Genomic DNA, 57,671 nt, shown 5'->3' with positions numbered 1-57,671 from the left:
TGTTCTGGCATAAGCCCATATCCTAATGCAATAGGTATTAGCCCAATGCCAGCAATAAGCAAGGTTAATTTCTGTAATTTGTCGTTAGTCATCATTTTTTATGTGTTTTATTAGACTTTGTTTAACGCGTTTTTATTCCGAAGTCAAGTCCAACCATTGTTCATAAGTCACCACGCGTTTTTCATTATTAGACTGCGTCTTTCCAGGTAAAACCCCTATAAATTCCAAATAATGACCATCGGGGTCGCTGAAATAAATGGAAACGGCTGGCATCCAGCAGAAGACCATAGGCTTTTCATTATCATCTTGTATAAAATTCCAAAAGTTAAGATTGTGAGATTTTAAAAAATCAATAGATTCATTAATGATCCATTCAGGGTCACATTCAAAAGCAAAATGCCGTAAATCAATCGCTTCTTTTGGTTTCTCCCACAACCCGAGCATGGCCTGTTTTTCACTTCCAATCCAGAAAAAAGCAGTTCGCCTTTCAGCGCCAAATCGACATAGCTCTAATCCAAGCACGTCGGTGTAAAATGCCATGGAGGTTTCTAAATTTTCAACGTGAAGATGTGTTTCATAAAGTCCTTTAATCATTGTGTTTTGGCTTTTTCAAATGAGTCCCGTTAGTATGGTATATGGCTCGTTTCGTAAAGATGTTTTACGGACTTTTATGCCATAACTGAAAGATAGCAAATTGTGATGACTCCTTAGAAGCAATTCATTAGTAATGCATTATAATTGCTTTAAGGCAGGGTTTTATCATTCAATAACACCATCCAGCCAGTGCATTATGTTTAGTAATAATTGATAATTCTGTGGAGCTATTTCATTGTTCATCCCCATTTTTATTTTTTTTGTTCCGGCTAATTGGGCTGAAAACATAGCGGCCTCTCCAAAAACTACAATTTTTCCTTTTCCATAGGTTTTGTAAGCACCTTGAGACCAACCTTCCACATTGTACTTGGTTGTTTTCTCATCAAAAACCCATGCTTTATTTGGAAGCATATTCACGAAGTTTTTGTTAAAGGTCAAGATTGGGGTGGCATCCTTTGGTATTTTGAAGGCTTGCCCTGTGAATGATACAATTTGTTCAACACTTTCATTAGTGTTTCTTCCTTTGGTAATACTGTTTTTAGAAAGTGTTTTGTCTTTCATGTTAAAATATGCAGGACCTTTATGTATTGTATCCATTGCAAACCCATTGGTAAATTCAAAGCCAAAGGTCATGGCCAAATCTTTGGCAGCTCCAGCCATAGGCATGTGATCGGCAATTAAAAATAAACGCCCGCCAGAATGAACCCATTGTGTAATACTAGCAATTTCAGCTTTGGTAAAAGCCGATGGATTAGGCAGCGTCCAATCGTGAACATTTATGGCGTTTAAGGCATTGGATATAACAAGAATTTTTCCTTCAGCCAGTTGCTTTTCTTTGAATTGACCGCTGTACGCTTTCACATGATAACCATCTCTTTCTAGCAGATTAGAAAAAGCCTTATACCTGCCTTCCTTGGTATGGAAATTATGATGGCCTTCATCAATAAAAACAACGGGCCCTTGCCCGAATGCATATAACGGATGCTTAATTTTTGGATTATATGTGGTGTCCGCTACTTGTTGTGAAAACGAGTAAAACGGTAATAAGGCCATACAAACTAGGATTAATTTTTTCATGATTAAAGGATTTTTAATCTATTAGACATAAGATGTTAATATGTGCAATTTCAGTTAAATAGGCTAATGCATATTGCATAACAATGCCGTGAGGATTTTTGAAAGGAGTCGAGAAAGTACAACAACTTATAGCCGCCGTTGGTAAGTGTTTAAAAAATTATTTCCAACGGTATTCAGATCTGCCTTTTAATTCGTGTTCAATTTCAAGTAAACGGTTATATTTTGCAATTCTTTCTCCACGACATGCCGATCCGGTTTTTAAGTGACCACCGTCCATGGCTACCGCAAAATCTGCCAAAAAAGTATCTTCAGTTTCTCCTGATCGATGGGAAAGGAAATAGCGCCAGCCTGCTTCTCTACACATTCTTACTGCTTCAATCGTTTCAGTGACTGTACCTATTTGATTTAATTTAATCAAGGCGGAATTACAAGCTCCTATTGCTATGCCTTTTTTAATGTACTTTGTATTCGTTACAAAATTATCATCACCAACAACTTCAATTTTATCTCCAAAACGTTTGGTGAAGGCTATATAACCATCCCAGTCGCCTTCCGAAACAGGGTCCTCCCAGAGAATTATGGGGTATTTTTCTAACCATTCTGCACTTTTTGCAATGAGATCTGAGGTCGTCATTTTACCTAACCCGGACCAGGCCAAATCATAGTTACCATCCAAATTAGGTGAAAAGGAATTGGCAGCACTATCAATAGCAATAGATAAATCAATACCAGGTTTATAGTTGGCTTTATTGATGGCTTCTATGATTAATTCAATAGCCTCTTCATTACTTGAGCAATTAGGAGCAAAACCGCCCTCGTCACCTACACTCGTTGCCATGCCTTTACTTTTTAGAATCCCTTTGAGGGTATGAAAGGTTTCTGCAACATAACGCAAGCCTTCTTTAAAGGTAGGCGCCCCATGCGGAACTAACATGAATTCTTGAAAATCAACACTGTTGTCAGCATGTTCTCCACCGTTTAAAATATTCATACAAGGCACTGGAATACGAACAGCATTTGTACCGCCTAGATAAGCATATAAAGGCAGATTTGCCGAAATAGCTGCTGCTTTGGCAACGGCCATAGAAACACCTAAAATGGCATTTGCCCCAAGTCGGGATTTATTATCAGTACCGTCTAAGGCGATCATGGTATAATCAATATCTTTTTGGTTTGAGGTATTTTTGCCTATCAAAGCTTTTGCAATTTCGGTATTGACGTTGTTTACTGCGTTTTGAACCCCTGCACCATTATAACGCTTTTCGCCATCCCTAAGTTCAACAGCTTCATTCTGACCTGTTGAGGCACCAGAGGGAACCGATGAAACAGACTGAGTTCCATCCTCAAGGGTGACATAGGTTCTTACCGTAGGATTACCTCTAGAGTCTAAAATTTCTAATGCTGAAATGGATTTAATTATGGAATTCATGAGTGTGCTGTATGTTAGATTAAACGAATTAAATGTTTGTCAATGTGTTTATAAATGATTAGCAGTCAGTTGGTATAGATTGCTTTTCGGTAAGTAAATTACAAAATATAAAAGAATAGCGACTTGAATTAAGACTCAAATCGCTATTAATTATGCCGGTTAGTGATAATCGTTATGAAACACTTACCGGATTCCAAATACCTGTTTTAGCGGTTTCTTGGGCATATGCTATAAATGGTTTTGCTTTTCTGCCTAAAACGCGTTCAATGTCATGAACGACCACCTGGTTTTTTGGATTGGTTAACACATGACTAAATAAATACTCAATCAGCCATACCACATCAGGTGGAATCTGCATGTGTTTCATGCCATCTACATACTGCTCTAGCGTGATATCGTAAAAGTTCAAACGGCGGTCACTCGTCTTTGCAATGCTATCTATGATTTGCTTAAATGTAATTAATTCAGGTCCGGTGACTTCTATGATTTCTCCATTATAGGCATCATCCATTAATACGGTAGCCGCCACTTCTGCAATATCATTAGCATCCACAAAAGGAATTAAAACGTCAGACATGGGCAAGGCTACTTCACCTGAAAGAATAGGGTCTAAAAAGAAACTTTCGCTCCAATTCTGGTTAAACCAAGATGCTCTAACTATGGTGTAATCCAAACCGGAGGTCATGACAATAGTCTCGCAAGCTTCGGCTTCGGTTTCGCCTTTACCAGAAAGCAACACCATTTTTTTAACGCCTAGTTCTTTAGCTAAATGGGTTAAACTTGCGATGGCGTCTTTGGCTCCAGGAACCGCTAAGTCAGGATAGTAAGTGACATACATGCTTTCAATGCCTTTTAAGGCATGTATCCATGTGTCTTTATCATCCCAATCAAAGCTGGGTGATGCCTGTCTTGAACCAATTCTTGGGTCAAATCCTTTGTTTTGTAATTGCTCTACGACGCGGCGACCTGTTTTTCCGGTTCCGCCAATGACTAAAATGTTTGATTTCATTATAACTGTTTTAAATTGTTTTTTGAATACATGATGCTATAAGCAATAGGATAAATGAAATAAGACCTAACATGGTTCTTATGTTATGGTAATGATTCCAAGTGCCTTCATAATAGGTTCTAAAGTTTTTTAATTCTAATGGATTCAGTTGGCTAATGTTCAATGTGTCCAGTGCATTGTTTAAAGGAACATTGCCAAAGGCTGTAATACCAAAAGGACCAATGAGATATAGGATTGTTGATGCCAAGGCCAGCCAGAACAGGGGTTTGTTGTTTAACTGAAAATAGGTCTGTATAATCAATGCCACCAAGCTACCAAAGAACACCATAAAGAATACTGGGTTTAGAATTGCTCTATTGATGCTTTGCATACTTTCTAGGTAGCTGTAATCGCTTACTTTTTGTGTTCCCAAAATGACCGAAACGGACCAAGCGAAGAAAAATCCAATAGATAGGGCATTTAATAAAACCGTAATAAAAAGAACCGCTGTTTTCATGCTTTGAGTGGTTTTGTGAGATGTGTGCCGTAATACAATACAATGAAGTAGAACTCAACCAAAATGGTATAAAACATAGGGTCTCCAAAGAATTCTGAATAGCGACCACCATGGGGTATGATAAATACAGGAACCGTAATCAAGGCATCTAATAGAGTTGCCACGGCAACAAAGGTGAGTGCTAATGCAGCTGGTTTCATGTACCTGTTTTTATAAAATAAATAAGTCCCAAAACAGGCACTAGGAATAATGGCTAATACGAGTACGATATTAGATTGTAGCTCTGGATTTTCTAAAAGGGGTAGGTAAAATGATAAGAGATAAAAACTAACCCCTAAAACCCAAACGAGAATGGCGCATAGTATGCTAAAGACATTTTTGTTAATCATAATTATTGATTTTTAATTATGATACAAATCTATAGCGGCTGTCCTCGAGCCACTTATTCAGAAAGCATTATGATTTATTCGAAAAGCATTTTATGCTTGGCTGGGTCTATAGCCAAACTTTTTTTCAAAAGCGTTTGAAAAGGAGCCTAAACTATCATAGCCCACAGCCCAGGCAGCTTCTTGAATGGTTTTATCCTCGTGCTTTATTAAGTTGTAAGCTTTCTTTAGGCGTTCGTTTTGTAAGTATTTAAAAACGGGTACACCAAACTGCGCTTTGAATTCTACTTTAAGCGTATTGGTGTTGGTGCCAATTTTGTTGGCCAATTCTGTTAGGGAGGGTGGGTGCTCCAAATTGGATAATAAAATTTCTTGGGCTAGATTGATTTTGTCCAGTTGCGCTATATTCAGTTTGGTATTTTGTTGTTTTGCCAATTGTCCAAAATAATGGGAAAGCAAGGCTATGATGTGGCTTTTGTAGAACATCATTTTAATCTCACCATCATAGGTATTGCTAAAAAATTGTTCCACCAATAAAAACATTTCTGGGCTCATGTTAAATGCAGGGCCTTCAACATAATGATCTTTGGGGTGCACTAACTGATGTAAAAAACTTTCTAAAAATTGAGCTTCACCATTTGGTAATTTGTCTATGTTTCTAATGGTGGTTGCTATCACCAAGCATTGCAGTGGTTTTAATTTTGAGACCTGATGTTCAAACGCCACTTTATCATCGGCGTAAAATGATAAAACCATGCCTTTGGTATGATGAAAGGCTTTTGTTTTCCCATCAAATTTTACGTTAAGCCCCACATCACCGGCACCATAAAAGGCAATCGCTATAACAGGTTCGTCAAAAAAACAGGAGTCAATTAAATGATTATCCGTAGAAGCTTCTTCTAGTAATATGGTATAATCATTGATGTCCATTATTTCACGATTCATGCTTGTCTCAATCTTTTTTAACTATGGCGAAGGTGTTCCATTATGATGTGTGTTTTTTGTATTGTTTAAAGATAACGAACAATCTGGAACCAGAGGAACATCCGCAGCATTTTAGGGGTAGGTTGTGTTTACAACAATCAATTATACATGTTCTTTTTCCTTGGCATTATTGGATGTTATCATTTGCCTTCGCCTGGATTCTTTTCTCATTGGTAATATTCTTGATACTCTTAAGAATGAAAAGGTTATTAGGTAGCGTAATTTCCCCAGAATCCTCAGTTTCTAGCGTCACAAAGAAAAGTCCAATGTTGGCAACCTTGCCTTCAATAACATAATCCTTGCCTTCTAATATGATAATAGAATCATTCAATTTCACGGGATGATTAAAGAAAATGATGATGCTAGAGGTAATATTTGAGAGTATGGACCATTGTGCAAAAAAGGCAACCCCAACCACAGTTAAAACCGAGCCTATAAATACGGCTAAATCGGCTTGTTTCACACCCCAAACCAATGCTATAAGAATTATACCCATAAGGGTTAGAATCAAATTGATAATGTTTCTAATAAGAATGCCGCGTGATTCTTGAATGAGTTTTTCTGAAAGCGTCTTTTTTATCACTTTGAAGGTGATGCTCTTAATAATTAAGTATAAGACAATGATAAATAGCGTTTGAATGATCTGAATATATATGATTTTCATAGTTTGATTTGCTTATGTATGCTCAAAGTATTTGTCTAAGGCACATGCCATGATTACGTACCTAATTTAGCAAATACAAACCGAATAGAAAACAGGTGGTGATTTTAAGAAGTAGGCAAGAACCAGCAATTAATTACAACTAGTGTTGGCATTGCGTTAATTATTTCTGATTTTGTTTTCTATTTTTATTGCCTTTTTTAAAATTTTAGTATACCCTTTGGTTATGGTTTGAAAAAACGACATACTTTGCCGCATTGATTCATACAATTGATAGTCTTGTTGAATGGTATTAAAAGAATATTCAAATGCTCCTGAGCGCTTTTTTTTAACTGAAGAATTCAATAAAATATTATATTGTGGTTGATTCATTCTACTACTAAAAAAACCTATTTTAGCATTAGTTGTATTAAAGTCATCTATATAATTGTTTAGGTCGATATAAATCGCTTCATCAATAAAATTTGATTCAGTTAATAAAAAAGACTCATAAGATCTCATATTATTATAGAGTGGTCCCATCCTAGCATATATTAAAAAAGCTGAATCTAATACTTTTCGGTTTTGAAAGCTAAGCGATGTTTCTTCTTCAAGGATTTTCAGAGACCTAGTTATCAAATTTTGCCTTTCATAACGAAAGCTAATTTCCTTTTCCAAAGTGGCGATATCCTCAATTAATTCTCTATGAACAAGCTTCAACTTATTTCTGATATCATTGTTATTTAGTCTTTCTTGATTCCAATTGTTAATTTGGAGCGCAATCAAAATTCCTATAACCACCAAAATAATTTCTCCAAAAGCATACTTCATATACTTTCCAGTTTTGCCTTCTGAAAGTAAATTTTTTCTAATTTTTCTAAAGAATTTAATCATTGCTTAGTGGTTGGTTATATGTCATTCTGCGTCATCGAAGGCCGTATAAATATGTTGAAGAAGCGCACTTGCGTTATTCTTAATATCCCATTTGTTGTAATTGCCAGCTGTTGTGACTACCACCAAATTATTTTTTTTATCAAAATAGATTCTTTGATCGCCATTGCCCACGGCGGCGGGTAGCTTTAGTTGATGCCCTTTAATATCAAAGTTGAAAACCCAAAACTGATAACCATACCCACCAAAAGGCAATTCAAGATTAGATTTGAAGGATTCTTGAACCCATTTTTTTGGTAGTATTTGGGCGTTTCCCCATCGGCCTTCATTTTGAAATAATATGCCAAACTTCAACATGTCTCTTGAGGTTAAGCGTAATCCAGATGCTGCTGCTGGCGTATGAGTTGCGGGAGAAATGGTCCACTCAGAGGTTGTTATACCTAAAGGTTTAAATAGAAACGCTTTTGCAAATTCATGAACATCTTTTCCTGATACCCTTTGAATTATTTCTGCCAGTAATTCGGTAGTTCCACCGTTGTATTTCCAAACGGTTCCTGGTTTAGTTACTATGGCTCTACTCAACACAAAGCCAATACCATCGCCGCTATTAATCATCTGAATTTCGCTGTTTTCTGGGTTGTCATAAGGTATTTCCTCATTCCATTTTAAACCAGAGGTCATGGTTAGAAGATGCTTAATGGTTAAGGCTTCACGCCCTGCATTGTTATACTGTTGGTAATCCTCAAAAAAATCAAAAACAGGTTGGTCAACATCTTTTATTTTTCCTTGGGCTATAGCAATACCAATACAAGCAGAAACTATACTTTTTGAAACACTGCGCATATCGTGAAGCACGGTATCATGGTGTTTAATAATACCAAGATTTGTACCCCAGTTTTCATCGTGACCTGAAAAATACTCCTCCAATACTAGCTTGTCATCTTTGTAGATGAGTAATGAATGCCTATTGGGGTAGAACCCCGTTTTTATACTATCAATAATGGCGGTAATGATTGGTCTATTGAACCCGATAACTTCTAGGGTAGCTGCAGTTAGCGCTTCCTTGGCTATAACATTAGTCGTTATAGCGCCCTTGGCAGGCGTTTGCCTACAGCCTATAGCGCTTAAGACTAAAAAAAGGATAGCCGCGAAATGTCTAATATTTTTCATGTACTGTTTTTAATACCAACAACTTAAACAAGCATTTTGCCCAATTGCAACGCAATTTACTGTCAAAACCCTCGGTTGTTTTATCTATGTATTCATGCTCAAATAGACTAAATCGCCAAGCATGACCGCTATTTATTATTAACCAAGGTTTACTTATGTAGTAGGGCATTGTGGTCCTTAAAAAGTTATTGAGCGTCTATTGTATTTTTTTAATCGCCTTTGTAGCATTATATCCTGCTTCATCGTTACTCACCATATCACTTGGACCGTAATGCCGCATGAGCACATTGAATTTCCCCGTAGTATTGCCTTCGCGAATTGGAATATTATTGGGTTGGCCGTCACAACCAAATCGCACTGTAAAAGTGCCATCTTCATTTTTAATAGGATCCATTTCACTTGATATGTGTGCAACATCATTAAACAGGTAGCCATCACCATTGTATACCGTAGCAGACCAAAAATACACGTCTTCTGGATCTATAAAAGTCATTTCATAACAGCCTTCAGTAGTCATATAAGGGCTGGTTTGATAAATGTTATCTTCAACCATAGCGCCGCCCCATCCGCCAGCAACTCCAACGTAATTCATATAATCTGTTTGGCCACTTTCTTTATTTCCAAACGCTTTAGATTGGTCATAACCATCGCTAAAATCTATATTTCCTGCTTTTTCAACCTTTTCAAAAGAAGCCTTATCCCAATTCTTAACCACAAAAGGTTTTGTACTGCTTGCTTCAACTTTAATGTTTTTGCGTAGGTTTTCATCTAGCGTTCTTATTATCACAAAAGCATGATCTGTTTTAGCAGTTAGCTTATGTCTGCCTGCCCCATAAATCATGCGCTGTGTTTCATGGTTTTCATCAACGATTTGAATAGTCACATATTTATCAGTTTCAGGAATCGTGATAAAAACATCACCGGTCATATCAAAAATAGAGGTCGAATAAAAGGTGTCTCTATTCATACGCACTACAAATTGCTTAGTGGGGTCACTAGAAGGAACGGGCATTTCCAAAAACGTATTCATACCACCTGCTTTCTTCAAAATCGCAGCAAAACGCAAGTTCGTATAGGCTTGGGGGAAATTTTCTGGTGTGACTATTATTGAAGCAATGGCTTCACTTGTAACCTCGTTTGATTCCTTTTTTGTTTGATTTTTACAAGAAAATAACACGCCTATTAAGAGTGTTCCTAATAGCATTTGATTGAATAGTTTCATTTTTATTATTTTAAAATATATTGGCTGTAGTTAAATATACATAAAGTCTTTAGATTAAAGATATAACAACGCATTTAAAACTTTTATGTTAAGTATGTAGGCTAGAACTAACAATAAATAGATATCCTATTGTAATACGTTTTTTTAATTGGTTTAAAATAGGCATTTATATTTCCACTAAAAAGAAGTCAGATGTCTTAATTTTTTTCAATAAAATTCTACTTTTTTCAACGCTTTAGCTTCCAGGTTTTGTTATAATGTTTTTATGCTTAATTATTAAATAGAACGGATAATAAGTTCTTAAAGTTGGTTGAAATCATACTGAAATAACTTTGTTCAATCCGATTGAAATGTACCTTTAAAAGATCTACCCCTTTAAAACTCTCATTAAATCTTTTTTCAGTTACTAAAAATTTTGCTTTATCCGAATTTTTATTAAAAATAGCAATCTCTTCACCATTAATTAACATCAGCCAAGGAGTTCTATAACTTTGCACTTCTGATAAATAATTCATTTTTATAATTGAATCCGTTAATTGAATTAAGTTATCAGTTTTATTTAATGAAAATTTTGATTCGTGTGGGGAAAATACGTCATCCCCAAGACAGACACTTTCTCTAGTAACGATAATTGAGGTTTTGTTTTTCATTATTTATAGGGTTGATATTTTATCTGTACCCTTTATTCAGGACGGTTCAAAATTATGCCTAAAGTGTTTGTTAAGATAAGTTACGTTGTTTAAGCACCTAATTTAGCAAATACAAACCGAATAGAAAACAGGCGGTGATTTTCAGAAGTAGGCGAGAACAAGCAATTACTTATAGTTATTGTTGTGTGTAGTACTTTATTTTTCATAGAAATTGAGTTCTATTATTTTACTTTCAAATTCAAATATGAAAGTGATTTTTTGATTAGATACCAAGTATCCAAAACCCTTTACATCTCTATAGGTATATCTGTTTTCTGCACTATAACTATAAATATTCTTTTTCGGTTTTTTATAAGTTGCAGAGATTGAATTATTTGTTAGAACTCCACTTATTGAATGTTTCTCTTCACCATTTTCCCAAGAAAATTCAATTAGATTTTCGTTTTTGGAAATTGTTATTGGAATTTCTCCATAATGCCAATTATTTGATATTTTAAAATCTATTTTTTTGGAAGTGAATACTGCATTTCCAAAATGATTAAAAAATCTAAACTTTTTATTAGCTTTATTTAAAATCTTTTCTTCTTCTTCTTTCTCTTTAGTAATTTTTGTTTTGATAGAAGACGTGGCTTCAAAAACATTTTCGTGAGGATTTTCAAATTCTTCTGCTTTTTTTAAATAATCTTCTGCTTCTTCAATAAATCCAAGATGAATTAATTGATATGCGATATTAGATGCCGCCAAACTGTTTTTGAATTCAAAAGCCTTTTTATAATGTTCAATTGATTTTATTTCTAGTCCTAGGTTTTTATAAGCTACTCCTATGTTGTTTAAAGCGCTTTGAAATTTAGAGTCGAAACCTAAAAGTTTTTTATAAAACAACAAGCCTAAGTCTTTTAAATCCTGTTCTGTTTCACTGTAATTATATGCAGCGTCAAATAATAAATAAGTGTTGTTAGGTGTTAATTCAAGTGCTTTTTGATACGCAATTGATTCTAACAATTTATTTTCAGTTTTCTTATAATAATTGGCTAATGCTCTATATAAAGTGACTTTTGGTTGTTTTTCATTTATATTATCTATGTGTTTGATTATTACATCGAGAGATTCTTTAGTGTTCTCATTTTCTAAATGATAATCTGAAATTCTTGAAATACAATATGCTTTTTGCTCATTTTTATTTGTTAGCTCTAAAGCTTTTGTTGCTAATTCAACAGCTTTTGGATAATTATTAGCTTGATTGTAAATTAAACTTAAATAAAAAAATCCGTGAGATTTTTTCTCATCATCGTTTTCAATATTTTCTGTATACTCCTCTAATTCTCTAAATGCGGAAGTATCTCCATATTTATGTCTCAAGTAAAAGTTTCTAACAAATTCTTCTTTTTTTCGGTTTGGGTCTTCTATTTCGGCTAAAACTCTATCTAATAATTCATCTGCATCTTTAAATTTCTTCTCACGAAGTGCTTCGTGATATTGAAAAAAAACATTATCACCGTTTTCTAATTCTTGTAAATCTTCATTTTCATCTTCCAAAGAATCACCTTTTGGTATAGCTTTTTCTTGATTGGTTGTTTCATTATCTTCTTTATTTTCTTGACGATGCATTTCAAATTCAGTCTGCCCTCTTTTTACCCTAATTTGTGTAAAATTGTTTACGAAAGACCATATTGTTTTCCATTTAACAATGAAAATGATAATAAAAAAAACAACTAAAAGAAACTTCCATTGACTTCCAATAGTTTTAATTACTTCAATTGTATTATTCTCCATTCAATTTTTATTAGGTTGGTTTTCATATTACACACAACGGTCAAAGCTAAGAGTAGTGCCGTATTCATGCTCTAATCTTTCAGCTTTTTCCATTTATTCTTTTGTGTTGAAATTAATCAATTTAGTCGTCACGAGGCATTACTTTTAGGTGATGTTGTAGTGTGTTTTTCTATTTTTCAAACAAGGGAAAACTAAGTGTTCCATTAATAGCACCATATATTATTGGGCATACAAATACAAAAATTATTGGTGAACTAAATATTAACCAAATTGGAATCCAATTTAATGTATTTTTAAATCTACTATTCAGTAAGTCAATTCCATTGTTCTTTAACTTTATTTTAATGTATTTTGTGTTTAATATCAAAAGTAAAATTGCCAATGGAATTCCAATATAATATTTCATACTTGGATTTGGATTCTCTGGTGTGCTATAAATTTTTGTTATCCCATTGAATATTAAAAATATTGGCACTAAAACTGTTCCTTCAAAAATTGAAATAAAATTAATTGTGTTTGACTTAGCCTTGCTTGGATTTTTTTTGTCAAAATATCCAAAAACTCTATAAATCAGATAGTCAAGTATCATCATCATTTTATTCTTTAAATGCACTACAACTCCTTATAAAGCGCCACAAATTCTTATTACCCCGTACAATAGCCGGAGTATGGCGATGCTCGTGTGTATTCGTTTATAAATGTAGCTTATTTTCTTACAAGTATAAGAAGTATTTTCTAGGAGTTTTCAACAAAGATCTAGGGTTGTTAACTTGTTGTTTAAACGGTTTGAATAACAGCGTATTAACGGCGTCTGGCATAACAACTCTGCACCATGTGAGTGTTGAAGACTTGGGTGTTCAGGTGATCAAACACCAGTGATTTTGGTAGTACCCTAAACAAGGGGATGCCGTCGCCTAGTATAATAGGCAATGTGGTTAAGCGTAGCTCGTCTATTAAATCTTGTTTTAGAAAGTTTTGTACTACCGTGCCACCATCTATATACAGGTTTTTAAACCCTTTATTGTGGAGGGTTTTTAACACTTCGGTTTCGTTACCCTGGAGTATGGTGACTTTATTTTTTAGAGGTTCGGGTATGGTTTGGAGGCTATGGCTGAGTACAAAAACAGGCTTGGTATATGGCCAAGGCCCATTAAAACCTAAAACCGTTTTAAAGGTGCTGCTCCCCATAACAATGGCATCAATGGCATTCATGAGGTCGTTATACCCCATGTCTAGCTGCTCTGGGTTGGGTACCATCTCCAACCAATCCAACTCACCTTGTTTACCAGCAATGTAGTTGTCTATACTCTTGGCTAAGAACACAATGTTTTTCATAAGCCTAAGGTAGGTATTTAGGAATTATGAAACAATGGGTGCCAAGGGCGTTTATGCTTTACGTGTCATTAGTGCCATATAAAACCCGTCATAACCAGAGGTATGCGCCAATAGTTTTTTGTCTTTTACCAGCTCAAAATTGGCGCCAGCTTCCGATTTTAAAAAGGTCTGCACTTGATTTTGATTTTCTGAAGGCAATACCGAGCAGGTGGCATAAACCAACTTACCATTGGGTTTTACCATTTTTGAGTACTGCTGTAATACGTCTTGTTGTACCCCTCTAATGCGGTCTAAAAATTCGGGTTCTAGTTTCCATTTGGCGTCTGGGTTTCGGCGTAGTACACCTAATCCTGAGCATGGGGCATCAATTAAAACGCGGTCGGCTTTGTTGTGTAACTTTTTAATAGGTTTTGTAGAGTCAATAACTTTTAAATCTACGTTATGTACCCCGTTGCGTTTGGCTCTTACTTTAAGCTTTCTAAGTTTGCTTTCGTAAATGTCCATAGCCACAATTTGTCCTTTGTTTTCCATTAAAGAAGCAATGTGCAGGGTTTTACCCCCGGCGCCAGCGCAGGAGTCTACCACTTTCATGCCTGGTTTTACATCCAGAAATTCGGCCACCAATTGCGAGCAGGCGTCTTGCACTTCAAACAAGCCTTTTTTAAAGGCATCAGTAACAAATACATTGGCACGCTCAACAAGTTTTAAAGCCGATGGGTGTCCTTTTATAAACTCGGTGTCTATGCCTTCGTCGGCCAATATGTTTTGTAATTGCTCTTTAGTGGTTTTTAGGGTGTTGGTCCTTAAAATAACCTCTGCTTTTTCGTTTTGTTTGGCTATTTCTTTGGTCCATTTAGATTCGCCTAATTCTGCTAATCCAACGGCATCAATCCAATCCGGAATAGATTCTCTTAGTTTTCTAACTTTGGATAGCTCATCAAAACGCCCTTTTATTTTTCGGGTTGGTGTGTTTTCAAAGTATTTCCAATCTGGTAATGAGATGCCTTTTAAGGTCGCCCAAACGGCAAACATGCGCCACAAGTTATCGCGATCAAAAGGTTCTTTTACCTCTGCTATTTCTGCGTATAGGCGTTTCCAACGTACAATGTCGTAAACGGTTTCGGCAACAAAGCCCCTATCTCTTGAACCCCAACGTTTATCGCGTTTTAATAATTGTTGGATCACTTTATCGGCATAATGCCCTTCGTTAAATATTAGGGTTAAACCGTCAATAACGGCAAAGCATAAATTTCTATGTAATCGCATGATGTGTAAATAAGGCTGCAAAGTTACGTTTTAAATGTCTATTTGTACAACCGTTGATAAGTTAATTGGTTGAGCTATTCAATTTTATATAAATTTGAAAAACTATTGAAAATTAAGCGCAAGTTTTATTTTTTAATGGCATCTAAACTTAACTAAGTTTAATTTACTTTTTTGACTGAAACCGAATTTATTGAAGGATTGAGAAGCCATAACGCCAACGCCTATGGTAAGTTACTTGATGATTTTCAGCAAAATGTATTTGCCACCTGCATATCCTTTGTGCCCAATAAAGAAGATGCCGAAGATATTGCGCAAGAGGTTTTTGTTGAGGTTTTTAAGTCCATAGCTAAATTTAAGGGCGATTCTAAATTATCCACCTGGATTTATAGAATCACCACCAATAAGTGCTTAGAATTTATAAGGAGAAAAAACACGAAAAAACGTTTTGCCTTTATGCAATCTATCATGGGTAATGCCATACCCATGGATAAAACCAGTTATTTTACAGAGATGAATCATCCAGGGGTTATTCTAGAAAATAAAGAGAAAAGCGAGACCTTGTTTTTGGCTATAAATCAATTGCCAGAGGCTCAAAAAGTAGTATTTACACTGCATAAAGTGGACGGTAAGAGCTATCAGGAAATTAGTGATATTACAGAGAAGAGTTTGTCTTCCGTAGAGTCTTTAATGTTTAGAGCGAAAAAGAATTTACAGAAGCTTTTAGAACATTTTTATAAAAATGACAAGTAACGCAAGTTTTAAAAACATATGGCATCTAAATTATTATAAGCGAGTATGATGGAAACAAATAAAAACATACAGGATAAAATTGATAGCACGTTTGAAGCATTTGATGCTATCGAAACCGTAAACGTGTCTCCTTTTTTTAAAGATAAAACCATGCAGGTTTTATTTGCTGAAAAGGAAGTGAAGCAAGTGGCTTGGTCCTGGTTTACACCGCAATTGCAACTGGCCACTTTAGTGTGCTTGGTGGTTTTAAATGTCATTGCATTTACAAAATTAGAGGCGTCTTCATCTTATGATGAGAATGTAAGTGTGTTTGCAGAATCTTACGGCCTGTATTCTAGCGACGATGATACCGCTTTAATAAATAATTAATTATGAAAAATAAATTACCCTTATACCTTTTACTTTTCTTTTTAATTATAGTGAATGCCTTCTTTCTCTATAATTATTTAGGTGCAGGAGACCAAGGTGGTCCTAAAGATCAAATTAGACCTGGGGATTTTTTGGTGAAGGAGCTCGGGTTAGATGCCACTCAGCAAGCCGCCTTTAGAACATTAGGACGGGAGCATCATCGAAAAATGCGCGGATTACTAGACGATATTAAAGAATTAAAAGATGCCTTGTTCAAGGGCTTATCTGATGATCCATCGCATCAGGTAAACGTGGATTCTATAGTCCATTTGATTGGAGAAAAAGAAGCCGCTAAAGACCTGGAAGTTTTTAGGCATTTTAAGAAGGTACAGGCGTTATGCAATGCGAAGCAAAAAGAGAAATTTGCCAAAATAATTGAGGATGGCCTTAGGGTTGGTGGCCGAGATCAAGGTCCTAGAGGAGCTAGACCAGAAGGTGAACGCGGACCGCGATCTAAAGGTTTTGAAGATAATAGGCCACCGCGCCCTAATGGGCCAAATGCGAATAGACCGCCTCCAGCAGCGCGGGAATAATTTTCTGGCAGTTTAAAAAAGACCTTCAATATATTGAGGGTCTTTTTTTTGTGAATTTTTTAACAATGCCCACCACAAGTTTAGAAAAATACACGCATCTAAAAGCACATAACAATAAAAACAAAAGAATGAAAAATGTATTAAGAACAGCCGGTTTAGTTTTAGGAATGATCTTATTTATCTCGAATAGCGCCTTTGCACAATCAGAAAATAATAAGGATAGAAAAAAACCACCAACTTTTGAGCAGCTTCTAGAAAAAATGGATGCTAACGAAGATGGGAAATTATCACAGAAAGAAGTAAAAGGGCCTTTAAAAGATCATTTTGCTGAGGTGGATGCCAATGAAGATGGTTTTATAACTGAAGAAGAATTAAAAAAAGCACCAAGGCCAAAAGGGAAAGGGAAGTCTAATAATGACTAGAAGCACTATACATTAACAACAAACCTATATATATGAAAATGCTAAAATCTACAAAAACGCTACTGAAAATCTCACTGTATACTTGTTTTATCATGGGCTTTGTGGCCTGTAGTGATGATACTGTTGCAGAAGATGTTCTAGTAGGAGAAGAAGGGGAAGTAGACGGTGAAGCCGAAGTGGAAGATGATACTAATTTTGTGGCCACCGATTGGACTACCGAAACGCATACCAAGGATGTAGATCCAAATTTTGACGAAGTTTTTGATGACACTGTTGTAAAAAGATTTGATATCGTTATAACCGAAGCCCGATGGCAAAGTATGTTGGATGATATGACTGCTAATTACGGGGTTTTCGGTGCCTCTAATTCTGGCGGCGGATTGCTAGACGTAGAAGAAGATCCTATTTTTGTGCCTGCCGAAATCTTTTATAATGGCAAAGAATGGTACCGCGTAGGGGTGCGTTTTAAAGGCAACTCGAGCTTACAATCGAGTTGGAGAAATGGCATTTTAAAACTTTCGTTTAAGTTGGATTTTGATGAGTTTGAGGATGATTATCCGCAAATTGATAATCAACGGTTTTATGGATTTAAAAAGTTTAGTCTTAAAAACAATTATGACGATCAATCCATGCTTCGCGAAAAGGTAGCTGGTGATGTGTTTAGAAATGCTGGTTTAGCCGGATCGCATACAGGATTTTATACCTTATATGTTGATCATGGTGATGGGCCTGAGTTTTTTGGCTTGTATACTTTAGTAGAAGAAGTGGATGGTAGTGTATTAGACACCCAATTTTCGGATGACGATGGGAATTTATACAAACCAGACGGTGATGCAGCTAGCTTTGCAGCAGGGACTTATGATGAAGATGAGTATGTGAAGAAAACCAATGAGGATGAAGCTGATTTTACGGATGTTGCTAGTTTATTGGCAGCCATTAATGATGACATAAGAACCACCGATCCTGAAACTTGGAGAGCCAATCTAGAAACTGTTTTTGATACCGATGTGTTTTTAAAATACCTAGCTGTGAATACGGTGATTCAAAATTGGGATACTTACGGTCTTATGACGCATAACTATTACTTATATAATAATCCGGATACTCATAAATTAACTTGGATTCCTTGGGATAATAATGAGGCCTTACAAGATGGTAAAAGAGGAGGTGCTTTAGCCTTAGATTTTTCAGATTTGAATGCGTCACAATGGCCAATCATTGGCTATATGTATCAGGATGCGGTATATAAGGCTAAATATGATGCGTATTTACAAGAGGTTGTCGATGGTCCTTTTAATGAAAATACCATACAGGCGCTGTACAATACTTACGCTGACTTGATTGGACCTTATGCCACTACGGAAGTGCCAGGATATACGTTTTTAAATTCTAGTGCTGATTTTCAAACCGCAGTAAATCAATTAAAAAATCATGTTTCAGAGCGGTCGTCGGCAGTTCATAGTTATTTGAATAATTAGAATTACATAAATTTTAGTTTGGTTGGTTATTTTGGTTAAAGGCTTCGTGAGCGATTGCGAAGTCTTTTTAAAGGAATCGTCACGTACGCGGTTTTTACCATAACCGATTTCATTTTATAAAAGTAAAAATCAATATGAAATATTATAATTTTAAAACAGGCACAATCCTATTTTCCATGCTACTTTGTTTTGGCCTATTTGCGCAAGGACCTCCTGGAGGAGGCCAAGGCGGAAGAAGAGGTGGCGGACAAGGTCCCCAAGATCAAAGCGGTGGTGGTAAACCTGATGCGTCGCAAATAATGGAGCGGTTGGATACCAATAGCGATGGTCAAATTGATGAAGATGAAGCTTCACAAGATGAAAGAGGCCACATTAAGGAACATTTTGAGACGATTGATACCAATGGTGATGCATTCATTGATTTAGACGAACTGGAAGCCTCATTAAATAATAAAAAGCCGAAGAAGGTTTCGGCTAAAAAAATCTTAAAGGAGGTAGATGATGATGGGGATAAGAAATTAAATGAACTTGAGGTAGCGGCTAAAGGTAAAAGTGAATTATCCAAGCATTTTAACGAGATTGACACAAACAATGACCATGCACTTGATTTAGACGAATTGAAAGTGTTTTATGCTAAAGCGGACAAACCACAACGAAGAGGCAGAGACTAAGTTTCATGTAACATATAATTAAAAGATGAAAAATCGATACCAATGGATACTGCTTATGGCTATGGTGCTTGCTGCAGGCTGTACGAGTCAAAAAAAGACAAGTCTTCACAGTCATGATGGCGCAAAACCACATGCCCATACCACTAATAAAAGTGAAAGTAATACCGATTATTTTGGGGATTATATTTTAGAAGATGCAGCTTTTGGCACTAAAACAAAGGTTAATATTTTGGGCGAGCAACGTGTTATGGAGACTAATGCCTTGCCTAATCATAAAACAGGTGCCTTTCCTAGAAAGGGAAACCCGAATACCATTGCTGCTCAAAACAAAAAATATACGTTTCCATTACATCCAAAATATGTAGGAACCCCACAATGGGTGAGAGAACCCGGAGTGTCTTTAAACGGTGTGAAGTTTGAACCAGGCACTGCCGAAGTGGTTATTTGTGATACGGGAGAAAACTATAGGGTAGAGGCGTTTCAAGATGTCATTAATTTAGGGCTCGATTTTAATAATGCCCATGTACAGCCTACTGGCGCTTATCATTACCACGGTGCACCTACTTCGGTTATTGAAGCATTTGATACAGGTAACGATTTAGTACATATTGGTTTTGCCCATGATGGTTTTCCAATGTATTATTCAAAGGGTAACGCTTACAAGTCCAGTTATCAATTGGTTGGTGGTGATCGAGAAGGTGAAGATTGCACCTATACCAATCCTAAAAACACTTTAGATATTTCAGTTGACGGGCATCACAACGGTACCTACACTTCTGATTTTGAATATGTGGAAGGCTCAGGGGATTTAGATGCATGTAATGGCATCACCATTCAAGGAAACTATATGTATATGGTAACCCATACGTTTCCTTATGTGGGCAGATGTTTAATGGGGGAGGTCAGTCAAGATCAAATTGGTTTAAGAGGTCAAGGGGGACGTCCTAATGCAGGGCAATTAATGGAAAGACTGGATGAAAATAACGATGGTAAATTGTCTAAAGCTGAAGTAAAAGGACCCTTGAGTGCCAATTTCTCAAAGGTAGATGCCAATAAAGACGGCTATATTACAGCTGAAGAATTGAAAAAAAGTGGGAGGCCGAAAAGGTAAAATCCCTCTATTTTAATTTTTTTTTACTTTAGGCGCAAGTTTTTATTTAAAGAGGCATCTAAAAAGGAAACAAACTTGAAATAATGAAACTTAACCGAAGAAAACTTATGCTTTCTTTATTGGTAGCCTCTATAACCCTATTACTATTGAATTTATATATCATATATAATTTTAGTGGTCATACAAAGATGAAACATTCCGGTAAGCAGGAATTCGTTTTTATAGAAAATCAATTCGAATAGGTTTTCTGAAAAACCAATCCCAAAAAAAATCTTTAGATCTCGTTTCATGCTAAAATTTATGTAAAAATGACTACCCCAATGAAATCAATTTATTTACTACTATGTTTAGTTTTAACCCTCAGTTATGCTTGCAGTAATGCAGAAGATGTCTTGGTTGAACTTGAAAAAACAGAGGGAACACCTGAAGAAACACCAGAAGAAACTAATAATACCAAACCTAACATTTTATTAGTTATAGCGGATGATATGGGACTGGATGCAACACCAGGGTATGACATCGGTGCGTTGAAGCCAAATATGCCTAATCTACAGGCCTTACTAAATAATGGCTTGCGCTTTAATAACTTGTGGTCTTACCCACTATGTACGCCAACTCGCGGTAGCATGCTTACTGGGAAATATGGTTTTAGAACAGGTGTTACCACCGTGTCTCAAGAAATGCCAATATCAGAAACGTCAATCCAAGAATATCTGGACGAAAATAATTCGGGTTATGCGCATGCCGTAATTGGAAAATGGCATTTATCAAGAGATCTAGATCATCCTACAAATTCAATTGTTGGAGACTACGCGGGTTTTCTTAGTGGTACGCTACGGTCTTATTGGAACTGGGATTTAGTTGAAAATGGTCAATCTACCAATACCACAACGTACAGCACGTCTAAGTTTACAGATTTAGCCATTGATTGGATTGATGCCCAAGAGCAACCTTGGTTTTTGTGGTTGGCCTATAATGCACCACACACCCCGTTTCATTTACCTCCCAATGAATTGCATTCTCAAGGCGCGTTACCTTCAGGAGATGCGGATATAGCCGCTAATCCATTACCCTATTATCTGGCTATGTTAGAAGCTATGGACTCAGAAATGGGAAGGTTAATAGCTTCTATGAGTGAGGAAGAACGCGATAATACCGTTATTATTTTTATGGGCGATAACGGTACGCCAAATCAGGTGGTGCAAACGTATAATAGTCGTCGTGCAAAAAACAGCCTTTATCAAGGCGGTGTTAATGTACCTATGGTTATCTCAGGGAAAAATATTACCCGTATTGGCGAACAGGAAGATGCCTTGTTAAATACAACAGATCTTTTTGCTACCATTGCTAGTATAGCAGGTAATGAAATTGATGAAATCAATGACAGTAAAAATTTTGAGTCCATGTTAAGCACGCCAGGGCAAGAAGTCCGAAATTTTGCGTATTCCGAAATTGGAACCGATGTAAATAGTTTGGATTACACGATTAGAGATGCTACCTATAAGCTTATAAGATTTAATACTGGAGAAGAGGGATTATATCACTTGATTGATGACCCATTAGAAAGTATTAATTTATTAAGTGCAAATAGGCTTCCATTATCCAACGAAGCATTAAATGCGATGACAGCTTTGGAAGCTGAGTTGGTTAGACTAAGACAATAATAATATAATTTACAATAATCATGATAATTTATAAACGCATATTAATTTTAATAACTTTAGTATTCTTTGTGGTGACCGCCTGCTCAAATGGTGATGATGCACCGATGGTTCAAGAGCAAGAGGAAGAAGAGGTTGACCAAGGGGGAAACACAGCTTACGATATTAGTGCTGTGCTAGAGAAATTTGAAGGTACAGGACTATCTTATGCGATAAACGGAAATACCGTAACCTTTACTACTCAAGATTTACCAAATCACACAAGTCCATATTGGCCCACTAACAATCCGCTTTATGAAGCTTATAATGGGACCAATAGTGAATTCCGTTTAAACCCGAATCGCATTGAGGCTCAAAATATTGTGTTAACCATAACCTTAAACCCTGAAGAAGCTTCAAATAAGGAGGTGACTCCCATGGGGCCCATTGGTATTTCTAGAAATGGCGTGGTGTTCTTTAATCAATATGCTGCGGGTGGTTCGCCGTTAACCAATGAAATTAATTCTTTTGATCAGTACTTAGGGCACCCTGCAGGACAAAGTAATTATCATTATCATATTGAACCCACGTTTTTAACACAAGAATTTGGAGAGGATGCCTTTTTAGGTTTATTGTCTGATGGGTTTCCTGTTTATGGCCCTCAAGAAAATGGAAAAACAATTACCAATGACGACTTAGACGCCTATCATGGTCATACTGGTGTGACTGCTGATTTTCCAAATGGCATTTACCATTATCATATTACTAATGAAGATCCGTATTTAAATGGCAATGGCTTCTTTGGAACCCCAGGAAATATAACCAGGTAATTGAGATTTAAAGTTTTACATATTGTGGTCTTAATGGGCTTATTATTTGGTTGTAACACAAGTACGAATACCGTCGTGGTTAATGATACCTATGAAAATTTGAGACTAGAGAATGGCGTGTTATTCTACAACACTTCGCCCTTTAACGGGGTGCTTAGGTCATCTTATGCTTCAGGCGCTGTAAAACGTCAAGTAAACTATAGGGATGGCAAAAAAGATGGTTCCGAAATACAATGGTCTGAAAATGGCAATAAGCTCATAGAGCGTTATTATGCGCAAGGGGTTAAACGGGGTATTCATAAAGCCTGGTGGGACCATGGTATTCTGAAATTTGAATATCATTTTAATGACCGGGGGGAATACCATGGAGAAATGAAGGAATGGTATGAATCAGGACAGCCGTTACGCGCCTTTAATTATGTCAATGGAAAAGAAGATGGTGCTCAAAGACTTTGGAAACCCGATGGAAGTATTAAAGCCAATTATGAGGTGGTGCATGGCGAACGGTTTGGGTTAATAGGTCTGAAAAAGTGTTACACCGTGACAGTAAATAGTGATGAGGTTAAATAACTGCTTTCAGAATCGCAATTAGATTGAATAAAATGAATTTTAGAAGGGTATGTCTTGGTGTTTTAATGGCCATGATTTTGTTCGCATGTAAGAAAGAAAAGCAGGTGCAGGCTGTTACCAAGTTGCCCTATTTTAATTCCGCTGCATTTACACCAGAATGGGAGGTGCCAAAACATAAAATACCGCCCTTTTCATTTACGAATCAGAACGGTTTGCAGGTGACCAATGACACCTACAAAGGTAAAATATACATCGCTGATTTCTTTTTTACAAGCTGCCCAGGAATCTGTCCCAAGCTCACTAAAAATATGGGTAAAATTCAAGAGGCTTATAAAAACGATCCTGACATCATGTTATTGTCTCATACGGTCATGCCATGGCGGGATTCGGTGCCCTTGCTAAAAGCCTATGCTGAAAAAAACAAGGTATTAGATGCGAAATGGCATTTAGTGACCGGCGATAAAGACGCCTTATATAGTATTGCAAGAACAGGTTACTTCGCGGATGAAGATTTTACAAAAACACAAGACGCTAGTAATTTTATACATACCGAAAATTTTGTGCTAGTGGATAAAGCGGGATACATAAGAGGTGTTTATAATGGCACCATAGAAATAGATGTACTCCGACTACAGCGACATATTAAAATTCTCAAAGAAGAAATTTAGGTGTTAAATTAAAATGAAAAGGGGCGTGTATATTCTCCAAGCTTTTCTATTTTTATGGGAAATATAACGCTATGAAGCATTTTATTCTTGTACTTATCGCCCTTTTCTTCTGTGCTACAAGTGCAGTTAGTAGGCCCAATCAGAAAGATTTTAAAAAAGTAGAAATTGAAACTTTAGTTAAAGATTCTACCTTAAATGTACGTGCATTGGAAATTATTAAATCTGAGTTTACTGCCCCTGTTTATTTAAGCTCCAAAGGAGATTATGGCATTATTTATCCGAAGGCTGTTTTTAATCATGTTGATTCATTAAAGGCAAAGGCGTTTTATAATCATCAAATTAATTTATCTACTGATACACTAAAATTGAATTTTAGAGCACTTGCGGTAACGAGTAAGGCTGGATTTGGCATTACTGTAGGGTCTCCAGCCTTACTGTATAAGCTTGATGCCGATAAAGCAAAGCATAGGGTGGTGTATAGCGAAAATCACCCTAAGGTTTTTTATGACGCCATGGATTTTTGGAATGACCAAGAAGGCATTGCAATTGGCGATTCCATAGATGGTTGTTTAAGTGTTATTATCACTCGAGACGGCGGGGATACTTGGGAAAAATGTCCTTGCAGCGACTTGCCAAAGGGTTTAGAAAACGAAGGGGCTTTTGCAGCAAGTGATACGAATATCAAAATTATTGGTCATGATACTTGGGTGGCTACAACGGCTGGCAGGGTGTATTACTCACCTGATAAAGGCCGTACTTGGGAGGTTTGCCAAACGCCAATAAAAATGGAAAAAGAGACGGAAGGCATATTTTCTATTGATTTTTATGATGCCTTACAGGGGTTTGCTATTGGTGGTGATTTTACAAAACCGGAGGACAATAGTTATAATAAAATAAGAACTAGTGATGGTGGAAAAACTTGGGAATTGGTAGCTCAAAATCAAAATCCTGGATACCGTAGTTGTGTGCAATACATACCCAATTCGAAAGGGAAGGGCTTAGTAGCTGTTGGGTTTAAGGGTATAGACTACAGTAAAGATGGCGGGAATTCCTGGAAGCATTTAAGTGATGAAGGTTTTTATACCATCAGGTTTTTAAATGATTCTGTGGCTTATGCTGCTGGCGCAGGACGAATTGCAAAGTTAAGCTTCAAGGAATAGCATAGGGGACTAGCTTTCTTATCGTGTTCGTTTAATTCTTCAGAAGGTCTATAATCAAGTTTTAATCCTGTTTCCTTTTCTTTTTGTACTCCTCGAACATTTTTCGCTTAAAATCGTCTTCACTAACCTTGAGAAGAATTATTTTCTTAGCCGGAATAATTTCCGAGAGCTGCGAAGTGAAATCTAGGCGTAGGTTGTGCAAACGTGTTTCTGTATCATTAAGTTTTGTTATAAGCTCCATGGCTTTTTCATCGGTCATCCCGTCTAAATTAGCTTTGATTTCGGCCTTGATCTCTTTAATCTCTCGATGTCTAATTTGAGAGGTTTGTTTCTCAAAGGCATTGTAAACAGGCCAAAACTCTTGAGCCTCCTTTTCTGATAAATCCAATTTTTCAGTAATAAAAGAAATCTTAAGGGCTTTTATACGTTCTCTGTTTTTATGCTGTGCCGAAATGTTTATGGCGAATAACAGGACTAGTATTAGAAGTAATCTTTTCATTGTTAATCTATTTTATTCTATCATTAACGCTTCAATGTCAGCATTATTTAATAGGTATTCTTCAATGTTATCTTTGTCTAAATTATGCTCTGAAAAAATGAGGTCATCCAATTCTTCATCATTTAATAACGCCGCAATTTCATAAGAACTAATATTTTCATCCAATAGATAATTTTCAACGGTTTCTGTTTCTAAATTGTCAAAAGACGGGGCGTCATCAATGACAAAAAGCGTTATTAAAAGTAATATGGCTGCAGCTATACTGGATACATACAGCAGGGTACGTTTTGTATTTAGCTGTATAACTTTTGTTTTATTCTGCTTTGATATATTTTGGGTTATATGGTCTTCAAAAGTATTAAAATAATGATCTGGAACTTTAAAGCCAGGCCGCTTAATAGCATTGAGTGGCGTATCACTGTGCAGTTTGCTCAGAATAGCTTGATCCAGAGATTCAAAATAATGATCTGGTGTTTTAAAACCAGTAGCGCTTATTTTATTTAAATTTTTATTTTTCATGTCTTTCATTATACATACTTCTTTGACTGAATATAAACACAAAGGTTTAATTGTTAGTCAAATAGGCTTCTATCTTTTTTACAGCAATGTGGTATGACGCTTTTAACGCGCCTTCACTGGTTTCTAAAATTTCAGACATGTCTTTGTATTTAATGTCTTCAAAATATTTCATATTAAAAACCAATTGTTGTTTTTCGGGCAAGGTAGCTATGGCTTTTTGCAATTTAATTTGAATGGCCTCACCTTCAAAATAAACATCAGAGGTTAAATTATTAATTACCGTGTTCTGAAGCTCTTCACTTGTCACTTGCAAACGTTTCGCTCTTTTATTAATAAATGTAAGCGATTCGTTGGTAGCAATTCTGTAAATCCATGAGAACAATTGACTATCACCTTTGAATTTTCCAATATTATTGTAAATTTTTATAAAGGTATTTTGAAGCACGTCATCTGTGTCGTCATGTGATTTGACAATATTTCGAATATGCCAATACAAACGCTCCTTATATAGCTTTAATAAGACTCTAAAGGCTTGCTCTTTATATTGCTCAGAATTTAATTGTTCTAATAACTCCTTTTCGTCTGTCACCAACAATTGTTTTCTTATTAGACTTATAAATATACATAAAGTTTAAAAGGGATTTTCTTGAATTTTTATCAAAAACATAAGTGATTGTAAAACAGCATATAAAAAATAATTTTATCGATAAAGTGTAATTTAAATACGATTAAATGCATTTTTTCTTGTGCACTATGTATTTATGAAGTATGTTTGTATCAGAAACCTATTTATGTTGTTAGTCGTCCCCAAGTCTAACATGAACAAAAAAAGGATAGAACTCATAAGTCTCTATCCTTTTTTATTTTTATAACATTTGAGTTTTAATCAAAACTTTGCATGTCTACCAATTTTTGATAAACGCCTTGTTTCTTCATAAGTTCATCGTGTCTGCCTTGTTCTGCAATCTCACCTTTATTTAAAACAATAATTTGATCAGCATTTTGAATGGTAGAGAGCCTATGTGCTATGACAATAGATGTTCTGTTTTTCATCATATTCTCCAATGCTTTTTGAACCAAGCGCTCACTTTCTGTATCTAATGCTGATGTTGCTTCATCCAAAACCATAATGGGCGGATTTTTTAGTACGGCTCGGGCAATACTCAAACGTTGTTTTTGTCCGCCAGAGAGTTTACCTCCCGCATCGCCAATATTGGTGTTTATCCCTTGGGGTAAATCTTTAACAAATTCCCAGGCGTTGGCCACTTTTAAAGCGCTAATTACCTCCTCATCTGTAGCATGGTCATTACCCAGCTTTAAGTTGTTTTTAATGCTCTCATTAAATAGAATAGCATCTTGGGTTACAATGCCTAATTGATTTCGTAATGACGCCGTTGTTAAATCTTTTATATTAATACCGTCAATGAGTATCTCACCTTTATTTACATCATAAAAGCGCGTAATAAGATTGGCAATAGTAGATTTGCCGCTTCCGCTCTGTCCTACCAAAGCGACCTTTTTGCCTTTTGGAATAGTCAGAGAGAAATCTTTTAATACATAATCATCCTGATACTTAAAATAGATGTTTTTGAAAACTATTTCAGCGTCAAAAGAAGTTTTCGTAATGGCATTATCCTTGTCTTTTAGCGGGTTTTCGGCACCAATTATTTCTTGAATACGTTCAGCAGCAGCGTTACCTTGTTTGATGTTGTAAAACCCTCTAGAAATCGCCTTAGCAGGTACCATGATATTATAGGCCAAGCCCATATAGGCAATAAATGAACTACCATCTAAGGACTGATCTACTAAAACAAGTTGCCCACCATACCAGAGTAAAATGGATATTACTAGGATTCCTAGAAATTCACTGGTAGGCGATGCTAGGTTTTGTCTGTTTAACAGCTTGTTTGAAAAATGAAAAAACCGCTCACTTGATTCTTGAAACCTTCTATTGAATTTACCTTCAGCATTAAAACCTTTAATAATTCGCAGGCCAGTTAATGTTTCTTCTAATGTGGACAGAATCACGCCTTGTTCACTTTGTACACGGTCTGACTTTCGTTTTAAACTTTTACCTATAATGGATATAATCCATCCAGAAAGTGGAATAAAAATAAATACAAAAAGGGTTAATTTGACACTTATTAAAAGCATCATAATAATGGTAAAAATTATGGTTAAAGGTTCTCTAGCAATAAGCTCCAAAACGGGAAGCATGGAATATTGCAGGGTTGCCACATCGGTAGTAACTCGAGCCATAATATCCCCTTTTCTTTGCTCAGAGAAATAAGATAATGGCAGCTCTATAGTTTTTTTATAAACCGCATTTCTAAGATCTCTAACCACGCCATTTCTTAAAAAGACCATAAAGTAATAGGCCAAATAACTAAAAATATTCTTTAAAAGGAATAATACAATTATAAGACCAACGACTAGAATTAAAGCTTTTTGAGGATCGTCTTGGGCATAAATATGGACTTGATAGGCCAAGTAGTCCTTATAAAAATCTTTGAGACTACCAATGCCTTCATATACAGGTGCTACGGTAGGAACTACCGTGTCTTTTTGGAACAGGATATCAAGCATGGGAATTAACGCCACAAATGATAAGGCTCCAAAAAGCGCATAAAACACATTAGATATAAGATGACCTAAGGCATAACCTTTATACGGTTTTGCGTACTGAAGTATGTTAGTGAAATGACTCATTAAAGCACCTTCATGTCTTTTAAAAGACCTTCAGCTTTAGCATCCAATTGTGCTTCTATATGTTTAAAGTTGCTAACCGCATCTAAAGCGCTATTTACGCTTACATAAAATTTTATTTTAGGCTCAGTTCCACTTGGTCTTAAAGCGACTTGACTGCCATCTTCTGTGTAATAAATAAGGACATTAGATTTTGGAATATCTATTTTAGATTCTTCTCCAGTTACCATGTTCTTAGAGATGGATAAATCATAATCTTCAAATTTCAAGACTTTAGAACCATTGATTTCCTTAAGCGGGTTTTCACGTGCATCAATCATCATTTGTTTGATTTCTTGTGCCCCTTCAATACCTTTTTTAGTCAGTGATATCAGTTTTTCTTTATAGCAACCGTGTTCAGCATAAAGTGTTATGAGTTCATCATAAAATGAGCTGCCATTCGATTTTGCTATTGTAGCAATCTCACAAGCCAATAAAGTTGATGTTACAGCATCTTTATCACGAACAAAATCACCTACCATAAAGCCAAAACTTTCTTCACCTCCACCAATAAAATCAAGTTCTGGGAAATCGACTATAAGTTTGGCAATCCATTTAAAACCAGTTAAGACAATTTTGTTTTCAACATTATAGGACTCCGCTAGTTTGGTTAGCATAGGAGTCGATACGATGGTGGTAGCGATAAATTCTTTATTTTGTAGTTTACCTTCTGATTTCCATTTTTTCAATAGAAAATCTACCATCATTATCATGGTTTGATTTCCGTTAAGCAGTTGTAAATCACCTTCTGAATTACGCACCGCTACACCTAATCGGTCACAATCAGGGTCTGTTCCAATGACAATATCAGCATTTACTTTTTCAGCTAATTCTAAAGCCATTTTTAAGGCTGCCGGCTCCTCAGGATTTGGTGATGCTACTGTTGGGAAACCGCCATCAGGAACTTCTTGTTCTTTTACAATATGAACATTTTTATAACCAGCACGTTTAAGTGTTTCTGGAACAGCAGTAATTGACGTACCATGAAGCGAAGTGAAAACAATAGTTAAATCGTCTTTAGCAGCTTGAGTGGCACCAACACTTCCGTTTTCAGCAGAGGCATTAATAAACACGTCGTCTACATCTTTACCTATGTAGTGAATAAGACTATCATTGGCTTCAAATTTAATATCGGCATAATTTAAATCATTAATCAAATTAATTACCGCACTATCATGAGGAGGAACCAATTGCCCGCCATCTTTCCAGTATACCTTATAGCCGTTGTATTCCGGTGGATTATGAGATGCTGTTAATACAATACCACAATGACAATTTAGGTGCTTAACCGCAAATGATAATTCTGGAGTAGGTCTTAAATCTTCAAAGAGGTACACTTCTACGCCATTAGCCGAAAATACGTCAGCCACAACCTTTGCTAGAGTTTTACTATTGTGTCTACAGTCATATGCAATTACCGCTTTAGGCGTCTCATTTGGGAATTGTTTGTGTAAATAATCACTTAAACCTTGAGTGCTTTTTCCCAGGGTATATTTGTTAATACGGTTGGTTCCAACACCCATTACCCCGCGCATACCGCCTGTACCAAATTCCAGGTCTTTATAAAAACTTTCCTGAATGCCTTTTGGATCGTTGGCAATGCTGTTTTTTATAGTTGTTTGTGTGTCTTCATCAAATGCAGGCGCTAACCAGCTGTTTATTCTTTCTAAAATTTCAGGTTCTATATGTATCATATTATTGGAAAATATCAATTAAAACAAATGTAAACAATTCGTTCTTTTTTAAGAAGGTAAAAACTTAAAAACATGAGCAAAATACAAGGCTTTTCGTTCATGTTTTTTCTATTAAGATTATTTTATATTCAATTTATCCTTAATTAAATAGCGTTTTTTGTCTTGGCGGTTACGTAAAATAATTTCGCCTAAAAAGCCGGCTACAAAAAATTGAGAGCCTATAATCATTGTTGAGAGTGCAATGTAAAATTGAGGTCGTTCCGTAATAAGTCTGCCAAACGGGTTAAAGTAAAGTTTATCAATGCCTAAGTAGAGGGCAAAAGAAAAACCTATGGCAAACATAATAAAACCTAAAGCCCCAAATAAATGCATGGGGCGCCTTCCAAAGCGCGATAAAAACCAAATAGTAATCAAGTCAAGAAATCCATGAATAAATCGATCTATTCCAAATTTGGTCTCGCCATATTTTCTGGCTTGATGTTGTACTACTTTTTCACCAATGTTTGAAAACCCTGCGTTTTTTGAAAGTACTGGGATATAGCGATGCATTTCACCATGAACATCGATGTTTTTAACTACCTCATGTTTATAAGCTTTTAAGCCGCAATTAAAATCATTAAGTTTGACACCTGATGTTTTTCTGGCTGCCCAATTAAACAGTTTTGAAGGTAAGTTTTTTGAAATGACAGAATCATAGCGTTTCTTTTTCCAGCCAGAGACCAAGTCAAAATTATCAGCTGTAATCATCTGGTATAGCTCAGGGATTTCATTAGGGTTATCCTGTAAATCTGCATCCATAGTTATGATCACATCGCCTTTGGCTTTTTCAAACCCAGCATGAAGGGCTTGAGATTTTCCAAAATTTCGCAAAAACCGAATGCCTTTTACATGGTCGTATTGCTCAGAAAGCTGTTTTATGGTATCCCACGAAGCATCTGTACTACCATCATCGATAAAAATGATTTCATAAGAAAAATGATTGGCTGCCATAACTTTAGCAATCCAATCATGTAATTCCGTTAGTGACTCTTGTTCGTTTAGTAGTGGTATAACTACGGATATATTCATTTAGAATAGTTTCAAAATAAAATTCAAAAATACTGAATTTATTCTGCGCTGGGGTCACTTTTTTTCATAGCTGCAGCTACTATAAGTCCAATGACACTAAAAAAGACAAGGTAACCTGCTAAGCCTTTGGCAATATTACCAAGGGAATATTGATTTTGAGACTCTATTTGAGTTACGGCCTCATCAATTTTGTCTGTAGGCGAATTAAAGCCTTCCATCATTTCAACAGTCTTTTCGATAGTTTTTTCTTTTAGGACTTCGGCCGCTTCGGTGTCAACAACATTAAATAATAAAAAAGAAACAAATGTGCTTATAACCAGCCCAATGAGAATGGTAATGAAATATGCCGTGAAAGCTTGCTTAAATGACGCAAATCCGTTTTGAGCTTGTTTTGCTTTGGCAACAGAAATAATACCAAAAACTATAATGGCTACTAAAATGACGATACCTACCCACATATTTGTTAAAAGTTCAATATTAATAGCGTAGGCTAATACTGTGATTAAAGCGAGTAATACCCCTAAATATAGTCCGTAATTTATTGCAATAGACTTCAAAGAATTTTCCATAATAATATTGATTGTTTTGGTTGTTGACTAATTAGTATTCAAAGATATAAAAACGTTACATTTGTATTTAAAATAAAAAATAATAAAAAGTATTGTGCATTTGTAAAATTTATTTAAATTTGCACTTCCAAAATCGGAAAGAATAAAAAGCATTTAGCGATGAGAAAAGGTATACATCCAGAAAATTATAGATTAGTAGCGTTTAAAGATATGTCTAACGATGATGTGTTTTTAACAAAATCTACTGCAGATACTAACGAAACTCTTGAAGTTGATGGCGTTGAGTACCCATTAGTAAAAATGGAGATTTCTAGAACATCACACCCATATTATACAGGTAAATCTAAGTTGGTAGATACTGCTGGGCGTATTGATAAGTTTAAGACTAAGTATGCTAAGTTTAAGAAATAAACAAGCACAAAATAAATTTTTAAAAAGCCTTTCTAGAACAGAGAGGCTTTTTTATTTTTACAACCCAAACAATACGAACCAGATTCTATCATAGTATGAATTATATCCTTTTTGACGGACCTTCCCGAAATAACTTATTGCCTTTTACCTATACTAGACCTGTTGCAGATATTCGTATAGGTATTTTGACCATTAGGGAAAAATGGGAGCGTTATTTAGGAAGTACAACAACTACGGTAACAGAAGAACATTTATCTGATAAATATCCCATGGTTGAATTGGATGAAAATGTCATGATTAATGCTTCTTATCTTCCAAATGTTGGTTTGGCAGAAAAGGTTAAGGATTTAAAAGAAAATCAAGCCATTTTTAAGAACGAGGATGTTATTGCATTTTACGCAATAGCAGGTCAAGAGGATATTGATTTTGCAACTTACGAGGCTATTGAGTGTAATGAACCGGTAATTGAGGTGCATAATACTTGGGATATTTTTTCTAAAAATGAGGAAGCGATTCAAGAGGATTTTGAGTTGTTAACTAAGGACGAAGTCTCTCAGCCTATTCCCGCCAGTATTAATGTGATAGCGCCAGAAAATATATTTATTGAAGAAGGTGCCAAACTAGAATTTGCTACACTTAATGCAAGTACAGGGCCAATTTATATTGGTAAGCATGCTGAGGTTATGGAAGGGGCTGCCATTAGAGGACCTTTAGCGTTATGTGATCATGCCGTTGTGAAATTAAATGCAAAAATCTATGGCGCAACCACCGTTGGACCATACAGTAAAGTAGGGGGTGAGGTGAGTAATTCGGTATTGTTTGGGTACTCCAATAAGGGGCATGATGGGTTTTTAGGGAATTCAGTGCTTGGTGAATGGTGTAATTTAGGCGCGGATACCAATAATTCAAACTTAAAAAACAACTATGCTGAAGTGCGTTTGTGGGATTACCAAACTGAAGGTTTTGCAAGAACAGGATTGCAGTTTTGTGGACTTATTATGGGTGATCATTCCAAATGCGGAATTAATACAATGTTTAATACAGGTACAGTGATTGGTGTGAGTGCAAATATTTTTGGAAGTGGTTTTCCAAGAAATTTTGTTCCAAGTTTTAGTTGGGGCGGTAGTTCTGGCTTTACAACGTACCTTACAAAAAAAGCATTTGAAGTGGCTAAAGTGGTTATGGATAGGCGGAAGGTTGAGTTTTCAGAAGAGGACAAAGTTATATTAGAACACGTTTTTGAAGAAACAAAGAAGTATAGGCGTGAGTAGTATTTAGTGTCTTAAAAAGGACTTTTCTTCTTATTAACGCAAACTTCCGTTGAAGTAAGCTAGAAATTGCTGTCATTTGATTTGCCAATTATTTTTGTATATTGACAGCCATCATCATTTTGGCATGTGCTGAATAATGATTTAAGCGCCCTAAAAAAATAAAATGTTAAGTCTGTTTAAAGATAAAAAAAAGTTTGCATTACTTTTTTTTTCAATGCTTATTATTGATATTCTGGTCAAATTGAATTGCCCAGTATTTCCCTATCGTTATATCTCAAAAACCCCCATTTTATTGCTTCTGGTGGCGTACTATTATTTTAATAATACGCAAACAAGACAAGCTAAGTACCGCTGGACCATGACTAGCTTGATTTGTTTTTTTATTGGTGATGTACTCATTATAAGTCACCAAAACATTATTTTTTTTAGTGTCAGTTTGTTGATGTTTACCCTAGGAAAATTATTTCTAAGTTTTAGGTTTTCACATAAATCAGACTTTCAAGTGAAGCGATTAATTTCGTTTTCTATTATTATGTTTGCCTTTACTGTTGGTTTAATAAGTTTTATTTATGAAGGGTTAAAAGGTTTTTTCTTACCGGTCATTATAAGTTACTTTATTTCACTTCTTCTGTTTCAATTTGTGTATTTAAGAAAAGATGTTGTGGATAAACGAAGCTATTTATTTGTGTTTTTTGGTGTCATTGTTTACATGATATCAGAAGCTGTCATGGTCATAAAGACCTTTAAAACAGATCTTCCATTTCAGGAATTAATCATCATGCTTTTTTATGGCGCAGGCCTTTACTTGATAGTTCATGGGATGATAATAGAAAAAAAGGTACAGGAGCCTAATCTTTTTGAACCCGTTTCAGATCTAAAAGATTGATTGGGTTTACCCCGAGTCCATGAACGTTTTTTCTTGTAAAACGTATAACTTCATCATAATACAAGGGCACCATAAGTGCCTTGGTCATAACTAAGGAGTCCATTGTTGTGTAAAGCACTTTTCGGTCGTCTATATTGGTTATCGTAAAGGCTTTATTGTATAAGCTGTCAAATTGAGCGTTTTTGTAATGAAAGTAATTAGAGCCGCTTGGTGCAAAGTTATTGCTGTAAAAAATAGATAGGTAATTTTCTGCATCTAGGTAATCAGCAACCCATGAACTTCTAAACATATCTACTTTGCCGTTTGATCTGGCAGAGCGTAAGGAGGCTTCAGGCATTACATCCACATGAATGGTTAATCCTGTTTTTTCAAGTTCGCGTTGTATGAATTCGCAAAAACTTATATAGTTACTTGTGGTTACTAGAGTGATTTGAGGATTTTCAATGCCACTCTCCTTTTTAAATTGCTCAATAAGCTGTTTCGCTTTTTTGGGTTTATAGTCATAGCCAATGGACTTATTGTGGCCTGGAAGCCCTAAAGGGATAAAGCCGCCATTGGCAGGATTACCAATATTATTTCTTAGATAGGTAATCATTTTTTTTCTATCAAAGCCATAGTTTACAGCTTTTCGTATTAATTCAGATTGTATTTCTGGTGTTTCTGAATCCAAGTAAAACCCTAAATACTCAGTATTTAAATAGGGACCTTTTACTATATTGACACTTGAGGTATAGGCCGCCCTAAGTTTGCCGTTCGCAGTTAATAACTCATCTTTATATGATGTGTCTAAACTGTTCAAAAAATCGATATTTCCTTGAGCAAATTGCAAGAATTCACTTTGTTTGTCAGGTAAAAAAGTTATGGCAACGGCCTCTAAATAGGGGAGAGATTGACCTTGCGTATCTTTCTCAAAATAAGCATGGTTTTTTCTGAAAACCAATTTGATGTTTTCCTCCCAGCGCTTAAATTTAAAAGGACCAGTGCCAATTGGGTGCGACCTAAATTCAGAACCGTAAAAATCAGCTACTTCTTTAGGAACAACAGAACAATACTTCATGGTTAATAAACCGAGAAATGCTGGAAACGCTTGTTTTAATTGTATTTCAAATATGGAGTCATTAATGGCATAAAAATCATCTACTTTATTTAAAACCCATGCCCCTGGGGCTGCGATTTTTTCATCTCTTAATCGATTTAGGCTGTATTCAAAATCATTAGCTACTACGGTTCTGGTAGAGTCCTTCCCGAACAACACATGTTGGTGGAAGAAGACATCATTACGCAAATGAAATTGGTAGGTTAGGCCATCATCAGAAATAGTCCATGTCTTAGCGATGCATGGCAAAATATTGAGTTTATCATCAAGCTGAACCAGGCCATTAAACAATTGATTTGAAACATTGTTGTCTTGCAATGTCCTCGAGAAAGCCGGATCTAAAGTGTTGATGTTGGCATGTTCGTTATATCTAAAAACTAAATGATCGGTGTTTGACTTGTTTGGTTTTCCGCAAGAAAAAAGCAAAAAGGATATGCAACCAATTGATAAATAGTAAATTATTTGTCTTGAATTAGCTTTTATCATATAACTTATTAGTTGTAAATTTGCAGACTTTTAATGGAAGCAGGTAAATATAATGAGATTTCCATGGTCATGGAAATAAATATAATAAATGAATAAAAAAGTCGCTTTTTATACTCTAGGATGTAAACTGAATTTTTCAGAAACCTCTACAATTGCTCGAAGCTTTAGCAGTGAAGGTTTTGATCGGGTAGATTTTTCTGAAAAAGCGGACATTTATGTTATTAATACATGTTCGGTGACCGAAAATGCAGATAAACGATTCAAGACTATTGTAAAGCAAGCCCAGAAAGCCAACGCAAATGCTTTTGTTGCTGCAGTGGGGTGCTATGCTCAACTAAAGCCACAAGAATTAGCGGATGTTGATGGTGTGGATTTGGTACTTGGAGCCACCGAAAAATTTAAAATAACAGATTACCTGAATGACCTAACCAAAAACGATTTTGGCGAAGTGCATTCTTGTGAAATTGAAGATGCCGATTTTTACGTAGGATCATATTCCATTGGTGATAGAACCCGTGCCTTTTTGAAGGTGCAAGATGGCTGCGATTATAAGTGTACTTATTGTACCATTCCATTAGCTAGAGGGATTTCTAGAAGTGATACCATGGCCAATGTATTGAAAAACGCTAATGAAATTTCAAAGCAAAATATAAAGGAGATTGTTTTGACCGGGGTGAATATTGGTGATTATGGAAAAGGAGAATTTGGGAATAAAAAACACGAACATACGTTTTTAGATTTGGTTACCGAATTGGATAAGGTAGAAGGGATAGAACGCTTGCGTATTTCATCAATAGAGCCAAATTTATTAAAAAATGAAACTATTGATTTGGTTTCAAAATCAAGGGCATTTGTGCCTCATTTTCATATTCCGCTGCAATCTGGGAGCAATAGTATTCTTAAAAAGATGAAGCGACGTTACATGCGTGAATTGTATGTTGATCGCGTATCTAAAATAAAAGACGTAATGCCCCATGCTTGTATTGGGGTTGATGTTATTGTTGGGTTTCCTGGTGAAACAGAAGAGCATTTTTTGGAGACCTACAATTTCTTAACTGAGCTAGATATTTCATATTTGCATGTGTTTACATATTCTGAACGCGATAATACAGAAGCTGCTGAAATGGAAGGTGTAGTTCCGGGTAATGTGAGAAGTAAGCGAAGTAAGATGTTAAGGGGGTTGTCTGTTAAAAAACGTCGGGCATTTTATGAAAGCCAAATTGGAACATCAAGAACTGTCTTGTTTGAAAGTGAAAATAAGGAAGGGTATATTCATGGTTTTACTGAAAACTATGTAAAAGTAAAAACACCTTGGGATCCAGAATTGGTGAATACATTACACCTTGTGGACCTTACGGGTATTGACGATGATGGATTGGTTAGACTGGAATTTTCTAAGGAAGTGCTCACCAATTAATGGGTAGCCGGATATAACGTATAAGAAAAAAGCCAAAACTAGTGTGTTTTGGCTTTTTTGTTGTTCCTAAAAATGCCTTATCGGCATAATATTCAAAATCACTATTTAATGATCAATTTCTCTCTGAGTATTCTGTTGTTATTTTCAACCTGAACAGTATACAGTCCGGCATGTAGGTGGCTTAAATCGATACTTTGACTAGCAGAATATTTATCAGCAGTAAAAACCTGTTGGCCGTTTGTACTATAAATGGTCACTTTAGCCTCTTCTTTAGTGTCAATGTATAATAAGCCGTCCGTTGGATTAGGATACATGGTAAACGCTGTTTGCACATCTTTTACACTTAGCGTGTTGTCTTTTTCCCAAACACGTATATAATCTAAATACATAGATGTTGGTATTTCTCCGAGGTTTTTATTCGCTCTGTCATTTGTTAAGGGATTAACCGGTTGAAATCTATTGTTGCTAAAGGACACAAAAGGTACTCTTAGGCCTAAAGATACTATGACTTGCAAAGGGTTTTCGCTCCAATATGTATTGTTTAATGATCGCCCAACCTTAATGCCGTCAACATAAAAATGTAATTGTGTTGGGGTAATTTCACAGGCATAAGTGTGCCAACCTTGGGTAGGATCAAAAGCACCAGGTAATTCGTATTTATTTAGTTGGTTACCTCTAGCATCTGGTTGCTTTGGTCTAAACCACTGTCTTCCTGAATTAGACTTTAAAACAAGGTGTAAGTTTGACTCGGCATCGGTAATATAATCTTGCCCTAATTGAGCATCCCAATCAAATTGCTGTAATTCAACAACATCAATTTCGGTATATACAGGTTCCCCAATTGGTTTGCTGTCATAAAATTTGCTGTATAACCAAAATGCAGGGCATACACCACGTCTTCTGTCGAGGTTACTGGCTAAATCAGAATTAATATCTGCACCATAAATTCTTGCCTCAACATAACCCACAAAACCAGCTGGAAGTTGACTGACGTTCTGAAGGCAACCACTGTTAAAATAGGTGCCGCTCACAGGAATGTTGTCGGTGTTGTGACGCATAGTAATGGCGGCAGCCTGCTCACCTTCATGCATTGTTGGAGTCACGTTTGTGTCGTTATTCCATTTCCAGGCACTTACATTAGGTAAGTTGGCTGTTTTGCTCCATTTGGTCCAATCAATTTCAGAGCTATTAAATTCATCACTAAAGGATTCTTGAAGCGTCCAAGTATCATCAGGGTTGGATGTTTTTAAAGGTAGAACTTGACCGAAACCATTCGCTATAAATATTGAAAAAAAGCATATGGTCAAAAAACTATTTGTTGTTTTCATAAATTAAATTTTATTGGGGTGCTATTAATGTTTTGTAAACTAATGGCAAAAGAAAAATAATAATGACAAAATCAATGGTTTATATTTAACATATAATGGTTCAATTTTATCAAAGTCTGCTTGAATTGTTATTGATACGAAGTCCTATAATTTCCTTTTCTAATATTTTGGAATTGTTTTTAACAAAAAAAAGCCGAAATTCTTGAATTTCGGCTTTTTTAGTAAGTTGAATAACTTAATTTAAATTCTTACACCAACTGGTAACATACGTTTGTATTTCCTGTTGCTGCGTACAAATTTTGCAATTTCTGGACTGGTAGGTACTACACTTAAATTACGTTCCCCAATCTGTTCAAAAACAAGTGCTAGAAATTCTTTTTTAAATTCGTTATCTTGAATGTTTTCAGGAATGATTAATTTGGTTAAAAAAATTTTTCGTTCTTGTAAAGAGTATTCAATTTTTGCTAATTGATCATCAACTTTAAGTTCGTATTGACGTAAAAAATCATTGTCAATTAATTCTGCCGCTTCAACCATATTGTATTATTTTAATTCTTAGGAGTTTAAAATAGTGAGTACTATTTTTCTAACTTTGTGCAAAAGTACAAAAAAAAATTGTTAATGAAATGTTATTTAATTGTTAATGCCTTATGATTCAGCAGATAATACATGTTTATTTGATGCCGGGAATGGCCGCGAGTCCTAAAATTTTTGAGTATATCAAATTGCCTGAAGATCAATTTAAACTGCATTTTTTAGAGTGGCTTATGCCAACAGAGCATGAGTCCTTGAATGCCTACGCGCTGAGAATGGTTGGCCTCATAAAGCATAGTCATGTTGTTTTAATAGGTGTTTCATTTGGCGGTGTACTGGTACAAGAAATGAGTAAACATTTAAACCTGAAAAAACTTATCATTGTATCCAGTGTTAAGACTAAAAATGAACTTCCATCTAAAATGAAATTGGCTAGGATGACGGGTGCTTATAAAATAGTGCCTACGCAGCTTGCCAGTAAAATAGATGTTTTTGAAAAATATGCCTTTGGCAAACTCATGTCAAAACGTATAGAGCTATATAAGATGTATCTTTCGGTTAACGATCATAAATATTTGAGTTGGGCAATAAAGGAGATGGTATGTTGGAATCAGGAAAATTATGATCCGGATATAGTACATATTCACGGGGATAATGATTCTGTTTTTCCAATAAGTTATATTTCAAACTGCATAATTATACCTGGTGGTACGCATATAATGATTATTAATAAATATAAGTGGTTTAACGAAAATTTACCATCCTTAATCCTAGATAAATAGAGGATTTTTTCTAATTTTATAAAAAATATTTTAGTCATGAAAATAATAGAACGTGGTTTGGCGCTGGTGGGGTTATTAAGTTTGTGTGCGTTGTTTATTTATGCACTACAAGATGCTCCTACCGATGAAAATTTTGAAAAGAAGCTTATTAATGATTATAATGTTTATGCGCTTCAGATGCCCGAAGCATTGAATTTTGCCGGAGAGCCAATGCCTCTTGATAATCCTGATATTTATGAGCGTATGGATAGGGAGTTGTTAGTTAATACCTATTGGCAATCCAATGGCCTCCTCATGTTTAAAAGGGCTAAAAAATATTTTCCAATTATAGAACCTATTTTGGCGGAGTATGGTGTCCCTGATGATTTTAAATATTTGGCAGTCATTGAAAGCGGATTGACCAATGCTGTTTCGCCGGCAGGAGCAAGAGGAGTTTGGCAAATCATGCCGGCCACCGGAAGAGAAAATGGTTTAGAGGTTAATAAAAATGTTGATGAGCGCTACAACCTTGAAAAGGCGACAGTAGTAGCATGTAAATATTTGTTAGAGGCCAAAGAGCAATTGGGATCTTGGACATTAGCGGCTGGATCTTATAATGCAGGGAAAGCAGGTATTTCTAGACGGCTGAAAGAACAAGAGGTTTCAAGTTATTACGACTTGTTATTGGGAGAAGAGACTGGGCGTTATTTGTTTAGGATTATAGCATTAAAAGAAATTTTGTCCAATCCAACACACTATGGTTTTAATTTTAGGGATAAAGATTTATATAGTAACGTGCCAACCTTTAGAGTTGAGGTAGATACTGCAGTTAGAGATTTTTCTCAATTTGCTCAAAAATTCAATATTAATTATAAGATTCTTAAGTTGCATAACCCTTGGTTAAGGGAACCTCACTTGAATAATGGATCGCGGAAGTTATACCAAATTGAAATTCCAGAAAAGGGCTACTATGATGTAGTGAGGTAAGCTATTCATATTTCAAGAAAAACAGTAGAAAACAAAAAAGGTTTGAATGTCAATTCAAACCTTTTTTGTTTTAATGCTTTATTTTTTTAGTCCAATCCACTATCCGCGTCTTTTTTGAGCTCTTAATGAGCCTCCCGCTCCAAAATGTTGATTAGGTCCTGCTGATCGCTTCATATTCTCTTTCATCATTTTTATTTGGTCTGTCAACATACCTTGCTTATCCAGCTTTGTGGCTTCAGTTAGCAATTTTTGAGCTTCAAGTTTTCTACGCTTAGAAAACGCTATACCAGCTAAGTTTAATTTAGCCATAGCCAAATCATGATCCATGGATAGGCCTAAAGAAATGGCCTTTTTAAAATGTCTCTCAGCTTCATTCATATTACTTTGAGATACCATAATACCATGTAAATAGCTGTAATAGCCTTGCTGCTTTTTTACAAGAGCGGCCTCTGGGTTTTTAATTTTATCCAACCACTTTTTAGCGCCATCAAAATCTTGCTTTCTTAGCTTTAAGAATGCCAATAGAATAAATTCATTTTTGAAATATAGAAAAACAAAAATGGAAGCTAATAAGATAAGCATGATTCCATTACCTATATAACTTTCTGTAAATTGATAAATGGCGAAGGCAAGAATCCCCGCTGCAATGATTAATTTTATGATTTTATTGAACATGATATTTTATTTTCTGATACTAATTTTAGGATCATTTAAACCCTTATTTGACTCTTTTTTGTTTTAAGACTGCAAAGAAACTAAATTTTTATTGAAATTAGGTTACAGCTATTTAACAAAAATAAACGGCCATCCTAAATAAACAAAGGTCTGAACTCAGTTTTTGAATTTCTTTTAATTAATTTTATTTTTTTTAATAAATGGTTTGCTAAGTTGTAAAGGCTTTGTATATTTGCCCTCGGTTTTTGCAGGAAGACCTAAAGGTTATAAAAATATACAATTCAGTTTAAAAACATAAGAAAATGCCAAAAAGAACGTTTCAGCCATCAAAAAGAAAGAGAAGAAACAAACATGGTTTCAGAGAAAGAATGGCTTCTGCTAATGGCAGAAAGGTATTAGCGCGCAGAAGAGCTAAGGGAAGAAAGAAATTATCTGTTTCAACTGAAACTAGACATAAAAAATAAATGATTAACAATTGTTCATAATATAAAGGTGTTACTTAAGTGTAACGCCTTTTTTTATATCTCGTGATTATTATTTTTGTAAAAAATTAAAATTCAATATTATATCCAGTAAAAATGCCAAAAAATCAAAAACTTAAATCGATACTAATTATTGGCTCGGGTCCGATTGTGATTGGACAAGCATGTGAATTTGATTATTCAGGATCTCAATCTTTAAGATCATTAAGAGAAGACGGAATTGAAACCATTTTAATTAATTCTAATCCAGCAACCATCATGACCGATCCTTCAATGGCCGATCATGTGTATTTGTTGCCATTGAATACCAAGTCCATAATTAAAATTTTAAAGGAACATCCTCAAATTGATGCCGTATTGCCAACCATGGGGGGGCAAACTGCTTTGAACTTATGTATTGAGGCTGATGAAAAAGGAATTTGGAAGGATTTTGGTGTTGAATTAATAGGTGTAGATATTGACGCTATTAATATCACAGAGGATAGAGAGCAATTTAGAGAATTAATGGGTAAGATTGGTGTAGACATGGCACCACAAGCTACCGCTACCTCTTTTTTAAAAGGAAAAGAGATTGCTCAAGAATTTGGTTTTCCATTATGTATCAGGTCTTCATTTACCTTAGGTGGCGCTGGAGCAGCCATTGTTTATGAAGAGGAGGATTTTGATAAATTATTGCGTAGAGGATTGGAAATTTCGCCAATCCATGAGGTGATGATTGATAAGGCTATGATGGGTTGGAAGGAGTATGAGTTAGAGCTGCTTCGCGATAAAAATGACAATGTTGTAATCATCTGTTCAATTGAAAATATGGATCCTATGGGAATCCATACAGGAGACTCTATTACCGTTGCACCAGCCATGACATTAAGTGATAGAACGTATCAAAAGATGCGTGATATGGCTATTAAAATGATGCGTAGTATTGGAGATTTTGAAGGTGGATGTAATGTGCAGTTTGCTGTAAGTCCAGATGAAAAAGAAGATATAATTGCTATTGAGATAAACCCACGTGTATCACGTTCTTCGGCACTGGCAAGTAAAGCTACGGGTTATCCTATTGCAAAAATAGCAACCAAGTTAGCTATAGGTTATACTTTAGATGAGTTGGATAACCAAATTACAAAATCTACATCGGCTTTATTTGAGCCAACTTTAGATTATGTCATTGTAAAAATACCACGTTGGAACTTCGATAAGTTTGAAGGTTCAGACCGCACACTAGGTTTACAAATGAAAGCCGTTGGTGAGGTTATGGGGATAGGACGTTCTTTTCAGGAAGCCCTGCACAAAGCAACGCAATCTTTAGAAATTAAGCGTAATGGTTTAGGAGCTGACGGAAAAGGATATAGTGATTATAACCAAATTATTGATAAATTAACGCATGCAAGTTGGGATCGTGTATTTGTAATTTACGATGCCATTGCTATGGGAATTCCTTTAAGTCAGATTTACGATATCACAAAAATTGATATGTGGTATTTAAAACAATACGAGGAATTATTCCAATTGGAAAAAGAAATTTCTACATATACTATAGATACCTTAGATAGAGATTTATTATTGGAGGCTAAACAAAAAGGTTATGGCGATCGCCAGATTGCACATATGCTTGGATGTTTAGAGAGTCAGGTGTATAATAAAAGAGATGAGTTTAATATCCAACGTGTATTCAAATTAGTAGATACCTGTGCGGCTGAGTTTACAGCAAAAACGCCATATTACTACTCTACATTTGAAAACATAGTTGAAACGGCTTCAGGGGAACAATATACACACAATGAAAGTATTGTGTCTGATAAAAAGAAAATTGTGGTACTTGGTTCTGGACCAAACAGAATTGGACAGGGTATTGAGTTCGATTATTGTTGTGTACATGGTGTTTTAGCTGCAGCGGAATGTGGTTATGAGACCATTATGATTAACTGTAATCCAGAAACGGTTTCAACAGATTTTGATACCGCAGATAAGTTATATTTTGAACCTGTTTTTTGGGAGCACATTTACGACATTATTCGTCATGAAAAACCAGAAGGTGTCATTGTACAGTTAGGTGGTCAAACAGCTTTAAAACTGGCTGAAAAATTGACTAAATATGGTATTAAAATTATAGGTACAAGTTTTGAGTCTTTAGATTTGGCCGAAGATAGAGGTAGCTTTTCTAAACTATTAAAAGAAAACAATATTCCTTACCCTGAATTTGGGGTTGCTGAAAATGCTGATGAAGCTTTAGTATTAGCAGACGAATTAGATTTCCCAATATTGGTAAGACCTTCTTATGTTCTTGGTGGACAAGGGATGAAAATTGTTATTAATAAAGAAGAATTAGTAGAACACGTTGTTGATTTACTTAGAAAAATACCTAATAATAAACTACTATTAGACCACTATTTAGATGGTGCTATTGAAGCTGAGGCAGACGCTATTTGTGATGCAGATGGTAATGTTTATATTATTGGTATTATGGAGCATATTGAACCATGTGGTGTACACTCTGGTGATTCTAATGCAACTTTACCAGCGTTTAACTTGGGAGATTTAGTAATGCAACAGATTATTGATCATACGCATACTATTGCGAGGTCCTTAAATACCGTGGGATTAATCAATATCCAGTTTGCAATTAAAGATGATACGGTTTACATTATAGAAGCCAATCCAAGAGCTTCTAGAACGGTACCTTTTATTGCTAAAGCCTATAAAGAGCCTTATGTAAATTACGCCACTAAGGTTATGCTAGGCGAGAAGAAGGTCACTGATTTTACCTTCAATCCTCAATTGGAAGGTTATGCGATTAAGCAACCTGTGTTCTCTTTTAATAAGTTTCCAAATGTAGATAAACGTTTAGGGCCTGAAATGAAGAGTACTGGTGAAAGTATCTTATTTATAGATAGTTTGAAAGATGATGAGTTTTACGATTTGTACTCAAGACGTAAAATGTATTTGAGTAAATAAATTCAATTATTATTGAAAAACAAAAAAAGCCGCTTTAAGCGGCTTTTTTTGTTTTTCATCCTTGCTTAAGGCATTCTAATGCTGACAGGGACATTAATTCATCTTTTTGTGAATTAGATCAAAGTAAAAATGGTATTTTTAGAATAAAATAAACTGCTTTATAAAGAAAAAATGAAAAATGTTTACAATCGCCTATGGCTGACATTGGCAATGCTCTGTTGTGTTGTTCATGCTGATGGTCAAAATACTACTTTGCCTTCTAATAGTTTTAACCAGCCAAATGCTGCTGAACTTTGTGGTACTGATTTTTTTCATAACCAAAAAATGGAAACAGATATCCAATATAGATTGAGCCATTTGGAAACGATGAAGTCTATGCGGAAAGTGAGTTCGCAAAAGCAGGCACTTATTAATGGTATTTATCAAGTACCCGTTGTAGTGCATGTTATGCATAAAGGGGAAACCGTAGGGACAGCAACAAATATTTCAGATGAAGATGTAAAACGTGGCGTTGAATATTTGAATAATTATTGGAGGAAGGTATCTGCTTCTTTGGGCGACGGACTTGGGGTGGATATGAAGATTGAGTTTGCCTTGGCCGTACAAGATGAAAATGGTAATTGTACCAATGGTATTAATCGTGTTGATATGAGCGGCGTACCTGCGTACGTAAATAACGGTGTTAATAGAAATAACACTGATGGTCTACCGGATTATGACGCTAGTGGCGGTATAAATTCTCTTAAGGAGTATGGTATTTGGGACCCTACAAAATATTATAACGTTTGGATTGTTGATGAAATTGATAATAAGAACTGTTTTACTGGCGGTTCATACACTTCAGGCTATGCCTATTTTGCATCTGCCCATGGTAGAGCTTATGATGGATCTGTAGTGTTAATTTGCTCTTATTTAAATGAAAATAGCTCAACTTGGGCTCATGAAATGGGGCATGCTTTTAACTTGCCTCATACTTTTTCTGGTGATGACCCAGATAATGATATTTGTGGTGATGATAATATTTTTGACACCCCTAGTCATATAAGATCTTCTGGTTTAGATATCGGTAATGATTGTGATAATACGGATAGTAATTCTTGTGACCCTGCATTTAATGAAGTCATTAATCCTGACAATGGGTTTAGAAGAAATACGGGATCGCACCAAGACCATATCTATAATTATATGGATTATTCAAGTTGTGGTAATGAGTTTACCGGAGGGCAAAGAGCAGTTGTTACGAATGCCTTAACGGTAACTAGGGCTTCGTTTTTATCGAGTCCTGGTTTGACGCCTCCCGAAACAGCGACCGTGTTTTTTACGGCCTCGAATACAACAGTATGCACAGGAGGCACTGTTACTTTCAATGATAAATCAAGTTGTACTCCAAATACATATACCAATACGGGTTATGATCATGTCACTTTTCTTTGGTCTATAGATAATGGGGTTGACACACCTTATACGTCTACAGAACAAAACCCAACTATTACCTTTACTAATTCTGGAACTTTTGATGTGACCTTGGAAGTTACTAATCCTGCAGGGACAACAAGTTTGGTTAAATCCGACCATATTACTGTTGGTTCAGGTGCTAAGGCAGGGTGTTCTGTTACTACTATTCCTGGAAATATTAATAAAGATTTCAGGACAGGTGTAACTAACATTTCTTTTAATTCTTTAGAGAATACAACGGGAACGGCTATTCCTGCTAATCCGGTTATTCAAGATTTTACATGTTCAAATAATACTACTATTAATTTAGGTTCATCATACGACTTAGATGTTTCGTATAAATCTAGAGGCGATGGGGCTCAATTTTTAGAAGTTTGGATTGACTGGGATAATAGTGGGACTTTTGAGGCCTCTAATACCAATGGGGATAATGAACGCGTTTTGACCGATAATGTAGAATCTGATAATAGTGGAACCCATTTAGCATCTGCCAGTGTTACAGCACCGGCTAATACTACCATCGGTGCTTTACTCAGAATGCGGGTCATATCAAATTACAATAGTGCACCAAATGTATGTGGTGATGCTCAAGCACAACGTGCCGATGATTATGGGGTTTTTGTAAAAGCAGCCTGTATTTCATTACCAGAAGCCATAATAACAAATAACTCTAGTAGTACTATTTTAACTTGCACTGAACCGGAAATTAGTTTAACAGCGTCAGGCGGAGTCAGCTTTCTCTGGAATAATAACCTGGGCATAGAACCAACAGTTACTGTGACTGAAGCTGGGACTTATGAAGTTACGGTTACAGATGTAAATGGTTGTACGGATACAGAAAGTATTGTGATTACCGAAGATAAACCGCTGCCATCAGTTAGTATAACCAATAACACTGGCGTTACCGTACTGACGTGTGATTTAACAACCATAAATGTTATTGCCGCTGGAGGTGTTAGTTACCGATGGGATAATGGCCTAGGAACTAACCCGGAGATAGATATTACTGTAGCCGGTAGTTATACGGTAACGGCAACTGCAGCCAATGGCTGTACTAATACTGCCACGATTGTTGTAACCAATGAAGCGGCCGTGCCGTCATGTGATATTGAAAGTTTTAATACAGGCGCTAATTATGGTTGTGGCGTTACACGAGTTACTCTAAATACAATTGATAATTCTACAAGTACTGCAGTTCCAAATGACGCCATGAATAATTTTATTTGTAGTGATAATACTGTTTTGAGTGCGCTATATCCGCATGACCTAGATGTTGTTTACAGGTCAAGAGGAGATGGGAGTCAGTTTCTAGAAGTATGGATTGATTGGAACAATAATGGCATTTTTGAAACCTTAAATAGTAATGGGAATAATGAGAATGTGTTACTGGACAATATAGAACCAAGTACATCGGAAACGGCATCCACTATTGTTGTACCGCCTGGAACGGCTGTACAGAATACCTTGTTAAGAATGCGTGTTATTTCCAATTTTAGAAGCGCGCCAGTAGTGTGCGGTAGAGAGCTGGTACAACGGGCCGATGATTACGGAGTCATAGTTTGTGCGCCTCCTACTTCAAGTATAACAAATAACACTGGAAGCACTGTCTTAAATTGTGATGTCACTTCTATTAGTGTTACCGCTACCGGAGGCGATAGTTATATTTGGGATAATGGTCTTGGTACTAATGCCAATGCTACACTAACAGCTGCGGGAACCTATACAGTTACGGTGCTATCAGCTGATGGATGTAGAGCAGATGAAAGTATCGTGATTACCCAAGATTCCATTGATGGTAAATTGAGTCTGTTAGGGAATAGTATGAGTATTTCAAATGGATCAAGTACGCCATCTTTGTCAAATGATACCGATTTTGGCGATGTTCTTATTAATACAAACTCATCGAGAACCTTTACCATTGAAAATGATGGGATTTCAGAATTAGTTATCAGTGATATAACCATAGGAGGAGTTGATGCAGGTTTGTTTTCTATTGGCGATATAGATTTATCTAGTCCTTTACGTATTGTCGGTGGCAGTAATGCCTCGTTTAGTATAGGTGTTCTACCTACAACAATAGGTGTAAAAGAAGCTAGTATTACTATTGATAATAATGACTGTGCGCAAAACACATTCGTTTTTGATATTCAGGCAGATGGCAAAACTACTTTAGATATTAAAGAAAATAATAAGTCTTTAGTTAGAATTTACCCTAATCCAGTGCAAGAGGTATTAAGAGTGTCCCTTGAAAATAGTGAGGTAATTAAAGCCTATTCCATTTATGATTTAAGCGGTAAGACCATTTTATATCATGGCAAAGTCATTAATGATAATATTCCAGTTTCAAACCTAGCCAATGGTATCTACTTTCTTAAAATCAAGACAGAGACATCAGAGTTAATGACTAAGTTTATTAAGGAATAGTGAGAGTTCATTCGTTTAAAAAAAGAGAGCTGTTTTATTAAACAGCTCTCTTTTTTTCTTGATTCGAGTATAGTAACTAGTATCTTCTAAAACTTTAGTTTTAATAGGTATTGATTATTTGGAAATAGAAAGATCAATTTTAGCATTTTGAGTCTTTATGAATTCGATATGTTCTTCTATTTTAAATTCAGAAGCCTTAAATTTAGTTGATCGCTTTTTAGCCTGTTCTTGGCGTGCAATACTTCTTGCAAAACGCCTAACACTTTGTTCTGAATCTAATATCAATCCGGGTACCGTTGCGTTTTTCTTGCCGTCGTCTGTTTTTGCAACCATTGTAAAGTATGACGAGTTACAATGTTTAACAATCCCTGTTTGGATATTCTCTGATTCAACCCGAAGTCCAATTACCATAGATGTTCTTCCTGTGTAATTTACCGAAGCTTTGAGTGTTACTAATTCACCAACTTCTATAGGGTTTAAGAAATCAACTCTATTTACAGAAGCGGTAACACAATAATGATTAGAATGTTTTGAAGCACAAGCAAATGCAATTTGATCCATTAAATTTAAAATATGCCCACCATGAATTTTTCCGCTAAAATTGGAATGCGCAGGGAGCATAAGTTGCGTTATAGAAACTTGAGATTCTGTTGAGTGTTTATACATGTAAAATTATTTATTCATTTTTCTATCCGTCTTTTCAACTTTGGTGATAAAATATTTTGTGTCACCTAACCAAAAAAGGTTTTTGTAACGTTCAAAATAATGAAGCTTAACATAGTAACCTTGCATATTGTTAAGGTCTTGTATGACTTGCTTTTCACCATCTTCCACCGAGAATCTAAAAAACTGTGAGTCGGATACGCCTTGACTTATCTCGCCTTCCCATGTTTTTATTACGACGCCTTTACTGCTAAACTTAACAAGTTCACCAGCTCTAACACCTTCGCTATAGGTTGCGAAATAAAGGAAACAGAAATAGCCAATAAATATGACAACTATTCCGATAATTATTTTAACTAATACTTTCATGATATTATGGTCTTAAATGAATTTATGAATGGTTTTCTTCCGCGCGCTTTATAATGGCTTCAGGAAGTGATTTTTTTGCTTTGGCACCTAGTTTTTTTATTTTTTCAATACTTGTAATAAGATTACCCCGGCCATCAACGAGTTTGTTCATGGCTGCAGAATAGTCATTTTTCGCGGCGTCAATTTTTTTGCCAACACCAGTTAAATCAGTTACTAAGCCTTCAAACTTATCATATAGCGCCCCAGCTTGCCTAGCAATCTCAATGGCATTACGCTGTTGTTTTTCATTGTTCCACATGCTATCAATGGTGCGTAAAGTGGCCAGCAGTGTTGATGGTGTAACAATTACAATGTTTTTTTCAAAGGCTTTGTTATAAATAGCGTTATCCTCACTCACAACAATGGCGAATGCAGGCTCTATAGGTATAAACATGAGCACGAAATCTGGCGATTCAATATCATATAAATCTTGATAGTTTTTTTCTGATAGTTGATCTACATGTTTTTTAATGGAATTAATATGGGCTTTTAAATGTTTGATTCTGTCCTCTTCAGGAGCGTTGACCAAACGTTCATAATCGGTTAAAGATACTTTACTATCAATAATCATTTTTTTGCCATCTGGAAGATGCAATACAACATCGGGTAAAACACGCGTACCATCTGGACGTGTGAAATTTTGCTGTACAAAGTATTCTCTATCTTTTTCTAATCCTGATTTTTCAAGGACACGTTCTAAAACCAATTCGCCCCAATTCCCCTGCATTTTGCTATCCCCTTTTAAAGCCCTTGTTAAATTAGTAGCTTCTTTGGTCATTTGCTGGTTAAGATCTTTTAATCCGAGGAGTTGTTCTTTTAAAGCAGAGTGCATGCTAATGCTTTCTTTTTGAGTTAAGTCTACTTTTTCCTCAAAGGTTTTTATTTTTTCCTGAAGCGGATTTAGAATGTTTTTAATGTTTTCTTTGTTCTGTTCCGTAAATTTATTCGATTTCTCTTCAAGAATCTTGTTGGCTAATAATTCAAAATCTTTACGCAATTGTTCTTGACGTACTTCTATTTCAGCTTCACGCTTGGTATGAATTTGTTGCAGATTTTCGTATTCTGAATTTCTTTTAGCTAGTTCGGTACTAAAAAAATCTTTTTCACGTCTTATGTCCTCACGCTCTGCTTCTATTTTTGCAATGTTTTCTTTTAAACCAGCAATTTGCTGATTAAAGTTTTCCTGTTGTTTGATGTTTTCGTCGGCAGCTAATTGTTTCAAGCCAACCAATTGCTCCTGTAAACTATTATTACGTTCTTCCAAAGCACTTTTATCTCCTTTGTTTTTTAGTTTGGAAAATAGCATTCCCAAATACCCACCAATGGCAGCAGAAGTTAGTATGGCTAGAATAAGAATTATACTGTTGTTCATTACAAAAAAGAAATATATTCAAATATAATTTTTTTACTGTGAAGTTCGAAGTCGGTGCTAAGAAGTTTTACGTTTTAAAATCTGTTTTTATACATTCTTATTTTTTAACCCTAAAACTTCCTGTTTTCTTATCAAAACTGATAAGATCATTCGGGAATAAAGATTCGAAAGTCCCATGAGAAATTAGGTTGCAGGGCGTATCTGAAACCACGTTATTCTCAGACATCACAATCATTTTGTCACATAGTTGAATGGCTAAATCTATTTCATGTGATGAAAACAAAATGGTTTTGCCTGTTTCCCTAGCCAAGCGTTGCAAGAGTTTTAAGATATATGCTTTATGATACATATCCAGATGGGTAGTTGGTTCATCCAGAATAATCAAATCTGTATCTTGTGCTAGCGCTCTTGCAATCATAACTTTTTGCAGCTGCCCATCACTTAATTCGAAGCACTTTTTGTGCTTTAGTGATTCAATATTTATTTGATTTAAGGCCTTATTAATTATAAGGGTATCTTCTTTTGAAAAATTACCGATCCAATTCGTGTAGGGTTGTCTTCCTAGAGCTACCAATTCATAAACGGTTAAGTTTTTTGAAAATATGGGCTCTGTAAGTACTAAACTTAATACTTTGGCCAATTCTAAACTGGAGTAACGATCTAAGGTTATACCATTAATATAAATATGGCCGTCTAATTTAGCTTGAACATTAGTTAGTGATCGTAAAAGTGTAGATTTACCAATACCATTGGCTCCAACCAGACCAACCAATTCACCTTTGTGTAACTCTATATTAATATTAGAACCTATTAAAGTGCTTTCTTTTTTAGACCTATATCCTATGGAAAGATTTTTAGTTTTGAGGACGCTATGTTTTTTTTGAGTATCCACTAAAATATCATTTTACGTTTTCTTACTAATAACCATATAACCACAGGTGCGCCTATTAAAGAGGTGATTGCGTTGATTGGTAAGGTATATTCACTCGATGGTAATTGGGCAATACTATCGCAAATTAGCATTATAATGGCTCCAAATAAAAAAACAGCAGGCAATAATATTTTGTGGTTAGATGTGCTAAATACTTGTCTGGTTATATGCGGAATCGCCAAACCTATAAATGCGATAGGACCAGCAAATGCTGTAATGGATCCTGCTAACAAGCTTGTGGAAATAATAATCATTAACCGACTCTGTTTTATATTCATGCCCAAGCTCTTCGCATAATTTTCACCTAATAAAAGTGAGTTTAATGCTTTAATTGTAAAGAGGCTTAATAAAATTCCTGGTAAATAAATGAGAAAAAGAATAAGCAATTCATTCCAAGATAAATTACCTAAACTACCAAACCCCCAAAAGAAGTACTGCTGTAATTCTTCAGCTGAACTAAAATAGGACAGCACATTGACAGCGGCAGCAGATATACTACCAAACATGAGGCCAATAATTAAAATAGCCATAGCATCTCTAACCTTAAAGGATACAATTAAAACAATTAATAGTACTAGAAAACTGCCTAGAATAGCCGCAATAACAATACTCCATTTTGATGCCAAAACACCAAGAAATATCCCTCCAAAAAGAGAGGCTCCCATGGTAACAATAGCGACACCTAAGCCAGCACCAGATGTAATACCTAAAACAAATGGACCGGCAAGAGGGTTTCTAAATAAGGTTTGCATCATTAAACCTGAAATGCCTAAGCCAGATCCAACAATTATTGCAGTAAAAGCTTTAGGTAATCTATAATCTAATACAATATATTTCCATGACAGGTTATCGTGTATTCCAAATATAATGTTGAAGATGTCTTTGTTAGGAATAGAAACAGATCCCAGACTGACATTCACAAAAAATACTAGAATTAATATTAAAACTAGCCCAATAAAAGATATGGTATGTTTTGATGTGTTTTGCAATTATTCTAAGCGTTTAAAAAAGAAATTCTCATAATTATTTAATAGGCCAGGATGAGAAATATTAATCATATCTTTTAATATAATATCTGGTCTTAATGGTCCCAATTCATAATATAATAATCCCCCTTCAGGACCAACTTTATTCGTATAAGAATAAATATTATTCTTTTTAAAGGCCTCAAAATAGGTGTAGCCTTTATGTTGTTCTTGCATTTGCGCTTTGTTTTCAAAAAGCCCGGCACCAATCCATAACTCGGCATTGTTAGCTTTTTCTAAAACATTTTCAAAATTTAATTGCAGACTTCCATTAGACTTGTTTTCTTTCCAGAGGTAATTGGTATTGGCATCCTCCAAGAATTTTGCAACAAAGCTTTTTCCTCCGGGTACATACCAAACATCTTTTATTAGGGCTCCTGAGAAAACCGTTGGTAAGCTTTTGGCCTTTAAAGCTATTTGGGTTGCTTTTAGGTAATTGGATTCTATATGGTTGAAGATGTTATCAGCTTCCTTTTTTTTATTGAAAAATGCAGCAACAAATTTTAGCCATTCGGCTCTACCGAGCGGATGTGCTTCGGTCCAAGCACCGTCCAAAACGACAGGAATTCCAAATTTCTTAATTTGATCTAATTTTTGGTCATTGCCATTCACCGAAAACCCTATGACGAGTTCTGGTTGTAAATCAAGTAGCAGTTCTATATTAATTTCTAAATCATTATTTAAATCTTTAATCTCGCCATTTTCAATACGTTTTCTTGTTTTTTCAGATGAAATAAAGCGCGTATTTGGAAACCCTACCAGTTTGTCATCAACCTCCAAATATTCTAAGGCGGGAATGTTGGTTGTTGACATGACTACAATTTTTTCAATGGGTAATTGAATCACAATATCTGTGTCGTTATGTTCAGGAATTGTACCCCCGTCCTCTATTAAAAGGTATCTGTAGCTGTCTTTGCTTTTGGGCCATGGTGAGGTCACTATTATTTCTGTATGGGTGTCATAATAGGTTATAGAAAATCCTTTGGCATAATTTAAAAGTTCTTTGTTTTCTTTAGGTTCTATCGGGTTTACCTTTTTCTTATCTTTTTTACAGGATGTAATCGCAAGAAAGCCAATAAATAAAAGAGTTGTTAAACGCATAAGGTACATCTGAGTGCTAAAGGTCTTTATTTTTTTTGTAATATCTGAGAAGGAACTCATTTTTAAATAGGAACTTCTGTGATTAGTCGAATGGTATTGGCTTCTTTTTTCAGGTGAAAAATATCTCCATAATTTATTTTTATATTGAATGAGTCTTTTAAATCTATGTCTAAAATGCTAGATAGAAAAGCCCTCATGGGACCGGCATGTGCTATTATAATTAGATTTTCTTTAGCTCCTGAATTCAAAATATCTTCAAAGAACGCTTTTACTCGTGACGCTAATTGGGTATAAGATTCGCCACCCGGAACAGCAGTATTTACAAAATTGGACATCCAAGGGGTTAATTCCTTTTCGGGAATAGCATCCCAGAGTTTCATTTCCCAGTTACCAAAATCGAGTTCTTTTAAGCGGTTATCATAATGCACCTCATTATTGAACTGTTTTGCCAATAAAGAACAACGTTTTAATGGGCTTGAATAAACTTTGATTGACCCTGCTATTGGAATCTTTGATTGGATGGTTTTAAATTCCGAAGCATAATTTTCATCCAAGTCCAAGTCGCTTTGTCCGTAGCAAATTCCTTTTTCAATATTTGGGGTTGTATGTCGTATTAAATAAATTTCCATAGCACTAGTACACTTAAATAAAAAACCACCTCACTTAGTTGTTGCACAGCACCTGCACAGTCTCCGGTTTGACCACCTAACCATTTTTTAAATTTTCGTCCTAAATATACCTTGGCGAAATAGGGAGGTAGAATTACTAAGAGTATCAAAGGGGTTTTAAAAAAGAATAATGGTAATAATCCAAAAAATGCGTTAATACTGAGCATGCCAATAGAAATACTTTTGGCGGCAGGTTTTGCTTTACTGTCGGCAGTGTCTCTTACGTAAGGATATGTGTATATTAATGTGGTCGCTATAAACCTGCTCACACTATGTCCTGATATAATCGTTAAAGGAATTAAATAGGGATGTATTTCTCTTAAAGCGGAAAATTTTATGGCTAAAATTAAAACCAATCCCGAAACGCCGTATGTGCCAAGACGGGAGTCCTTCATAATTAGGAGAATTTTTTCCTTAGTCCATCCGCCGCCTAAACCATCGCATACATCTGCAAATCCATCTTCATGGAAGGCACCCGTAACATATATGGTTGAAACCATACTTAGAAGAATAGAAATCTCAGTTGAGAAAACAAAAGAGGCTGCATAATAGATCAATGCGCCAATACTACCAACCACTAGGCCTACCAGTGAAAAAAAATTGGCGCTTTTCTTTAAATACTCAGGATCATGATCTACCCATTTTGGACATGGAATTCGGGTAAAAAACATGATAGCGGTAAGAAATATTTGTATTTCTTTTTTCATATTATGCGTTTTCTGATTCAGTACTAACACCAGCGCTTTCAAAACTAGCCATATTGTTTAAAAAGTTTACTGCTGCTCTTATCAAGGGTATCGCTAATGCGGCCCCCGTACCTTCACCCAATCGTAATCCTAATGAAAGTAAGGGTTTGGCATTTAAGGCATGTAACATCTTTTCATGCCCTTGTTCATTAGAACTATGAGCAAATACACAATGTTTCAAAACATTTGGATTGATGGCATGAGCAGCAAGTAGAGCCGCTGTAACAATAAATCCATCTATAATAATAATCATATTCAGCGCTCCAGCTTTTAATATGGCGCCGCAGAGCATGGCAATTTCAAAACCTCCAAAGGTGGCTAAAGCCTCTTCGGGTGTTTTAGGATTGTATTTTTGGTAAACTTCAGATAATATTTGAATTTTTTTATGGATGCCTTCGTCATTCAAGCCAGTACCAGAACCCACGCATTCTGCAATAGGAATTCCCGTGAAATGTGCCATAAGAAGTGCTGCTGATGAGGTGTTACTTATACCCATTTCTCCAAAACCTATGGTATTACAACCTTTTGACTGAATTTTAGAAATTATATCATCGGCTTTATTTAGGGCGTCTTCACATTGTGCTAAAGTCATGGCGGGTTGATCCTGGTAGTTGTTTGTGCCAAATGCTATTTTTGCATCAATGATGTCTAAATGAGGTTCAAAATCGTGATTTACTCCTGAATCCATAATGATTAGATCGATAGCATTGGTTTTGCTAAACACATTAATAGCGGCGCCACCTTGCACAAAGTTATAAACCATTTGAGCCGTTACCTCTTGAGGAAAAGGGTTTACCTGACCCTTTTTTGCAATACCGTGATCACCAGCAAAAACAACTATGGTAGGTTTTGAGATTTCTGGGGTTTCTGTATTTTGAATAAGTCCGATTTGTAGGGCTAATTCTTCAAGAACGCCTAGGGCGCCCAAGGGTTTTGTTTTTAGGTCAATTTTATGCCTAAGCTTTTGTTTTAAACTTACTGCAGTCATTAATTTATTTTAGTGTTAGAGGAATCCCAGAAACCATCATAGTGGCCTTGTCAGCATGTTTCGCAATGTGCTGATTCATCCAGCCTTGAAGTTCTGTGAACTTTCGTCCAATTTCAGTTTGCGCATGTACCCCCATGCCAATTTCATTAGAAATTATAATTATTGTAGCCTCTAAGTTTAGGAGTTTGTTGAATTCTATTTTGGCGAGTTCTAGAGATTTATTCACATTATTTTTGGTGTCAACATAAAAGTTGGTAAGCCATAAAGTCACGCAATCAATAACAACTACATCATTGGTTTCAATGACTGATACAATATTTTTTTCTTCTTCAACAGAGGTCCATCGG

59 protein-coding genes (2 of these 59 only partly in view) are annotated in these 57,671 nt (G+C 35.6%); 21 read left to right on the top strand and 38 right to left on the bottom strand.

The genetic code is table 11. The annotated features are described in order from the left end of the window. From IE051_RS10580 to IE051_RS10500, 17 genes are all read right to left on the bottom strand, one after another. Positions 1 to 95: the start of a DUF4345 domain-containing protein gene (locus IE051_RS10580; RefSeq protein WP_229796782.1), read on the bottom strand. Its footprint begins 301 nt before the window's first position; only the first 95 of its 396 coding nucleotides appear in the window; the start codon lies at positions 93 to 95; its stop codon lies off the left edge, out of view. A gap of 37 nt (positions 96 to 132) precedes the next feature. Beyond that, positions 133 to 594: a VOC family protein gene (locus tag IE051_RS10575; protein WP_189360744.1), complete on the bottom strand. Its 462-nt coding sequence runs from the start codon at positions 592 to 594 to the stop codon at positions 133 to 135. Positions 595 to 759: 165 nt separating this feature from the next. Continuing rightward, positions 760 to 1,671, bottom strand: coding sequence for a DUF4350 domain-containing protein (locus IE051_RS10570; protein ID WP_189360743.1), 912 nt, complete (start codon positions 1,669 to 1,671; stop codon positions 760 to 762). A 157-nt stretch (positions 1,672 to 1,828) separates the two neighbouring features. Continuing rightward, positions 1,829 to 3,100, bottom strand: a complete 1,272-nt coding sequence (gene eno, locus IE051_RS10565; protein ID WP_189360742.1) for a phosphopyruvate hydratase — start codon at positions 3,098 to 3,100, stop codon at positions 1,829 to 1,831. A gap of 172 nt (positions 3,101 to 3,272) precedes the next feature. Continuing rightward, a complete protein-coding gene (locus IE051_RS10560) occupies positions 3,273 to 4,109 on the bottom strand; it encodes an SDR family oxidoreductase (protein ID WP_189360741.1) in 837 nt (278 codons plus the stop codon). A gap of 10 nt (positions 4,110 to 4,119) precedes the next feature. After that, the gene (locus tag IE051_RS10555) at positions 4,120 to 4,605 is read right to left on the bottom strand and encodes an anthrone oxygenase family protein (protein WP_189360740.1); all 486 of its coding nucleotides are present in this window, start codon (positions 4,603 to 4,605) and stop codon (positions 4,120 to 4,122) included. After that, positions 4,602 to 4,994, bottom strand: coding sequence for a hypothetical protein (locus IE051_RS10550; RefSeq protein WP_189360739.1), 393 nt, complete (start codon positions 4,992 to 4,994; stop codon positions 4,602 to 4,604). Before IE051_RS10550 ends, IE051_RS10555 begins: the two co-directional genes overlap by 4 nt. A gap of 90 nt (positions 4,995 to 5,084) precedes the next feature. Beyond that, positions 5,085 to 5,936: a helix-turn-helix domain-containing protein gene (locus tag IE051_RS10545; protein ID WP_189360738.1), complete on the bottom strand. Its 852-nt coding sequence runs from the start codon at positions 5,934 to 5,936 to the stop codon at positions 5,085 to 5,087. A gap of 166 nt (positions 5,937 to 6,102) precedes the next feature. Then, positions 6,103 to 6,639: a mechanosensitive ion channel domain-containing protein gene (locus IE051_RS10540; protein ID WP_189360737.1), complete on the bottom strand. Its 537-nt coding sequence runs from the start codon at positions 6,637 to 6,639 to the stop codon at positions 6,103 to 6,105. A 156-nt stretch (positions 6,640 to 6,795) separates the two neighbouring features. Then, entirely contained in the window at positions 6,796 to 7,509 is a 714-nt protein-coding gene (locus tag IE051_RS10535; RefSeq protein ID WP_189360736.1) for a DUF6090 family protein, read from the bottom strand. A 21-nt stretch (positions 7,510 to 7,530) separates the two neighbouring features. Next, positions 7,531 to 8,676 carry a serine hydrolase domain-containing protein gene (locus tag IE051_RS10530; protein ID WP_189360735.1) on the bottom strand — a complete coding sequence of 382 codons (1,146 nt, stop codon included), beginning with the start codon at positions 8,674 to 8,676 and terminating at the stop codon, positions 7,531 to 7,533. Positions 8,677 to 8,872: 196 nt separating this feature from the next. Next, positions 8,873 to 9,898 (bottom strand): DUF1214 domain-containing protein, encoded by a 1,026-nt coding sequence (locus tag IE051_RS10525; protein WP_189360734.1) that lies wholly within the window; start codon positions 9,896 to 9,898, stop codon positions 8,873 to 8,875. Positions 9,899 to 10,167: 269 nt separating this feature from the next. Continuing rightward, positions 10,168 to 10,548: a hypothetical protein gene (locus IE051_RS10520; protein WP_189360733.1), complete on the bottom strand. Its 381-nt coding sequence runs from the start codon at positions 10,546 to 10,548 to the stop codon at positions 10,168 to 10,170. A 195-nt stretch (positions 10,549 to 10,743) separates the two neighbouring features. Further along, positions 10,744 to 12,084, bottom strand: coding sequence for a tetratricopeptide repeat protein (locus IE051_RS10515; RefSeq protein ID WP_189360732.1), 1,341 nt, complete (start codon positions 12,082 to 12,084; stop codon positions 10,744 to 10,746). 406 nt (positions 12,085 to 12,490) lie between these two features. Then, on the bottom strand, positions 12,491 to 12,916 hold the full coding sequence (locus tag IE051_RS10510; RefSeq protein WP_189360731.1) for a hypothetical protein: 426 nt from the start codon (positions 12,914 to 12,916) through the stop codon (positions 12,491 to 12,493). Between the two features lie 206 nt (positions 12,917 to 13,122). Next, the gene (locus tag IE051_RS10505; RefSeq protein WP_189360730.1) at positions 13,123 to 13,656 is read right to left on the bottom strand and encodes a dihydrofolate reductase family protein; all 534 of its coding nucleotides are present in this window, start codon (positions 13,654 to 13,656) and stop codon (positions 13,123 to 13,125) included. Between the two features lie 51 nt (positions 13,657 to 13,707). Continuing rightward, positions 13,708 to 14,922 carry an RsmB/NOP family class I SAM-dependent RNA methyltransferase gene (locus tag IE051_RS10500; RefSeq protein WP_189360729.1) on the bottom strand — a complete coding sequence of 405 codons (1,215 nt, stop codon included), beginning with the start codon at positions 14,920 to 14,922 and terminating at the stop codon, positions 13,708 to 13,710. Positions 14,923 to 15,093: 171 nt separating this feature from the next. On the opposite strand from IE051_RS10500, the gene IE051_RS10495 reads away from it, so the two are divergent. The 12 genes from IE051_RS10495 (at position 15,094) to IE051_RS10440 (ending at position 25,163) form a co-directional block, all read left to right on the top strand. Further along, positions 15,094 to 15,672: an RNA polymerase sigma factor gene (locus IE051_RS10495; protein WP_189360728.1), complete on the top strand. Its 579-nt coding sequence runs from the start codon at positions 15,094 to 15,096 to the stop codon at positions 15,670 to 15,672. Between the two features lie 45 nt (positions 15,673 to 15,717). Then, entirely contained in the window at positions 15,718 to 16,041 is a 324-nt protein-coding gene (locus IE051_RS10490) for a hypothetical protein (RefSeq protein ID WP_189360727.1), read from the top strand. Positions 16,042 to 16,043: 2 nt separating this feature from the next. After that, positions 16,044 to 16,613, top strand: a complete 570-nt coding sequence (locus IE051_RS10485; RefSeq protein WP_189360726.1) for a Spy/CpxP family protein refolding chaperone — start codon at positions 16,044 to 16,046, stop codon at positions 16,611 to 16,613. Positions 16,614 to 16,741: 128 nt separating this feature from the next. Further along, on the top strand, positions 16,742 to 17,035 hold the full coding sequence (locus IE051_RS10480; RefSeq protein WP_189360725.1) for an EF-hand domain-containing protein: 294 nt from the start codon (positions 16,742 to 16,744) through the stop codon (positions 17,033 to 17,035). A gap of 32 nt (positions 17,036 to 17,067) precedes the next feature. Next, positions 17,068 to 18,513, top strand: coding sequence for a CotH kinase family protein (locus tag IE051_RS10475; protein WP_189360724.1), 1,446 nt, complete (start codon positions 17,068 to 17,070; stop codon positions 18,511 to 18,513). A gap of 134 nt (positions 18,514 to 18,647) precedes the next feature. Beyond that, a complete protein-coding gene (locus IE051_RS10470; protein ID WP_189360723.1) occupies positions 18,648 to 19,184 on the top strand; it encodes an EF-hand domain-containing protein in 537 nt (178 codons plus the stop codon). Between the two features lie 25 nt (positions 19,185 to 19,209). Beyond that, a complete protein-coding gene (locus IE051_RS10465) occupies positions 19,210 to 20,295 on the top strand; it encodes a YHYH protein (protein ID WP_189360722.1) in 1,086 nt (361 codons plus the stop codon). 320 nt (positions 20,296 to 20,615) lie between these two features. After that, the gene (locus tag IE051_RS10460; protein WP_189360721.1) at positions 20,616 to 21,959 is read left to right on the top strand and encodes a sulfatase-like hydrolase/transferase; all 1,344 of its coding nucleotides are present in this window, start codon (positions 20,616 to 20,618) and stop codon (positions 21,957 to 21,959) included. A 20-nt stretch (positions 21,960 to 21,979) separates the two neighbouring features. Continuing rightward, complete coding sequence (locus IE051_RS10455; protein WP_189360720.1) at positions 21,980 to 22,765, top strand: YHYH protein; 786 nt, start codon at positions 21,980 to 21,982, stop codon at positions 22,763 to 22,765. After that, positions 22,766 to 23,335, top strand: coding sequence for a toxin-antitoxin system YwqK family antitoxin (locus IE051_RS10450; RefSeq protein WP_229796781.1), 570 nt, complete (start codon positions 22,766 to 22,768; stop codon positions 23,333 to 23,335). A 32-nt stretch (positions 23,336 to 23,367) separates the two neighbouring features. Continuing rightward, complete coding sequence (locus IE051_RS10445; RefSeq protein WP_189360719.1) at positions 23,368 to 24,003, top strand: SCO family protein; 636 nt, start codon at positions 23,368 to 23,370, stop codon at positions 24,001 to 24,003. A 71-nt stretch (positions 24,004 to 24,074) separates the two neighbouring features. Next, positions 24,075 to 25,163 (top strand): WD40/YVTN/BNR-like repeat-containing protein, encoded by a 1,089-nt coding sequence (locus IE051_RS10440; protein WP_189360718.1) that lies wholly within the window; start codon positions 24,075 to 24,077, stop codon positions 25,161 to 25,163. A 61-nt stretch (positions 25,164 to 25,224) separates the two neighbouring features. Here the strand turns inward: IE051_RS10440 and IE051_RS10435 are convergent, their stop codons facing one another. From IE051_RS10435 to IE051_RS10405, 7 genes are all read right to left on the bottom strand, one after another. Beyond that, a complete protein-coding gene (locus tag IE051_RS10435) occupies positions 25,225 to 25,662 on the bottom strand; it encodes a sensor of ECF-type sigma factor (protein ID WP_189360717.1) in 438 nt (145 codons plus the stop codon). Positions 25,663 to 25,674: 12 nt separating this feature from the next. Next, the gene (locus IE051_RS10430) at positions 25,675 to 26,181 is read right to left on the bottom strand and encodes a hypothetical protein (protein WP_189360716.1); all 507 of its coding nucleotides are present in this window, start codon (positions 26,179 to 26,181) and stop codon (positions 25,675 to 25,677) included. 46 nt (positions 26,182 to 26,227) lie between these two features. Continuing rightward, positions 26,228 to 26,770, bottom strand: coding sequence for an RNA polymerase sigma factor (locus IE051_RS10425; protein WP_189360715.1), 543 nt, complete (start codon positions 26,768 to 26,770; stop codon positions 26,228 to 26,230). A 293-nt stretch (positions 26,771 to 27,063) separates the two neighbouring features. After that, positions 27,064 to 28,890, bottom strand: a complete 1,827-nt coding sequence (locus IE051_RS10420) for an ABC transporter ATP-binding protein (protein WP_189360714.1) — start codon at positions 28,888 to 28,890, stop codon at positions 27,064 to 27,066. After that, a complete protein-coding gene (locus tag IE051_RS10415; RefSeq protein WP_189360713.1) occupies positions 28,890 to 30,620 on the bottom strand; it encodes a phospho-sugar mutase in 1,731 nt (576 codons plus the stop codon). The genes IE051_RS10420 and IE051_RS10415 overlap by 1 nt, the downstream gene beginning before the upstream one ends. Before the next feature lie 117 nt (positions 30,621 to 30,737). Further along, positions 30,738 to 31,688: a glycosyltransferase family 2 protein gene (locus tag IE051_RS10410; RefSeq protein WP_189360712.1), complete on the bottom strand. Its 951-nt coding sequence runs from the start codon at positions 31,686 to 31,688 to the stop codon at positions 30,738 to 30,740. A 38-nt stretch (positions 31,689 to 31,726) separates the two neighbouring features. Next, the gene (locus IE051_RS10405; protein WP_189360711.1) at positions 31,727 to 32,257 is read right to left on the bottom strand and encodes a DUF4199 domain-containing protein; all 531 of its coding nucleotides are present in this window, start codon (positions 32,255 to 32,257) and stop codon (positions 31,727 to 31,729) included. A 159-nt stretch (positions 32,258 to 32,416) separates the two neighbouring features. Here IE051_RS10405 and IE051_RS10400 point away from each other — a divergent pair, with 159 nt between their 5' ends. The 3 genes from IE051_RS10400 (at position 32,417) to IE051_RS10390 (ending at position 34,825) form a co-directional block, all read left to right on the top strand. Next, complete coding sequence (locus IE051_RS10400) at positions 32,417 to 32,668, top strand: type B 50S ribosomal protein L31 (RefSeq protein ID WP_135876988.1); 252 nt, start codon at positions 32,417 to 32,419, stop codon at positions 32,666 to 32,668. 95 nt (positions 32,669 to 32,763) lie between these two features. Beyond that, positions 32,764 to 33,939: a GlmU family protein gene (locus tag IE051_RS10395; protein ID WP_189360710.1), complete on the top strand. Its 1,176-nt coding sequence runs from the start codon at positions 32,764 to 32,766 to the stop codon at positions 33,937 to 33,939. A 163-nt stretch (positions 33,940 to 34,102) separates the two neighbouring features. Then, a complete protein-coding gene (locus IE051_RS10390; RefSeq protein WP_189360709.1) occupies positions 34,103 to 34,825 on the top strand; it encodes a lysoplasmalogenase family protein in 723 nt (240 codons plus the stop codon). Here IE051_RS10390 and IE051_RS10385 read toward each other — a convergent pair. Beyond that, on the bottom strand, positions 34,788 to 36,407 hold the full coding sequence (locus tag IE051_RS10385; protein WP_189360708.1) for an ABC transporter substrate-binding protein: 1,620 nt from the start codon (positions 36,405 to 36,407) through the stop codon (positions 34,788 to 34,790). The genes IE051_RS10390 and IE051_RS10385 overlap by 38 nt on opposite strands. An 88-nt stretch (positions 36,408 to 36,495) precedes the next feature. Here IE051_RS10385 and mtaB point away from each other — a divergent pair, with 88 nt between their 5' ends. Further along, on the top strand, positions 36,496 to 37,824 hold the full coding sequence (gene mtaB / locus IE051_RS10380) for a tRNA (N(6)-L-threonylcarbamoyladenosine(37)-C(2))-methylthiotransferase MtaB (RefSeq protein ID WP_189360707.1): 1,329 nt from the start codon (positions 36,496 to 36,498) through the stop codon (positions 37,822 to 37,824). Between the two features lie 101 nt (positions 37,825 to 37,925). Here mtaB and IE051_RS10375 read toward each other — a convergent pair whose 3' ends face one another. Further along, positions 37,926 to 39,152, bottom strand: coding sequence for a T9SS type A sorting domain-containing protein (locus IE051_RS10375; protein WP_189360706.1), 1,227 nt, complete (start codon positions 39,150 to 39,152; stop codon positions 37,926 to 37,928). A gap of 240 nt (positions 39,153 to 39,392) precedes the next feature. Continuing rightward, the gene (locus IE051_RS10370; RefSeq protein ID WP_189360705.1) at positions 39,393 to 39,689 is read right to left on the bottom strand and encodes an N-acetyltransferase; all 297 of its coding nucleotides are present in this window, start codon (positions 39,687 to 39,689) and stop codon (positions 39,393 to 39,395) included. A gap of 113 nt (positions 39,690 to 39,802) precedes the next feature. Between IE051_RS10370 and IE051_RS10365 the strand changes: the two genes are divergently transcribed. Then, entirely contained in the window at positions 39,803 to 40,468 is a 666-nt protein-coding gene (locus IE051_RS10365; RefSeq protein WP_189360704.1) for an alpha/beta hydrolase, read from the top strand. Positions 40,469 to 40,504: 36 nt separating this feature from the next. Continuing rightward, positions 40,505 to 41,434 carry a lytic transglycosylase domain-containing protein gene (locus IE051_RS10360; protein WP_189360703.1) on the top strand — a complete coding sequence of 310 codons (930 nt, stop codon included), beginning with the start codon at positions 40,505 to 40,507 and terminating at the stop codon, positions 41,432 to 41,434. Between the two features lie 99 nt (positions 41,435 to 41,533). Here the strand turns inward: IE051_RS10360 and IE051_RS10355 are convergent, their stop codons facing one another. Continuing rightward, entirely contained in the window at positions 41,534 to 42,109 is a 576-nt protein-coding gene (locus IE051_RS10355) for a DUF2892 domain-containing protein (protein WP_189360702.1), read from the bottom strand. A gap of 302 nt (positions 42,110 to 42,411) precedes the next feature. Here IE051_RS10355 and rpmH point away from each other — a divergent pair, with 302 nt between their 5' ends. The 3 genes from rpmH to IE051_RS10340 all read left to right on the top strand — a co-directional run bounded on the left by rpmH (position 42,412) and on the right by IE051_RS10340 (position 49,422). After that, on the top strand, positions 42,412 to 42,573 hold the full coding sequence (gene rpmH / locus IE051_RS10350; RefSeq protein WP_034059443.1) for a 50S ribosomal protein L34: 162 nt from the start codon (positions 42,412 to 42,414) through the stop codon (positions 42,571 to 42,573). 114 nt (positions 42,574 to 42,687) lie between these two features. Then, the gene (gene carB / locus IE051_RS10345; protein WP_189360701.1) at positions 42,688 to 45,543 is read left to right on the top strand and encodes a carbamoyl-phosphate synthase large subunit; all 2,856 of its coding nucleotides are present in this window, start codon (positions 42,688 to 42,690) and stop codon (positions 45,541 to 45,543) included. Positions 45,544 to 45,714: 171 nt separating this feature from the next. Further along, positions 45,715 to 49,422, top strand: a complete 3,708-nt coding sequence (locus tag IE051_RS10340; RefSeq protein ID WP_189360700.1) for a GEVED domain-containing protein — start codon at positions 45,715 to 45,717, stop codon at positions 49,420 to 49,422. Between the two features lie 114 nt (positions 49,423 to 49,536). On the opposite strand, the gene IE051_RS10335 is transcribed toward IE051_RS10340, so the two are convergent. From IE051_RS10335 to IE051_RS10290, 10 genes are all read right to left on the bottom strand, one after another. Next, positions 49,537 to 50,088 (bottom strand): acyl-CoA thioesterase, encoded by a 552-nt coding sequence (locus tag IE051_RS10335; protein ID WP_189360699.1) that lies wholly within the window; start codon positions 50,086 to 50,088, stop codon positions 49,537 to 49,539. Between the two features lie 6 nt (positions 50,089 to 50,094). Further along, positions 50,095 to 50,454, bottom strand: a complete 360-nt coding sequence (locus IE051_RS10330; RefSeq protein WP_189360698.1) for a DUF8785 domain-containing protein — start codon at positions 50,452 to 50,454, stop codon at positions 50,095 to 50,097. Between the two features lie 22 nt (positions 50,455 to 50,476). After that, on the bottom strand, positions 50,477 to 51,865 hold the full coding sequence (locus IE051_RS10325; protein WP_189360697.1) for a DNA recombination protein RmuC: 1,389 nt from the start codon (positions 51,863 to 51,865) through the stop codon (positions 50,477 to 50,479). Between the two features lie 97 nt (positions 51,866 to 51,962). Continuing rightward, entirely contained in the window at positions 51,963 to 52,757 is a 795-nt protein-coding gene (locus IE051_RS10320) for an ABC transporter ATP-binding protein (protein WP_189360696.1), read from the bottom strand. Next, positions 52,757 to 53,785, bottom strand: a complete 1,029-nt coding sequence (locus IE051_RS10315) for a FecCD family ABC transporter permease (RefSeq protein ID WP_189360695.1) — start codon at positions 53,783 to 53,785, stop codon at positions 52,757 to 52,759. Before IE051_RS10315 ends, IE051_RS10320 begins: the two co-directional genes overlap by 1 nt. Beyond that, complete coding sequence (locus IE051_RS10310; RefSeq protein ID WP_189360694.1) at positions 53,786 to 54,982, bottom strand: ABC transporter substrate-binding protein; 1,197 nt, start codon at positions 54,980 to 54,982, stop codon at positions 53,786 to 53,788. It abuts the gene before it with no gap. Positions 54,983 to 54,984: 2 nt separating this feature from the next. Then, entirely contained in the window at positions 54,985 to 55,551 is a 567-nt protein-coding gene (gene cobC / locus IE051_RS10305; RefSeq protein WP_189360693.1) for an alpha-ribazole phosphatase, read from the bottom strand. Then, positions 55,536 to 56,297, bottom strand: coding sequence for an adenosylcobinamide-GDP ribazoletransferase (locus IE051_RS10300; RefSeq protein WP_189360692.1), 762 nt, complete (start codon positions 56,295 to 56,297; stop codon positions 55,536 to 55,538). Before IE051_RS10300 ends, cobC begins: the two co-directional genes overlap by 16 nt. A 1-nt stretch (position 56,298) precedes the next feature. Beyond that, on the bottom strand, positions 56,299 to 57,324 hold the full coding sequence (gene cobT, locus IE051_RS10295) for a nicotinate-nucleotide--dimethylbenzimidazole phosphoribosyltransferase (protein WP_189360691.1): 1,026 nt from the start codon (positions 57,322 to 57,324) through the stop codon (positions 56,299 to 56,301). A 4-nt stretch (positions 57,325 to 57,328) separates the two neighbouring features. Next, positions 57,329 to 57,671, bottom strand: the 3' portion of a protein-coding gene (locus tag IE051_RS10290; RefSeq protein ID WP_189360690.1) for a bifunctional adenosylcobinamide kinase/adenosylcobinamide-phosphate guanylyltransferase. Its footprint extends 161 nt past the window's final position; only the last 343 of its 504 coding nucleotides appear in the window; its start codon lies off the right edge, out of view — the gene reads right to left on this strand; the stop codon is at positions 57,329 to 57,331.

The sequence above is a fragment of the Algibacter mikhailovii genome, assembly GCF_014651495.1.
Classification (GTDB): domain Bacteria; phylum Bacteroidota; class Bacteroidia; order Flavobacteriales; family Flavobacteriaceae; genus Algibacter_E; species Algibacter_E mikhailovii.
This window is presented reverse-complemented; position numbering and strand designations above follow the sequence as displayed.

Excerpts from the sequence above, each read along its gene's own strand:
- IE051_RS10395 (WP_189360710.1), top strand. The coding sequence starts at position 32,764 with ATGAATTATATCCTTTTTGACGGACCTTCCCGAAATAACTTATTGCCT.
- IE051_RS10560 (WP_189360741.1), bottom strand. The coding sequence starts at position 4,109 with ATGAAATCAAACATTTTAGTCATTGGCGGAACCGGAAAAACAGGTCGC.
- IE051_RS10570 (WP_189360743.1), bottom strand. The coding sequence starts at position 1,671 with ATGAAAAAATTAATCCTAGTTTGTATGGCCTTATTACCGTTTTACTCG.
- IE051_RS10490 (WP_189360727.1), top strand. The coding sequence starts at position 15,718 with ATGATGGAAACAAATAAAAACATACAGGATAAAATTGATAGCACGTTT.
- IE051_RS10575 (WP_189360744.1), bottom strand. The coding sequence starts at position 594 with ATGATTAAAGGACTTTATGAAACACATCTTCACGTTGAAAATTTAGAA.
- IE051_RS10480 (WP_189360725.1), top strand. The coding sequence starts at position 16,742 with ATGAAAAATGTATTAAGAACAGCCGGTTTAGTTTTAGGAATGATCTTA.
- IE051_RS10400 (WP_135876988.1), top strand. The coding sequence starts at position 32,417 with ATGAGAAAAGGTATACATCCAGAAAATTATAGATTAGTAGCGTTTAAA.
- IE051_RS10470 (WP_189360723.1), top strand. The coding sequence starts at position 18,648 with ATGAAATATTATAATTTTAAAACAGGCACAATCCTATTTTCCATGCTA.
- IE051_RS10510 (WP_189360731.1), bottom strand. The coding sequence starts at position 12,916 with ATGATGATGATACTTGACTATCTGATTTATAGAGTTTTTGGATATTTT.
- IE051_RS10370 (WP_189360705.1), bottom strand. The coding sequence starts at position 39,689 with ATGGTTGAAGCGGCAGAATTAATTGACAATGATTTTTTACGTCAATAC.
- IE051_RS10410 (WP_189360712.1), bottom strand. The coding sequence starts at position 31,688 with ATGAATATATCCGTAGTTATACCACTACTAAACGAACAAGAGTCACTA.
- eno (WP_189360742.1), bottom strand. The coding sequence starts at position 3,100 with ATGAATTCCATAATTAAATCCATTTCAGCATTAGAAATTTTAGACTCT.
- IE051_RS10310 (WP_189360694.1), bottom strand. The coding sequence starts at position 54,982 with ATGAGTTCCTTCTCAGATATTACAAAAAAAATAAAGACCTTTAGCACT.
- IE051_RS10485 (WP_189360726.1), top strand. The coding sequence starts at position 16,044 with ATGAAAAATAAATTACCCTTATACCTTTTACTTTTCTTTTTAATTATA.
- IE051_RS10360 (WP_189360703.1), top strand. The coding sequence starts at position 40,505 with ATGAAAATAATAGAACGTGGTTTGGCGCTGGTGGGGTTATTAAGTTTG.
- IE051_RS10525 (WP_189360734.1), bottom strand. The coding sequence starts at position 9,898 with ATGAAACTATTCAATCAAATGCTATTAGGAACACTCTTAATAGGCGTG.
- IE051_RS10460 (WP_189360721.1), top strand. The coding sequence starts at position 20,616 with ATGAAATCAATTTATTTACTACTATGTTTAGTTTTAACCCTCAGTTAT.
- IE051_RS10330 (WP_189360698.1), bottom strand. The coding sequence starts at position 50,454 with ATGAAAGTATTAGTTAAAATAATTATCGGAATAGTTGTCATATTTATT.
- IE051_RS10405 (WP_189360711.1), bottom strand. The coding sequence starts at position 32,257 with ATGGAAAATTCTTTGAAGTCTATTGCAATAAATTACGGACTATATTTA.
- IE051_RS10545 (WP_189360738.1), bottom strand. The coding sequence starts at position 5,936 with ATGAATCGTGAAATAATGGACATCAATGATTATACCATATTACTAGAA.
- IE051_RS10335 (WP_189360699.1), bottom strand. The coding sequence starts at position 50,088 with ATGTATAAACACTCAACAGAATCTCAAGTTTCTATAACGCAACTTATG.
- IE051_RS10445 (WP_189360719.1), top strand. The coding sequence starts at position 23,368 with ATGAATTTTAGAAGGGTATGTCTTGGTGTTTTAATGGCCATGATTTTG.
- IE051_RS10340 (WP_189360700.1), top strand. The coding sequence starts at position 45,715 with ATGAAAAATGTTTACAATCGCCTATGGCTGACATTGGCAATGCTCTGT.
- IE051_RS10505 (WP_189360730.1), bottom strand. The coding sequence starts at position 13,656 with ATGAAAAACATTGTGTTCTTAGCCAAGAGTATAGACAACTACATTGCT.
- IE051_RS10520 (WP_189360733.1), bottom strand. The coding sequence starts at position 10,548 with ATGAAAAACAAAACCTCAATTATCGTTACTAGAGAAAGTGTCTGTCTT.
- IE051_RS10385 (WP_189360708.1), bottom strand. The coding sequence starts at position 36,407 with ATGATAAAAGCTAATTCAAGACAAATAATTTACTATTTATCAATTGGT.
- IE051_RS10420 (WP_189360714.1), bottom strand. The coding sequence starts at position 28,890 with ATGAGTCATTTCACTAACATACTTCAGTACGCAAAACCGTATAAAGGT.
- IE051_RS10390 (WP_189360709.1), top strand. The coding sequence starts at position 34,103 with ATGTTAAGTCTGTTTAAAGATAAAAAAAAGTTTGCATTACTTTTTTTT.
- IE051_RS10435 (WP_189360717.1), bottom strand. The coding sequence starts at position 25,662 with ATGAAAAGATTACTTCTAATACTAGTCCTGTTATTCGCCATAAACATT.
- IE051_RS10375 (WP_189360706.1), bottom strand. The coding sequence starts at position 39,152 with ATGAAAACAACAAATAGTTTTTTGACCATATGCTTTTTTTCAATATTT.
- IE051_RS10365 (WP_189360704.1), top strand. The coding sequence starts at position 39,803 with ATGATTCAGCAGATAATACATGTTTATTTGATGCCGGGAATGGCCGCG.
- mtaB (WP_189360707.1), top strand. The coding sequence starts at position 36,496 with ATGAATAAAAAAGTCGCTTTTTATACTCTAGGATGTAAACTGAATTTT.
- IE051_RS10430 (WP_189360716.1), bottom strand. The coding sequence starts at position 26,181 with ATGAAAAATAAAAATTTAAATAAAATAAGCGCTACTGGTTTTAAAACA.
- IE051_RS10415 (WP_189360713.1), bottom strand. The coding sequence starts at position 30,620 with ATGATACATATAGAACCTGAAATTTTAGAAAGAATAAACAGCTGGTTA.
- IE051_RS10300 (WP_189360692.1), bottom strand. The coding sequence starts at position 56,297 with ATGAAAAAAGAAATACAAATATTTCTTACCGCTATCATGTTTTTTACC.
- IE051_RS10530 (WP_189360735.1), bottom strand. The coding sequence starts at position 8,676 with ATGAAAAATATTAGACATTTCGCGGCTATCCTTTTTTTAGTCTTAAGC.
- IE051_RS10555 (WP_189360740.1), bottom strand. The coding sequence starts at position 4,605 with ATGAAAACAGCGGTTCTTTTTATTACGGTTTTATTAAATGCCCTATCT.
- IE051_RS10540 (WP_189360737.1), bottom strand. The coding sequence starts at position 6,639 with ATGAAAATCATATATATTCAGATCATTCAAACGCTATTTATCATTGTC.
- cobT (WP_189360691.1), bottom strand. The coding sequence starts at position 57,324 with ATGACTGCAGTAAGTTTAAAACAAAAGCTTAGGCATAAAATTGACCTA.
- IE051_RS10500 (WP_189360729.1), bottom strand. The coding sequence starts at position 14,922 with ATGCGATTACATAGAAATTTATGCTTTGCCGTTATTGACGGTTTAACC.
- IE051_RS10535 (WP_189360736.1), bottom strand. The coding sequence starts at position 7,509 with ATGATTAAATTCTTTAGAAAAATTAGAAAAAATTTACTTTCAGAAGGC.
- cobC (WP_189360693.1), bottom strand. The coding sequence starts at position 55,551 with ATGGAAATTTATTTAATACGACATACAACCCCAAATATTGAAAAAGGA.
- IE051_RS10475 (WP_189360724.1), top strand. The coding sequence starts at position 17,068 with ATGAAAATGCTAAAATCTACAAAAACGCTACTGAAAATCTCACTGTAT.
- IE051_RS10455 (WP_189360720.1), top strand. The coding sequence starts at position 21,980 with ATGATAATTTATAAACGCATATTAATTTTAATAACTTTAGTATTCTTT.
- IE051_RS10355 (WP_189360702.1), bottom strand. The coding sequence starts at position 42,109 with ATGTTCAATAAAATCATAAAATTAATCATTGCAGCGGGGATTCTTGCC.
- IE051_RS10325 (WP_189360697.1), bottom strand. The coding sequence starts at position 51,865 with ATGAACAACAGTATAATTCTTATTCTAGCCATACTAACTTCTGCTGCC.
- carB (WP_189360701.1), top strand. The coding sequence starts at position 42,688 with ATGCCAAAAAATCAAAAACTTAAATCGATACTAATTATTGGCTCGGGT.
- IE051_RS10440 (WP_189360718.1), top strand. The coding sequence starts at position 24,075 with ATGAAGCATTTTATTCTTGTACTTATCGCCCTTTTCTTCTGTGCTACA.
- IE051_RS10550 (WP_189360739.1), bottom strand. The coding sequence starts at position 4,994 with ATGATTAACAAAAATGTCTTTAGCATACTATGCGCCATTCTCGTTTGG.
- rpmH (WP_034059443.1), top strand. The coding sequence starts at position 42,412 with ATGCCAAAAAGAACGTTTCAGCCATCAAAAAGAAAGAGAAGAAACAAA.
- IE051_RS10465 (WP_189360722.1), top strand. The coding sequence starts at position 19,210 with ATGAAAAATCGATACCAATGGATACTGCTTATGGCTATGGTGCTTGCT.